The sequence below is a fragment of the Scytonema sp. PRP1 genome (assembly GCF_036697665.2).
GTDB classification, from domain to species: Bacteria; Cyanobacteriota; Cyanobacteriia; order Cyanobacteriales; family Nostocaceae; genus Kalymmatonema; species Kalymmatonema gypsitolerans.
The window spans coordinates 1-56,555 of sequence record NZ_JBAHYJ020000050.1 but is presented as its reverse complement, the minus strand read 5'-3'; the positions used below and the strand labels follow the sequence as shown (position 1 = coordinate 56,555).

At 42.6% G+C, this 56,555-nt stretch carries 50 protein-coding genes and 6 pseudogenes; 22 read left to right on the top strand and 34 right to left on the bottom strand.

All coding sequences use genetic code 11. The features are described 5' to 3' along the window. The 3 genes and pseudogenes from V5G28_RS10250 to V5G28_RS10240 all read right to left on the bottom strand — a co-directional run. Positions 1-240 (bottom strand): annotated as a pseudogene (locus tag V5G28_RS10250) (efflux RND transporter periplasmic adaptor subunit); the annotation flags it as partial. 176 nt (positions 241-416) lie between these two features. Then, positions 417-803, bottom strand: coding sequence for a four helix bundle protein (locus tag V5G28_RS10245; RefSeq protein WP_336230298.1), 387 nt, complete (start codon positions 801-803; stop codon positions 417-419). Between the two features lie 38 nt (positions 804-841). Then, positions 842-1,573, bottom strand: a complete 732-nt coding sequence (locus V5G28_RS10240) for a DUF305 domain-containing protein (protein WP_442994241.1) — start codon at positions 1,571-1,573, stop codon at positions 842-844. A gap of 353 nt (positions 1,574-1,926) precedes the next feature. On the opposite strand from V5G28_RS10240, the gene V5G28_RS10235 reads away from it, so the two are divergent. Both V5G28_RS10235 and V5G28_RS10230 read left to right on the top strand, forming a co-directional pair. Then, a complete protein-coding gene (locus tag V5G28_RS10235) occupies positions 1,927-2,280 on the top strand; it encodes a four-helix bundle copper-binding protein (RefSeq protein ID WP_336230296.1) in 354 nt (117 codons plus the stop codon). 159 nt (positions 2,281-2,439) lie between these two features. Further along, complete coding sequence (locus V5G28_RS10230; RefSeq protein WP_336230294.1) at positions 2,440-2,718, top strand: four-helix bundle copper-binding protein; 279 nt, start codon at positions 2,440-2,442, stop codon at positions 2,716-2,718. Positions 2,719-2,926: 208 nt separating this feature from the next. Here V5G28_RS10230 and V5G28_RS10225 read toward each other — a convergent pair whose 3' ends face one another. From V5G28_RS10225 to V5G28_RS10205, 5 genes are all read right to left on the bottom strand, one after another. Next, positions 2,927-3,670 carry a glutamine amidotransferase gene (locus V5G28_RS10225; protein WP_336230293.1) on the bottom strand — a complete coding sequence of 248 codons (744 nt, stop codon included), beginning with the start codon at positions 3,668-3,670 and terminating at the stop codon, positions 2,927-2,929. A gap of 322 nt (positions 3,671-3,992) precedes the next feature. Further along, positions 3,993-4,589, bottom strand: coding sequence for a glutathione S-transferase family protein (locus V5G28_RS10220; protein ID WP_336230292.1), 597 nt, complete (start codon positions 4,587-4,589; stop codon positions 3,993-3,995). A 146-nt stretch (positions 4,590-4,735) separates the two neighbouring features. Next, positions 4,736-5,317 (bottom strand): DUF924 family protein, encoded by a 582-nt coding sequence (locus tag V5G28_RS10215; protein WP_336230291.1) that lies wholly within the window; start codon positions 5,315-5,317, stop codon positions 4,736-4,738. Positions 5,318-5,607: 290 nt separating this feature from the next. Then, a complete protein-coding gene (locus V5G28_RS10210; protein WP_336230290.1) occupies positions 5,608-6,387 on the bottom strand; it encodes a class I SAM-dependent methyltransferase in 780 nt (259 codons plus the stop codon). A 132-nt stretch (positions 6,388-6,519) separates the two neighbouring features. Continuing rightward, positions 6,520-7,377, bottom strand: a complete 858-nt coding sequence (locus V5G28_RS10205; RefSeq protein WP_336230289.1) for an iron-containing redox enzyme family protein — start codon at positions 7,375-7,377, stop codon at positions 6,520-6,522. A gap of 646 nt (positions 7,378-8,023) precedes the next feature. Between V5G28_RS10205 and V5G28_RS10200 the strand changes: the two genes are divergently transcribed. After that, positions 8,024-8,440: a MerR family DNA-binding protein gene (locus V5G28_RS10200; protein WP_336230287.1), complete on the top strand. Its 417-nt coding sequence runs from the start codon at positions 8,024-8,026 to the stop codon at positions 8,438-8,440. Between the two features lie 170 nt (positions 8,441-8,610). Here the strand turns inward: V5G28_RS10200 and V5G28_RS10195 are convergent. Beyond that, positions 8,611-9,757 (bottom strand): annotated as a pseudogene (locus V5G28_RS10195) (IS4 family transposase). A gap of 89 nt (positions 9,758-9,846) precedes the next feature. Here V5G28_RS10195 and V5G28_RS10190 point away from each other — a divergent pair. From V5G28_RS10190 to V5G28_RS10125, 14 genes and pseudogenes are all read left to right on the top strand, one after another. Continuing rightward, positions 9,847-10,637: pseudogene (locus V5G28_RS10190) on the top strand (IS5 family transposase). Positions 10,638-10,989: 352 nt separating this feature from the next. Next, a pseudogene (locus V5G28_RS36630) lies at positions 10,990-11,131 on the top strand (transposase); the annotation flags it as partial. A gap of 464 nt (positions 11,132-11,595) precedes the next feature. Then, positions 11,596-11,790 (top strand): heavy-metal-associated domain-containing protein, encoded by a 195-nt coding sequence (locus tag V5G28_RS10180; protein ID WP_336230285.1) that lies wholly within the window; start codon positions 11,596-11,598, stop codon positions 11,788-11,790. Between the two features lie 50 nt (positions 11,791-11,840). Continuing rightward, positions 11,841-14,102, top strand: coding sequence for a heavy metal translocating P-type ATPase (locus tag V5G28_RS10175; RefSeq protein ID WP_336230283.1), 2,262 nt, complete (start codon positions 11,841-11,843; stop codon positions 14,100-14,102). Between the two features lie 145 nt (positions 14,103-14,247). Then, positions 14,248-14,811 carry a cupredoxin domain-containing protein gene (locus V5G28_RS10170; protein ID WP_336230281.1) on the top strand — a complete coding sequence of 188 codons (564 nt, stop codon included), beginning with the start codon at positions 14,248-14,250 and terminating at the stop codon, positions 14,809-14,811. A gap of 163 nt (positions 14,812-14,974) precedes the next feature. Continuing rightward, the gene (locus V5G28_RS10165) at positions 14,975-15,388 is read left to right on the top strand and encodes a heavy metal-responsive transcriptional regulator (protein WP_336230279.1); all 414 of its coding nucleotides are present in this window, start codon (positions 14,975-14,977) and stop codon (positions 15,386-15,388) included. Between the two features lie 570 nt (positions 15,389-15,958). Continuing rightward, positions 15,959-16,156: a heavy-metal-associated domain-containing protein gene (locus tag V5G28_RS10160; RefSeq protein ID WP_336230278.1), complete on the top strand. Its 198-nt coding sequence runs from the start codon at positions 15,959-15,961 to the stop codon at positions 16,154-16,156. Between the two features lie 105 nt (positions 16,157-16,261). After that, positions 16,262-16,774, top strand: a complete 513-nt coding sequence (gene fldA / locus V5G28_RS10155) for a flavodoxin FldA (protein ID WP_336230277.1) — start codon at positions 16,262-16,264, stop codon at positions 16,772-16,774. Positions 16,775-16,798: 24 nt separating this feature from the next. Then, a complete protein-coding gene (locus V5G28_RS10150; RefSeq protein WP_336230276.1) occupies positions 16,799-17,692 on the top strand; it encodes a hypothetical protein in 894 nt (297 codons plus the stop codon). A 74-nt stretch (positions 17,693-17,766) separates the two neighbouring features. Further along, on the top strand, positions 17,767-19,161 hold the full coding sequence (locus tag V5G28_RS10145; protein ID WP_336230274.1) for an efflux RND transporter periplasmic adaptor subunit: 1,395 nt from the start codon (positions 17,767-17,769) through the stop codon (positions 19,159-19,161). Between the two features lie 149 nt (positions 19,162-19,310). Continuing rightward, positions 19,311-22,460: an efflux RND transporter permease subunit gene (locus V5G28_RS10140; protein ID WP_336230272.1), complete on the top strand. Its 3,150-nt coding sequence runs from the start codon at positions 19,311-19,313 to the stop codon at positions 22,458-22,460. A gap of 6 nt (positions 22,461-22,466) precedes the next feature. Next, positions 22,467-22,812: pseudogene (locus tag V5G28_RS10135) on the top strand (hypothetical protein); the annotation flags it as partial. A gap of 521 nt (positions 22,813-23,333) precedes the next feature. Further along, positions 23,334-23,609: a thioredoxin family protein gene (locus V5G28_RS10130; protein ID WP_336230271.1), complete on the top strand. Its 276-nt coding sequence runs from the start codon at positions 23,334-23,336 to the stop codon at positions 23,607-23,609. A 48-nt stretch (positions 23,610-23,657) separates the two neighbouring features. Beyond that, positions 23,658-24,101, top strand: coding sequence for a heavy metal-responsive transcriptional regulator (locus V5G28_RS10125; protein WP_336230270.1), 444 nt, complete (start codon positions 23,658-23,660; stop codon positions 24,099-24,101). Between the two features lie 492 nt (positions 24,102-24,593). Here the strand turns inward: V5G28_RS10125 and V5G28_RS10120 are convergent, their stop codons facing one another. From V5G28_RS10120 to V5G28_RS10105, 4 genes are all read right to left on the bottom strand, one after another. Continuing rightward, positions 24,594-25,409 (bottom strand): hypothetical protein, encoded by an 816-nt coding sequence (locus V5G28_RS10120; RefSeq protein WP_336230268.1) that lies wholly within the window; start codon positions 25,407-25,409, stop codon positions 24,594-24,596. Between the two features lie 122 nt (positions 25,410-25,531). Further along, positions 25,532-26,989, bottom strand: a complete 1,458-nt coding sequence (locus V5G28_RS10115; RefSeq protein WP_336230267.1) for a DUF6884 domain-containing protein — start codon at positions 26,987-26,989, stop codon at positions 25,532-25,534. 20 nt (positions 26,990-27,009) lie between these two features. Further along, positions 27,010-27,213 carry a hypothetical protein gene (locus V5G28_RS10110; protein ID WP_336230265.1) on the bottom strand — a complete coding sequence of 68 codons (204 nt, stop codon included), beginning with the start codon at positions 27,211-27,213 and terminating at the stop codon, positions 27,010-27,012. Positions 27,214-27,402: 189 nt separating this feature from the next. Further along, positions 27,403-28,317, bottom strand: a complete 915-nt coding sequence (locus V5G28_RS10105) for a hypothetical protein (RefSeq protein WP_336230263.1) — start codon at positions 28,315-28,317, stop codon at positions 27,403-27,405. Between the two features lie 216 nt (positions 28,318-28,533). Between V5G28_RS10105 and V5G28_RS10100 the strand changes: the two genes are divergently transcribed. Both V5G28_RS10100 and V5G28_RS10095 read left to right on the top strand, forming a co-directional pair. Continuing rightward, the gene (locus tag V5G28_RS10100; RefSeq protein WP_336230261.1) at positions 28,534-29,055 is read left to right on the top strand and encodes a DUF3122 domain-containing protein; all 522 of its coding nucleotides are present in this window, start codon (positions 28,534-28,536) and stop codon (positions 29,053-29,055) included. Between the two features lie 128 nt (positions 29,056-29,183). Further along, positions 29,184-30,134 (top strand): RpoD/SigA family RNA polymerase sigma factor, encoded by a 951-nt coding sequence (locus V5G28_RS10095; RefSeq protein WP_336230258.1) that lies wholly within the window; start codon positions 29,184-29,186, stop codon positions 30,132-30,134. A gap of 43 nt (positions 30,135-30,177) precedes the next feature. Here V5G28_RS10095 and V5G28_RS10090 read toward each other — a convergent pair whose 3' ends face one another. Beyond that, on the bottom strand, positions 30,178-30,981 hold the full coding sequence (locus V5G28_RS10090) for an MGMT family protein (RefSeq protein WP_336230256.1): 804 nt from the start codon (positions 30,979-30,981) through the stop codon (positions 30,178-30,180). A 496-nt stretch (positions 30,982-31,477) separates the two neighbouring features. On the opposite strand from V5G28_RS10090, the gene V5G28_RS10085 reads away from it, so the two are divergent. Continuing rightward, positions 31,478-32,155: a PEP-CTERM sorting domain-containing protein gene (locus V5G28_RS10085; protein ID WP_336230254.1), complete on the top strand. Its 678-nt coding sequence runs from the start codon at positions 31,478-31,480 to the stop codon at positions 32,153-32,155. Positions 32,156-32,550: 395 nt separating this feature from the next. On the opposite strand, the gene V5G28_RS10080 is transcribed toward V5G28_RS10085, so the two are convergent. The 5 genes from V5G28_RS10080 to V5G28_RS10060 all read right to left on the bottom strand — a co-directional run bounded on the left by V5G28_RS10080 (position 32,551) and on the right by V5G28_RS10060 (position 35,483). Beyond that, the gene (locus V5G28_RS10080) at positions 32,551-32,742 is read right to left on the bottom strand and encodes an IS1096 element passenger TnpR family protein (RefSeq protein WP_336230252.1); all 192 of its coding nucleotides are present in this window, start codon (positions 32,740-32,742) and stop codon (positions 32,551-32,553) included. 3 nt (positions 32,743-32,745) lie between these two features. After that, entirely contained in the window at positions 32,746-33,429 is a 684-nt protein-coding gene (locus V5G28_RS10075; protein ID WP_336230251.1) for a transposase, read from the bottom strand. Between the two features lie 22 nt (positions 33,430-33,451). After that, positions 33,452-33,949 (bottom strand): helix-turn-helix domain-containing protein, encoded by a 498-nt coding sequence (locus V5G28_RS10070; RefSeq protein WP_336230249.1) that lies wholly within the window; start codon positions 33,947-33,949, stop codon positions 33,452-33,454. Between the two features lie 71 nt (positions 33,950-34,020). Beyond that, the gene (locus tag V5G28_RS10065) at positions 34,021-34,932 is read right to left on the bottom strand and encodes a DUF6398 domain-containing protein (protein ID WP_336230248.1); all 912 of its coding nucleotides are present in this window, start codon (positions 34,930-34,932) and stop codon (positions 34,021-34,023) included. Positions 34,933-35,153: 221 nt separating this feature from the next. Further along, a complete protein-coding gene (locus V5G28_RS10060; RefSeq protein ID WP_336230246.1) occupies positions 35,154-35,483 on the bottom strand; it encodes a hypothetical protein in 330 nt (109 codons plus the stop codon). Between the two features lie 117 nt (positions 35,484-35,600). On the opposite strand from V5G28_RS10060, the gene V5G28_RS10055 reads away from it, so the two are divergent. Continuing rightward, on the top strand, positions 35,601-35,753 hold the full coding sequence (locus V5G28_RS10055) for a hypothetical protein (RefSeq protein ID WP_336230244.1): 153 nt from the start codon (positions 35,601-35,603) through the stop codon (positions 35,751-35,753). A 535-nt stretch (positions 35,754-36,288) separates the two neighbouring features. Here V5G28_RS10055 and V5G28_RS10050 read toward each other — a convergent pair. From V5G28_RS10050 to V5G28_RS09980, 15 genes are all read right to left on the bottom strand, one after another. Further along, complete coding sequence (locus V5G28_RS10050) at positions 36,289-36,618, bottom strand: hypothetical protein (protein WP_336230242.1); 330 nt, start codon at positions 36,616-36,618, stop codon at positions 36,289-36,291. A 47-nt stretch (positions 36,619-36,665) separates the two neighbouring features. Further along, positions 36,666-36,887: a hypothetical protein gene (locus V5G28_RS10045; RefSeq protein WP_336230240.1), complete on the bottom strand. Its 222-nt coding sequence runs from the start codon at positions 36,885-36,887 to the stop codon at positions 36,666-36,668. A 184-nt stretch (positions 36,888-37,071) separates the two neighbouring features. After that, positions 37,072-39,585: a hypothetical protein gene (locus V5G28_RS10040; RefSeq protein WP_336230238.1), complete on the bottom strand. Its 2,514-nt coding sequence runs from the start codon at positions 39,583-39,585 to the stop codon at positions 37,072-37,074. A gap of 260 nt (positions 39,586-39,845) precedes the next feature. Then, positions 39,846-41,618, bottom strand: coding sequence for a type IV secretory system conjugative DNA transfer family protein (locus V5G28_RS10035; protein ID WP_336230236.1), 1,773 nt, complete (start codon positions 41,616-41,618; stop codon positions 39,846-39,848). A gap of 63 nt (positions 41,619-41,681) precedes the next feature. Continuing rightward, positions 41,682-43,223: a hypothetical protein gene (locus V5G28_RS10030; protein WP_336230234.1), complete on the bottom strand. Its 1,542-nt coding sequence runs from the start codon at positions 43,221-43,223 to the stop codon at positions 41,682-41,684. A gap of 2 nt (positions 43,224-43,225) precedes the next feature. Then, on the bottom strand, positions 43,226-44,053 hold the full coding sequence (locus V5G28_RS10025) for a hypothetical protein (protein ID WP_336230232.1): 828 nt from the start codon (positions 44,051-44,053) through the stop codon (positions 43,226-43,228). Between the two features lie 3 nt (positions 44,054-44,056). Then, positions 44,057-45,802, bottom strand: a complete 1,746-nt coding sequence (locus V5G28_RS10020) for a TrbI/VirB10 family protein (RefSeq protein ID WP_336230231.1) — start codon at positions 45,800-45,802, stop codon at positions 44,057-44,059. 39 nt (positions 45,803-45,841) lie between these two features. After that, positions 45,842-46,624 carry a hypothetical protein gene (locus V5G28_RS10015; protein ID WP_336230230.1) on the bottom strand — a complete coding sequence of 261 codons (783 nt, stop codon included), beginning with the start codon at positions 46,622-46,624 and terminating at the stop codon, positions 45,842-45,844. 6 nt (positions 46,625-46,630) lie between these two features. Continuing rightward, positions 46,631-47,779 (bottom strand): hypothetical protein, encoded by a 1,149-nt coding sequence (locus V5G28_RS10010; protein WP_336230228.1) that lies wholly within the window; start codon positions 47,777-47,779, stop codon positions 46,631-46,633. A gap of 117 nt (positions 47,780-47,896) precedes the next feature. Next, positions 47,897-48,643 (bottom strand): hypothetical protein, encoded by a 747-nt coding sequence (locus V5G28_RS10005; RefSeq protein WP_336230227.1) that lies wholly within the window; start codon positions 48,641-48,643, stop codon positions 47,897-47,899. A 38-nt stretch (positions 48,644-48,681) separates the two neighbouring features. Next, on the bottom strand, positions 48,682-51,597 hold the full coding sequence (locus V5G28_RS10000; RefSeq protein WP_336230226.1) for a hypothetical protein: 2,916 nt from the start codon (positions 51,595-51,597) through the stop codon (positions 48,682-48,684). 36 nt (positions 51,598-51,633) lie between these two features. Further along, positions 51,634-51,972 carry a hypothetical protein gene (locus tag V5G28_RS09995; protein WP_041042033.1) on the bottom strand — a complete coding sequence of 113 codons (339 nt, stop codon included), beginning with the start codon at positions 51,970-51,972 and terminating at the stop codon, positions 51,634-51,636. 152 nt (positions 51,973-52,124) lie between these two features. Further along, complete coding sequence (locus V5G28_RS09990) at positions 52,125-52,739, bottom strand: hypothetical protein (protein ID WP_336230224.1); 615 nt, start codon at positions 52,737-52,739, stop codon at positions 52,125-52,127. A 545-nt stretch (positions 52,740-53,284) separates the two neighbouring features. Then, positions 53,285-53,815 carry a DUF192 domain-containing protein gene (locus tag V5G28_RS09985; protein ID WP_041042310.1) on the bottom strand — a complete coding sequence of 177 codons (531 nt, stop codon included), beginning with the start codon at positions 53,813-53,815 and terminating at the stop codon, positions 53,285-53,287. 640 nt (positions 53,816-54,455) lie between these two features. Beyond that, positions 54,456-56,108, bottom strand: a complete 1,653-nt coding sequence (locus V5G28_RS09980) for an ATP-binding protein (protein ID WP_336230223.1) — start codon at positions 56,106-56,108, stop codon at positions 54,456-54,458. Positions 56,109-56,311: 203 nt separating this feature from the next. On the opposite strand from V5G28_RS09980, the pseudogene V5G28_RS09975 reads away from it, so the two are divergent. After that, positions 56,312-56,555, top strand: a pseudogene (locus V5G28_RS09975) (hypothetical protein); the annotation flags it as partial.

Genomic DNA, 56,555 nt, shown 5'->3' with positions numbered 1-56,555 from the left:
ACCAACAGCTAGTTGCTGACGTTTCACTGGCTCGATTTTAATTCCTAAACGTTTTGCGGTTTGGGCATCAACTTGAATAGAACCAGTATTTTGAGAAGCTTCACTTCCTCCTTGAAATTCATTTCCGTGTCCGCCGTGAGCTAAAACAGTTGAGGGATTAGCTAATAACAGCAGGCTTGCAAGTGTACCAGAAACACAACGAATTGCTGTAAGTTGTTGGGAACGCAGAGAATTTAGCATCGCGCTGAAAAAATCCTTGAGTACTGGGGAAAGGAGTTGCAATCGCGTATTTATGTTAGTGGGCGCTCTTGATGCACACACCTTTTAGTCTTACAGCAAGAAATGAAATTAGGATGAAATCGTGCTCAAGACAGGCAGGGGTGCAGGGGTGCGGGGGAGCAGGGGAGAAAGAATGTCTAATGCTTCATCAACCAAGGAGATGGATTGTTGATCATATTTACTAAGCTACCTAGAATTTGGTTATAAATTGCATAAAGTTCTCGACCTGTATCAACATCCAAATAATTACATTTAACAGCAAATTCTATCCATGTTTGAGTTTCAGCAGCCTCTGACTCACAATCGCTCAACTTAGCCACAAATGCAGCTTCATATCTTCGTTTGCGCCATGCTTCTGCTAAATTGGCACAAACAGAACGTGAGGACCGACGAATTTGGTCAGTTAAAGAATACCGTTCCTCTACAGGAAACTTTTTAGACACCTCAAATATTTTCATTGCAGCATCAAAAGCCATTTGATAAACTCTTAAATCTTTATGACTTTTAATTGGTTCTCTTTCCATCTCCCCTGCTCCTCTGCTCCTCTGCTCCCCCGCTCTTGTTACTGGTTGTACCAAGCTTGTCGCCATTGCTTCATTTGGTCAATTTCTTTTTGTTGAGAACTGACAATATCTTTCGCGATGTTCTTGATTTCAGGGCGGTTAGACTTACTTAATGCATCTTGCGCCATTGTTATCGCCCCTTCATGATGCGGAATCATTGCATTGATGAAACGTAGGTCAAACTCAGCATCAGCAGTCCCTAAGTCCATGTCCATTCGCATCGCTTTAGACTGCTCAGGAGACATTGCTATTGTCTGATTTTGCTGGGTATTCCAAGCCGTTGCCGTGCTGGGTGCTTTGGGATACCATGCTGTGCGCCACTGTTTCAACTCAGCAATTTCTTTGTTTTGAGCTTTGATGATTTCGTCTGCCAGCTTTTTGATTTCGGGACGTTTTGATTTCTGTTGGGCTTCTTTTGCCATCTCTGTAGCACCTTGATGGTGTGGAATCATCGCATCAATGAACCGCAAATCGTAGTTAGCATCCGCTGGACCTAAATCCATTGCCATGCTATGGTTTGTGCTACTACCATGATGCATACCACTGCCGTGGTCCATCTGTTGCTTGTCGTTAGCCTGAGTTGCGGTGGTATTTGGGGCTTGGGTTTCGTTTTGGGAAGCAGTTGTGGAACAGGCTGTAAGCACGCCGCTTGTAAAGGAAGCGAGTGTTATGAAAGTCATCGCGAAAAACCCAGTTTTCCAAGAAATACGTCGCATAGACTTGAAATTCATTACTTACTATAGTTTCTTCTATTTTGAAATCTCCAGTTAGCTGGAGTGTCAACTGCTATTTCCCGACAAGGGTAAAATAGCCAATTTGTTATTGGAGCAATAGAACTGCACTAATTGCTTAGTATTGCAAAGACAAATGAAATTAGGATGAAATCCTTGTGCTTCTAACTACAAAGAAAGCAATTGTGCATAGATTAATGAAATTAGGATGAAATGAATATTGTCCATTAGAAATAAATAATTTTCACATCATTAGGGAGACGCAAGCACACTCATTAATTTTTAAGGTAAGGGCGAAGAGGTAAAAATGTTGCCTTCTATAGAATTGATAACTTCACATTAGGAGAGGAATTATGACGACAGCCCAATCTCATCAATCCCTACTGGAAACTTGCATTCAGAATTGTCTTGATTGCCTGCGTGATTGCGAAAAGTGTGCCACAGCTTGCTTGGATAGCGACATGGTGCAGATGATGGCTCAGTGTATCAAGCTATGCCGGGACTGCGCTGACACTTGTGATCTGTGCGCCCGTTTCATGTCTCGCAATTCGGCTCTTCATGCTCAGATGTGTGGAATCTGTGCCGAAGCTTGCGATCGCTGTGCCGCTGAGTGTGAGAAGCACGACCACGAGCACTGTAAACGCTGTGCTGCATCTTGCCGCCGTTGTGCTGATTCCTGCCGTCAGATGGCTGGGGCAATGGCATAACTTGTAGTAGACACTTGGTTACTACACAAGCCTTGGCTGCTATTCCTAGACTGCTGCACGTTGAGGCAGTAGTTTGCACTTGCTACTAAAATACTAGGAGGAATTTCATGGCTTACAAAATTTCTCAATCTAGTGTAGATATTGCAGTTCACTGCGCTTATGAATGCGAACATTGCAAAGATGCCTGTTTGGGCAGTGCCTGAATGTACTCGTCTATGTCGTGATTGTGCTGAGATTTGCTGGGCTTCTGCTGCTTTCATGAGTCGTGGCTCACGCTTTATTCCCCAAATTCTTCGTTCTTGTATCGAAATCTGTGAAGCTTGTGCCAGCAAATGTGAGAAGCACTCAGATAACCCCCACTGTCAAAAGTGTGCTAAAGCTTGTCGGCATACTGCTGAGGAATTCCGCAAGGTTGCCACTGTTGCAGGTATAGCTTAATCACTTGCTATGTAAGTAGCGACTTAATTTTTGCTGCCCAATTTGACTATCTATTAGGGAAGTGAAGTTTAGGGCAGCATTAATATATTAGACTTGTCGTTTAATAAAGCCCAAAATTGATCAAAGTCCTATACAACATAGGTTTTAGCGACTAAACACGAAAATAATGGAAATGCTTACTATGATTGGCTTTCATCGATTTTTTAGCTTATTTGGCGACAACTTTATTATTTGTCGATTTTCTACCCCTTTCTAACCATGCTTCCCAGAACTTGGCAGCCTGAGCTTCTAATCTTTTGGAGTAACGGGTTGTATCCTCGCGCAGTCTCGTAATGCTAACACCATGTGTTGCACTTATCTCGCAAGCATGGTTTTTAAACCAAAGCTCCAGACCAAAAGTAGTAACTTCTGGATGAAACTGCAATGCTAGACCACATTTACCCCAGGAAAATGCCTGGTTTTGATACTTTGGGCTAGAGGCAAGATGGATAGACCCGACAGGTAGATCGAAAGTATCACCGTGCCAGTGTAACACAAGGGTGTTGTCTGCTACTAAATGAGCTAAAGGTGTGTGTATTCCCTCTTTACTTAGTTCTAACGGTGACCAGCCAATCTCTCTATATGGTCCTGGGTAGACTTTAGCACCAAGAGTACGTGCCATTAGTTGAGCTCCCAGACATATTCCTAAAGTAGGCAAATCAGCATCAAGGCGACGCTCTAACAAACGCAGTTCATCAACTAGGAAGGGATAATTCCGATCATCGTAAGCTCCCATAGGACCACCTAGAATGACAAAAATGTCTGGAGTTAGTGGATTGAGACTAGCAAGATTATCTAGTCCAGCTTCTACGTACGTAACTGCATAATCTTTCTGATGCAAATTTGCTACCAAACTACCAAGATACCCAAAAGCAGGGTTTCTTGTGTGTCTGATTACAGTAATATTTTTCATGCCTATCACTTTTCAAAAGTAAAATCACATCGGTTTTTTTTAATCAAGTGCAAAAGTATATGAGTTTTTACAATAATTTCGGAGGATATTTTTTGAGAAAATTCAAATATAAATTGCTAGTATTTACTATTATAGAATTGACCAAAAAATTAACTCTTACATTTTAAGTAAGTCAACCTAAAAAACGTAAAATAGACTGAGTGCATCATTTCAGTGATGATTGATGTCAGCTCTGTTAAGAATATAGCTGACACCAGAAGAAGACTGTATCCTTTTAAAATTAAGCTTTACAGTCGAGCTTAGTGACATTCCAGCAGAAAACTTATAAGCCTGGCATACCAACGTAACCCTTAAGCTTCTTTATTCTGTCAATCCAAGCAACTACATTTGGATAAGCTTCTAAAGAAATCCCTCCCTCCGGCGCTAGCCCAACATACGGGTAACAAGCAACATCTGCAATTGTCGGGTGATCAAGTTCAAGCCAGTTCCGCTTTTGCAAATGTTCGTCCAAAACTTTGAGTATCACATTTGCTCTGTGTTGCACCAACTCTAGGTCTGTCTTCAGGTTAAAAACGAAGTGCAGTCTAGCTGTAGCAGGACCGTGTTGAATCTCGTTAGCAGCGATGGACAACCACTGCACCACTTTACCCATAGACTCAGCCTCTATTGGTAGCCAGTTTTCACCACCGTAGCGTCGTGCGAGATATACCAGGATTGCCTGGGAATCATGAATGACTAGATCGCCATCAATCAGAATCGGTATTTGACCAAGCGGGTTCAGTTTTAGAAAAGGTGGAGACTTATGCTCACCTTCCATGAAGTTGACAGGTACAATCTCATGCTCCAACCCAAGCAGCGATAGCATAAGCCGTACCTTATAGCAATTTCCCGATAACTCGTAATCGAAGAGTTTGATCATTCATTCCTCCCGTTTCTATCAAATCTGAACATTACAACTTGCTCTTGAAAAATATCCACTCCCAACTTTTACCAAGTTAGCCTTTAGATGGGTTGTGACTTAAAGGAAAAGTTCTCCTTCCAGTCACACAGATAATTTAGCAAGCATTAAAACGATGAATTTGGCTGCTTCAAAAATTCTGCCTCCTCTGGCGTTGTGGCTCGACGAAAAATAGCGTTGCGATGGGGAAAACGTCCAAAGCGCTCAATCACCTCTAGGTGTTGGACAGCCGATGAGGTCATATATACGCTGTCTGGATCATTGCCAAGTTGACGGAACAGTTCAACCGCTTGTCGCTGATGTTCGAGATTCTCGCTGTGTTCAAAAGGTAAATAGATAAACCAGCGCTGGATTTTTGGTAGCTCCCAATCAAAACCTTTGGCGATCGCATACTGAGCCAAACAGAGTGCTTGTGGATCTGTTGCAAATGCTCGAGGATTACCGCGAAACATATTCCGTGGAAACTGATCGAGTAGGAGGATCAACGCCAGACAGCTGTGGGGAGTTTCTTTCCATTGGTCAAGTTTACCCGCTGCTGCTTTCTCATAGTCTTCCATAAAGCGGGCTTGAATCTCCCGATCAAAATTTGGATCTGGATCTTTAGTAAACCAAATCGCGCGATTTTTTCCGTAATCCTCTTCATCTTTTTTTCCAAACCAAAAGTCTAAAATTTTATTAACTCGTGACATTAAGTCCTCCTGTACATTGTGTGTAAGGTAACAGGAAGTCAGACAGAAAATAAAGACGAGGCTGTAAAGACTGGCGTACAACAGCCATCGCATTAACAAATATCAACAACTGTTTGGCACGCCAGTCATACGAGCCACGACCGAATCTGTACAGGAACGATGGCTAGATTGATATATGATAGGGTCTACAAGTCGAATTAACCTTTAGACCTTTAGGGTCGCAATCAGAAATTAGGTGCTGTTTTGACTGAGAGATAGCTGGTTTAGTTGTATGTCCTTGTCAGCTCTTATTACTCTTGCTTCAGCAGACGCCACCGCGTTACCATGACATGAGGAATTCGAGAATAGCGCTTCCATTTTTCTGGTTGCTCAGCTTGTAACCACTCCGGAGGAACTGGCTCCAGGAGACCATCAAGGACAAAACCAGCCTGAAAGCAAATTCCAAACAGATGCCACAATGGTCGGTGAAAGAAGGGATGACGTATAGGTTGACCAGGTTTTGCGTTTTCATCTCCTATTGCTGGTTGTATGTAATCTTTCACCAGAACACCTTCCGTACCAAGCCATTGGGTTTGGGTTCCTAACGAGTTAAAGCATGGATGAGTCACTGAGAATACGAACCGTCCCTCGGGAACAAGCAGCCGACTAAAAGCCTGTATGAGAGGCTCTATGTTTGCCATATCCATAAGTGCCATTGACACCACCGCAGCATGAAAGCAGCGCTCTCCCAGAGAAGCGAGTTGATCTTGATCGGTTGCATCTAGGAGTCTATACTCAATGCTACCCGATGTATCTATGGTTCGAGCTTTGGCACGTTTCAAAAGTTCCTCTGAAAAATCGCAGGCTAGAACCGATGCTCCTAACCGAGCCAGACTGCGTGCGAAGGTACCGTTACCGGATGCAATTTCAAGTACCCGCTCACCAGGTTTAATAGTGAGGAGTGTCTCCATTGCAGGGTTAACGACGTATTCATGGGCGATGTCTATATCACCTACTTGATTGTCCCACCATTGTGCATTTGCATTCCAGACATCGCGTACACGCTGGTTTATTTCTTTTATTTCAATCATGAAGTACACCTTAATTTTGCGTAGTCTAGAGAAACTTTTCTTTGCTTATGATCCCGCCCCTTAAAAGAAGGGTAGGGTGGGATGAATTGCTTAATTTCTGTATTGCCAAGCTTTGAGCAATTTCAATCGGTATCAGGCTACCATTGTTGTTTTCTTCCTACTGGAAAATACCGTTAACAGGTTCATTTGAGCATCCCAGAATTCGACCCACAAGTCACAGTATTTATGACATAATTTCGTAATGTCATCGTATTGAGCGGGAGTAATCGCCTGCATGAGGACGTACCAAAGGTCATCTTCGTGAGTGTCGTCGTTGGCTTCAGCCTGTACATCATCACTAGTCCCATGACAGACATAGTACCCTGAGGTGACATTTATCTCTACAGCTTTTATATTTTCACGCAGAGGTGCACTGAACAGGACAACTTCCTGTTCTGCAACTGCAAGCAAGCTCGTTAGTAAATTTAAATCATTGTAGGTATCCTCCAGACACTTACGTACCTGCTTGGCAATGTTGCTAGGAATATATCTCTGTCGTTCCTCAAGACTAATTCCCAGTTCATCAAGTAGACGCTCAAACAAAGGATAGTGGGCGTTATAAGGATTGCCTCGATAGTAGCCATACTCATCGAAACCAGGCTGAAAGCCAAATTCGTCTAAATCATTCAGGGTGAGGAGAAATCGGGCATACATCTTACTACCAGGCTTGAGTCGCCGTTCCAACTGATGGGTTTGGTATTGTGCCATCAGAAGGGCATCTGTAAATATCTGCACAATCGCATGACGGTATTCAAGGTGGATGCGTTTCATCTGTTCTCGATTAAAAGCACCGCGATTCAGCGCTGCAATGACTGGATGAGTTGCAACCGGATGATGCTTCAAGCTAGAGCGTAAGTTAGCAACAAAGTTCTCGTTTTCCAACCACAAAGAAGCAGGTACTGATTCTTTCATTGCCAATCTGGCTTTTTGACGTGGATTACCCATTTCCATGATGTATTTCTCCGTGTATTTCTACTACGATTTTTCAATCCTGATTTAAGGGTGATATGGAATGGCAGTAAAATCAGGCGCGGAAATTTTGAGATTGTCTGCGCTTTACTCTTTCTCTTTCTTTTGTAAATTTCGTCTGTTGACTTAGACTGTCAGTAGCAAATGTCAAGAAAGTGGAAAGTATTTCCGCTCCTTACTACCCCAAGCTACCTATTCTTCCAAGCCTTTACTATCCAAAGGTTTCACTTTAACAAGCGTGCCATTCATATCAAATCTGGTTGCATCAGATGCTTCACATCAATTCAAAATCTGAATTAAATATAAAACCTACTCCCTACTGGAGAGTCAAGCCAAAACGATAAGATTTTTTCTTATATTTTTTATAGAGTTAATAAATAAAAAACAATACTTCTGTAAAACTATCTTGTCACCGAAGTTTATGCTAGTGTTCATTGCTGTTCGTCATTTATCCAGGTAAATGAATCACCTATACAATATCCGTCTATAGACAGATGACAATGCTTGGTGTTTAAAAATAAAAGTTATATAACAAACAGCAAATATCATGCCAATATTTTTATGGTATGAACGTAAAAAAGGTTTTTGTGGAGTGAAACAATTGTTTTTTAAGCAGGGTCGTTGAATTATGTTAGTTCAGGAACATTTACAACGAATTGGTTCAGTTGCTAAACAAAGCGGTATACCTGTTAAGACAATTCGCTACTATGAAGAACTCGGTCTAGTTGAATCTTCTAGTAGAACAGAGGGAGGATTTAGACTATTTCAACTTGATGTTCTCACTCGCTTAAACTTTATCAAACGTGCTCAAAGCCTTAATTTTAGTCTTTCAGAAATTAAGTTTTTTTTAGATGTTCATGATCAGGGTGATTTGCCTTGTCAGCATATACGATCTCAGATGGAATATAAGCTGTCAGAAATTAATCAGCAAATCGAGCAACTGTCGCTCTTGAAATTAGAGCTAGAAGAGCTACTTTTGAGTTGGAAAGTTATAACTGAAAAACCAGAAAAGACTATTTGCCCCATAATTGAGAAATGTTGTTGAGAAAGCATTAAGTTGTTGAGAAAGCATTAAGAGGATGTTTGAAAAGTTGGCAACTGAGTAAAAAAAACTCTCAGGGCATAAGCTGTATATACGTATATACAGCTTATGCCCTGAGAGCCATGAGTAAACTATACTCCAGTAACCTCACCCTGACGGGGCGACAAAAAGGGTTAGGATGCAGATAGAATAAGCTGCATAGCCCTTAGACCCCGCTGGTAATACTTAGACTTATTGCGAGATAATCTCATTAAGTCCAGAACTAAGTTGTTAGATTGTTCCATAAAACTCACCCAAGTCTGACCATATAAGCCAATATAAAAACTGCTATGTCGCCTTTCAATACGACCAGATTCTTTAACACGACCAACATATTTCTGGATACCTTTGCGTTTAATATGTTGTCCTTGTATTGTGGCACTACTGTAGGCGATCGCTATCAATAAAATTAGAGCAATTAACCGCTTACCGGACACACCAGTTTTTTCCATATTGTAGCCACCCGTCTTAAAATCTCTAAACATTTCTTCAATATCAAACCGTTTTTTATAGGATGCGATCGCCATCTCAAGGCTCTGCAAATTGGTAACAATAAACCACCCTTCTTTGGGAGCCACTCCCAAGATTTTACGTTTCCATAAACACGCGCTACATTAAAACTGACAAAACCTTTGTGTTTTGTGACCTTAACTCCTTTTAAAAAGAAAGAAACTCCTGGTGATAAGCCTAAATCATTTAACTCCAACCAAATCTCATTTTTAATTTCGATCAGTTCATTCTTTTTGAGACGCAGACAAAAGTATACGTTTTGCTCATGCAGCCAGTTTGCCAATTTGACAGAGCAAAATTCTCGGTCTCCCAACACGCAGATTTTATAATTTTCCAATATTGGTAACACTTGAGACAGAATTGCTTTTTGGTCATGAATATTGCTACTACCCAACTTAGGCAATAATTCAAAGTATACCGGGAACGTTCTCTTATCCCAAACAACACTAACCATGAATAGATTTACACAAGCCCAATTTGTACGGTCAATCACTACATAAATTATTTTTTCAGAGCTAAAATGTGTTTCTAACCAGGTCTTAACAATAGGGAACCAAGTTTTTTCAATTGTAAGGTTTGGTAATGACAAAAATCTCTGTATTTTCTTTCTTCTACTTTCAAATCTAATTGGAATTGGTAGGGCAGTAGCCAAAGCGCGTCCTTACTAACCTTTTTAATTGATTGCAGAAGGTTAATCAAAATTTGTAGAAAGAGATATTCCGCAAGACTAAGTTGACTTTTTAAGTGCGTTTGATAAAATACTGGCAACATTATCATTAGATAGGTCTTATTGACATCACTCGACCTATCTTTTCTTACCATAAATCGCTGCACTCTTGGTTAAGTAAGGTTTTCAGACTATTTTGTCGCCCCCTCAGAACCTCACCCAAGAACAATGGGAACTAGTTGAACCTTTAATTCCATCAGCTAAACCTGGTGGTCGGAGACTATAAGTGGATGTGTGGCAGGTACTCAACGCCATTTTCTATGTGTTGACTCAAAGATGCACTTGGCGAAACCTGCCTGGAGACTTTCCCAATTGGCAAACGGTATATACCTAATGAACGCAATTGGCGTCAAGACGGAACATGGATGAGTATCCATGACCAACTAAGAGCTTGGGTGAGAGTGGACAAAGAGCGAGCCGCCAGTCCAACAGAAGCGATAGTCGATAGTCAAAGTGTCAAAAGTGCGGCGATGGTAAGCCAAGCGGTGGGGTACGATGCTTTTCAAAAGGTCAAAGGACGCAAGCGGTTTGTGACAGTGGATACATTAGGTTTAGTACTGCGAGTTTTGGTGACCGCCGCCAGTGTGGACGAACGCTCAGGCGGGAAACAAGTACTCAAGAAGGTCAAACAAATGGGAAACACCGTGTCGCCTCTGCATACTATCTGGGTTGATGGTGGTTACGATGGCAACCCGTTTATGCACTGGGTGATGGATTCCTGCCGGTAGATCCTGCAAGTCGTGCTGCGACCGCATAAACACAAGGGCAATGTTAGGCTACCTAAACGTTGGGTGGTAGAAAGAACCTTGGGTTGGCTTACTGGATGTCGGCGTTTGAACAAAGACTACGAGCTATTACCCCAAACCTCACCAGACGTTTATCTACCTTGCCATGATTCGTATTATAGTAAGGCGTTTGGCATAAAATCTTACCTCTCATTACTTTTGAAACACCCTTTAAGAGTAGCAAATTCTTCATCTGTTGAATTAGGTTCGAGTTCCTAGGGTGCAAAGCTCGTATTCGACAAAATTCAAGACTCGTTCCCTAAATTAAGTAGGTAGGCATGAAGAAACCGTACTATGTAACAGAATGTAAATGAGCCAAAACCCTTGGGATTGCTTCACTCCGCTTTGCTTCGTATGCCCTCCGGGCACGCTACGCTAACGCAATGACATAGTTATCAATTTTCGCGCCCACCTACTTACATTTAATTTAGGTAGACGCAGGTACGCGCTTAAGTTAGTTGATTGGGTCAAATATTTATGCAGGTTGCGTACTCGAAATCGTTAAACGTTCTGATCACAAGAGTGGGTTTGAGGTCTTGCCTCGACGTTGGTTTGTAGAACGTACGCTTGCAAGGCTCACGGCGCTATCGTTGCTTAAGTAAGGATTATGAATATCTTCCTCAAAGAGCGTGAAACTATGATTTATGTCGCGATAACGCATAGTAATGCTACGACGATTAGCTCGTGCTCAGCAAAGCCGCGCCCTTGGTGATTGCCCGGAGGGCACTGCCCTTACGGGCAATTGCAATCCTTCAACTGCTTAAGATTGTCTTTATAAAGACCCTCTTAGTTTTTTTCATAAATTAAACCGGATTCCCATAACAAAAATAATCATATATAGTCATGGCATAAACATCAAATGTTTAACAGCTTGCGCCATGACTATGTTTCTTATGTAGAGGCATTTTTTGTAGAAAATTTGCATTCATCAAGATATGAGAAGCAGCAAGTAATATTCAGGCTTTGAGGTAAAGCATTGCGTTTACGCAACGTAGTCCCACTTTTTATACTCTCAAAATTTTTTTCTCACTACCCCTTGACTCTCCAGCTTACTAGAGATTTCAAAATGGAATTAGTTGATTAAAAAGGTACATGATATGACACTTCAATTGAAAGTTCCTAACATGGCTTGTTCTGCTTGTGGAAAAAACATCACAAAAGCAGTCAAAACCGTCGATCCAGCCGCAACCATTCAAACTGATACCAAAACTAAGCTTGTCCATATCGAAACTCAAGCATTAAAAGCTGCCGTCACAGAAGCAATTACGGCAGCAGGTTATACCGTTGCCTAGCACTAAATTCTCAACAAAAGTAGTTCAGGACATCGTTAGGAGGTTTGACAATGGAAAACGCGAATTTGAAACTGCGGGGCATGAGTTGTGCCTCTTGCGCTAACGCAATTGAAGATGCAATTCGCTCCATTCCTGGTGTGAATGAGTGTAACGTCAACTTTGGGGCAGAGCAAGCTACGGTTACCTATGACCCCAGAAAAACTGACCCAGAAGTGATCTGCCAGGCAGTGAATGCGGTGGGATACTCTGCTCAACCCATGCAAGACGATGATTTATTTGCCGCAGACGATGATGCTCAACAGCAGGCACGCCAAGCCGAAAATCGAGCCTTAGTCAGAAAAGTTTGGGTTGGCGGCATTGTCAGCGCCATTCTAGTCATTGGTTCGCTACCAATGATGACGGGGTTATCCATTCCCTTTATTCCCATGTGGTTGCACAATCCCTGGCTGCAATTGGTGCTGACGACTCCAGTGCTGTTTTGGTGTGGTGCATCCTTCTTTATCAATGCCTGGAAAGCTCTCAAACGTCACACGGCAACGATGGATACCTTGGTGGCGATTGGTACTCTTGCCGCTTATCTCTATTCCCTCTTCCCTACCTTCTTGCCTGGGTTCTTCACCGACCGAGGATTGCCGCCTGATGTCTACTACGAAGCAGCTGCGGTCATCGTCACTCTTATCTTGTTGGGACGACTGCTTGAGAATCGTGCCAAAGGACAAACTTCTGAAGCAATTCGTAAGTTGATAGGCTTGCAAGCAAAGACTGCTCGTGTGATTCGCGATAGCAAAGAAGTTGACATTCCGATTACTCAAGTGATTGAAGGCGATGTGATTCTAGTGCGTCCGGGTGAAAAGATTCCAGTAGATGGCGAGATTATTGATGGCTCTTCAACTATCGATGAGGCAATGGTCACCGGTGAAAGTCTCCCTGTGAAGAAGGAACCAGGTGATGAAGTGATTGGAGCCACGCTCAACAAAACTGGTAGCTTCAAATTCCGAGCTACCCGAGTCGGTAAAGATACATTCTTGGCGCAGATTGTCAAGCTAGTGCAGCAAGCGCAAGGTTCAAAAGCACCAATTCAGCGATTAGCTGACCAAGTTACCGGATGGTTTGTACCTGCCGTAATTGCCATTGCGATCGCCACTTTCATCATCTGGTACAACATCATGGGCAATGTGACAATGGCACTCATTACCACTGTAGGTGTGCTGATTATTGCTTGCCCGTGTGCCCTTGGCTTGGCAACACCAACTTCTATCATGGTGGGAACAGGCAAGGGAGCAGAAAATGGTATTCTGATTAAAGGGGCAGAAAGTCTAGAACTCGCGCACAAGCTAAAGACTATCGTTCTCGACAAAACGGGTACAATTACGCAAGGTAAGCCCACCGTCACTGACTTTGTAAGCGTCAACGGTACAGCCAATAGCAATGAGTTAAATCTTTTGTGCTTTGCAGCATCTGTCGAACGCAATTCAGAACATCCGCTAGCGGAGGCAGTTGTGAATTATGCGAAATCTCAAGGCGTGGAATTGAGGGACGCACAGGAGTTTGAGGCGATCGCTGGTAGCGGTGTGCAAGGGTATGTGTCAGATCAATGGATACAAATTGGCACCCATCGTTGGATGAATGAGTTAGGCATTGATACAAATGCATTACAAGAACATTGGGATCGCCTAGAGTATCTAGGTAAGACCGTCATCTGGATTGCCGTAAATAGCAAAATCCAAGGGATTATGGGCATTGCTGATGCGGTGAAACCATCTTCTGTAAACGCGATTCGCACATTGCAGAAAATGGGGTTGGAAGTGGTGATGTTGACGGGAGACAATCGCCGCACTGCCGAAGTGATTGCGCGTGAAGTCGGCATTAAGCGAATCTTTGCTGAAGTTCGCCCGGATCAGAAAGCCGAGACCGTCGAGAAACTTCAGTCGGAAGGCAAAATTGTAGCAATGGTCGGGGATGGCATCAATGATGCACCAGCGTTGGCTCAAGCTGATGTCGGTATGGCAATTGGAACAGGAACAGATGTGGCGATCGCAGCTAGTGACATCACCCTTATCTCTGGGGATTTACTCTTGATTGTCACCGCCATTCAACTCTCTCGTGCCACGATTCGCAATATTCGTCAGAATCTCTTCTTCGCCTTTATCTACAACGTCGCTGGTATTCCAATCGCAGCAGGAATTCTCTTCCCTATCTTCGGTTGGCTGCTCAACCCCATTATTGCAGGTGCAGCAATGGCGTTTAGTTCCGTCTCCGTAGTAACGAATGCGCTGCGTTTGCGTAACTTTCAACCTAAAACAACTGGTTGAATAAATCACAGGGAGTAGTAACGATGCTTAAGAAAGTAACATTTTTTGGAACCTTGGCAGGATTTGGATTTCTGCTGGGAGCGATTTCAGGAGCGTTAGCGTAGCTTGCAATGTAGTTAAATTCGCCAACGGAGGCGTTTAAATCATGAACAAAATAGCAATCATTGGTATTATTGCAAGTTTGGGATTGGTGTTTGGAATTGCTTCTAACAAAGCAGTTGCACAAATGTCCCACGAACAGATGCAACCATCTCATACAAAGCAAACGGGTCAGTTCCGTCGCATCGAACAACCCTTGTGGGCAAAAGGAGCCGTTACTGCTGGCGGATTAGGACTGATAGGACTGGAGTTATGGTGGTTTCTGCTGAGTAAGCCAAAATCGCAAAAAGCACAATCAAAGCAAGGCGTTCAAGAAGTAACAATTACCGTTAATGGTGGGTATGAACCAAGCCAAGTGGTAGTTAATCCAGGTCAAAAAGTCCGGCTCAACTTCTACCGTAAAGACCCCAGCAATTGCCTTGAAGAAATCCGATTTCCTGACTTCCACATTGCCCAAGAGCTACCCCTAAACCAAGTTACTCCCATTGAGTTCACTCCCAACCAACCAGGAACTTACACCTTTACCTGTGGTATGAATATGTTTCGCGGTGTGATTAAAGTAGAGCCATCCAATGTTGGTACACAGCAGTTTTCTACGCAATCAGCATGAAAACGGAGAGCATCTGCGCCCAGCGTCAGCTTGATAACTAGCAAGCAATACCTTGCCAAACGCTGGGCACAGTTCCTTGTACAAATACCTAATATGGATGATATGTAGAGTCAACTATACGGTTTCCTTTGTTGTACGTCTTACTAATACGTAGGAGTTAATTATGTTAGCCCAAGAAACACTCAAACAAATTGGTGTAGTTGCTAAAGAAAGTGGCATTCCCATCAAAACAATTCGTTACTACGAAGAACTGGGCTTGCTCAAGGCTTCAGGCAGGACTGAGGGTGGATTTCGATTATTCAACTCAGATGTTTTTGCCCGTCTCAACTTTATCAAGCGTGCCCAGAGCCTTGGATTGAGCTTGTTGGAGATTAAAGAGTTTTTGAATGTGCATGACCAAGGGGACTTACCCTGCGACCATATTCAAGCAAAACTAACTGATAAAATTGCAGAAATAGAATACCAAATCGAACAGCTACAAGTATTGAAGTTGGAGTTAGAAGGGCTACTTTCGGACTGGAAACCTGTTTCTGAAATACCTGAAAATACCATCTGTCCAATTATCGAGCCGACTTAAAAAATTAATCCTGTAATGAGTAAGATAATTTGCAATTTTTGATTCTCAAATCACTTGATAATCTAGTTAACTAGAGAGCTTAATATGCCCCCAGTTGTAAGGTGGTCATACCACTAATTAACTTGGAGGTAATGAACATGTTTATGTTTTTTCTTGTTTTGCTGGTAACTGGTCTAATAGCTAGCTATATTAGTGTAAATTGTAGTGATGAAATAGAAAGTTTATTAGGCTTGTTATCAGCTATTAATTTACTCATAATTTTGGTCTTTTCCCCTTGGCAAGTTTAGTTGTTGCTCCTTCATCTCATCATTAAGCACTAGGTAATTGGAAGTATCCAAGTTTTTTTTAATAAATTTTACCCTTCTAAAAAGAAAACTAAATAAAAAACTTGGATCTATCGTAAGTCGCTCTTATCTTAAAAAGATTTCACTAAACACTCAATAATTTTTTGCATACCCCCTTGACTCTCCAGTTAAATGGAGGATTTAAAGTGATTTTAGATAAGTTGGAGTTCTTCAATCACACATATAACTCCACAACAAATTACCCAAAAAAAGGTTATTGACAGCTATGGCACTACAACTTAAAGTTCCTAAACTGGTTTGCTCTGGTTGCGTCAAAACTATCACTGAGGCAATTAAAAAGGTTGATGCTAACGCTATTGTTCAAGCTGACCCAAAAACGAAATTAATTAACGTAGAAACTCAAGTACCTAGAACAGCTATTGAGACAGCGATCGCGTCGGCGGGCTATCCACCAGCTGCTTAATTTGTAATTGATTATTTTACCATCAGCTATTGGCTTCTGCTCTGCTGATAGCTGATCTTCCGATAAACTCTCAAACATTTTCACGCCAGTGAGCAAGGAGGAAAGATGGCTAAGATTGGCTTAATTTACGGGACTCAAACTGGGAATACCCAAACGGAAGCCGAACTTATTCAGAAAGAGTTTGGTGGCGACAGCATTGTTGATATCTACGACATCTCTAAAGTAGAAACGAGCGATTTTGAGAACTACAGCTACATCATCATCGGATGTCCTACCTGGAACATAGGTGAACTGCAAGACGACTGGGATAATTTCTTTGACGAGCTAGACAATATCGATTTTAGCGGCAAGAAAGTTGCCTACTTTGGGGTTGGTGACCAGAACGGCTACCCCGACTCTTTTCAAGATGCAATGGGCATCTTAGAAGAAAAGATTTCAGAACTTGGAGGTGAAACCGTCGGCTACAGGTCAACTGAGGGCTACGACTTTACGGACTCAAAAGCAGTGCGTGACGGTAAGTTTGTCGGTTTAGCGCTAGATGAAGATAACCAATCTGAGTTAACACAACAACGCATCAAAACTTGGGTTGCTCAGTTGAAACAGGAATTTGCATTCTAGGAGGTAAGTTTCATGAAGATATTGATGACTGCGAGCCTCCTTCGGAGGAGCTTCGCTTACGCTGCAACTGCAACTCTATTATTTGCACAAAGTTGCTCGACATCACCTAATGCTCAAGAACCGTCAACGGCAGTTTTAGCTCAACAGCACAACGACAAGCATTCAACACAAGTGGGAAGTCACGCAGGACATTCGATGCATAGTTCAAGTGACACAAAAACAAATGCAGCGATTCAAGCAAAACTTACGGTTCCAGAAACGGTCGCAGTTAATGCTCCTGTCCCGTTAGTAATTAATGTTCAAGATGCAACAGACAAACCTATCAACAAGTTTGATGTTTCTCACGAACAACTCATGCATCTCATCGTAGTCAGTGATGACCTTCGGTTTTTCGATCATCTGCATCCACGTTATGAAGGCAACGGGCGTTTTACCATCGAAGCCCAATTACCCAAATCTGGAGGGTATACACTCTTTAGTGATTACAAACCCGCTGGACAACCAGCTCAAGTCTCGACACTCAAAACCCAAGTTCCAGGGGACAGTTCATCTTCTGCGGACGTAAACTTCAAGCGTAGTCAAACATTTACCAACACCAAGGTCAATTTAGAGCTACCTACTGAAACGGTCAAAGCGGGTGAGGAAGTTGCTGTAACCTTCAATCTCAAAGGCTCTAATAATCAAGCTGTCACTGATTTACAGCCTTATATGGGTGAACGGGGGCACTTGGTAATTCTGCGTCAATCCGCCTCACTCACCTCAGCTGATTATATCCATGCTCACGCAATCAAAGATACAACTCCCGGACGAGTTCAGTTTGTGACCAGCTTTCCCAAACCTGGACTATACAAGCTTTGGGGACAGTTCAACCGCAATGGTGAAATCGTCACGGCTGATTTTTGGGTAAAGGCGAATTAACAAAGAACGGGTACTACAGTTCTGATGCATTCTGATTTCCCAAGGTTTTACATCGCTCTAATTGTTGGTGAGTTATGGAATCTTCTGAGTCTCGACCTTCAAATAGTAAACGTCAGTTCGCGCCAAAGTTAACGCCGGGTTTCTGGGCAATGTTAGCCTTGCTCCTAGTTGGTGGCGGCGTTGGGTTTTGGCAGTTTCTCGCTCTGGACAAGGAATCACCTCCAACAGCAGCTAGCCAACCCCCAGCGACAAAGGTACAAGTTGCGACGGTGCAAACTGCCACTATAGAGGAAAGTGCAGAATTTGTTGCAAATCTTCAGTCTCGTCGTTCTGTCACTCTGCGACCGAGAATTCAGGGTCAAGTCTCTCAGATATTTGTTCGGGCAGGGGAGCGAGTTAAAAAAGGTACCCCAATTTTGAAGGTTGATGCAAAGCAGCAACAAGCTTCTGTTGACAGTAGAATCGCAGCTTATGAGTCCACTCAAGCTGATTTGGAAACAGCCCAAGCAGAAGTAAAAAGCGCCCAAGCAGAAGCAAAAAATGCAACAGCGACACTAAAAGCGTTACAAGCTCGTCGAGTTTCTGAACAGTCTGACTTAAAACTCAATCAGCGGGAGTATGAGCGGTTCAGCCAACTATATCAAGAAGGAGCCACCAGTTTGCAAATCTTGGAGCAAAGGCGGAACAGCTTAGAAGCAGCCAAAGCCAAGCTTGCTCAGACGGATGCTGACATTGCAGCTCAAGAAGCCATGATTACTAGAGCAGAGGCAGCGATCGCTAAGGCAAATGCAACAATTGTTAAGAACCAGAGGTTAGTCAACCAAGCTCGGGCAAATGTCAATGAGCAAGCAGCAGAACTTCAGTTTTATACAATTTCTGCGCCGTTTGCAGGTATTGTAGGTGATATTCCCGTTAAGGTGGGCGATTTTGTCGATACCTCTACCCAGTTAATCACCGTTTCTGAAAACGGTTCATTAGAGGTTAACATTTCGGTTCCAGCAGAACAGGTCGCTCAATTGCGATTAGGAAGTTTAGTAGAGTTGGTAGATGGTTCTGGGCAAAAGATTGGTACCAGTCGGGTATTTTTCATTGCGCCCAACACGGCGAATCAGACACAATCGGTACTCGTCAAAGCGCTGTTGGATAATTCTCAAGCTAGAGTGCGAACCGACCAATTTGTTCGAGCGCGGGTGATTTTGGATCGGCGTCCTGGAGTCCGCATTCCCACAACCGCTGTAACTCGTTTAGCCAAAGAGACGTTTGTGTTTGTAGTTGACGAATCGCGCTCATCGCAGTCTGCCCAATCTCAGTTTGTGGCTCGGCAAAAACCTGTTGAACTAGGCAGTATTGAAGGCAATCAATACCAGGTTTTGAAAGGATTGCAACCAGGAGAACAAATCATCATCTCTAGTTTGCTCGCTTTAAGGGATGGTGCGCCAATTATTCCTGAACCTGAGAAAAGTAATTAATTAGCGAATAACGCATATTTTTGCAGCAAAAGCAAGTCCTATTTGTTTATTTTTTCATTAACCGATAGTTCTTTGATGGTACAAGCCCCTGCATTTATCCGTGGAATCCATCCAAAATCTAAAATCTAAAATCCAAAATCGGTTGACCTATGTTCGCGGACTTCTTCATCAAGCGACCCGTCTTTGCGATTGTCTGCTCCCTGATAGTTTTAGTGTTGGGACTCATTAGCATTCCAACGCTGCCTGTAGAGCAGTATCCAGACATTAGCCCTGTTCAAATTAGCGTCACAGCTAACTATGTTGGAGCCAGTGCCCAAATTGTCGAAGAAACCGTGACATCGGTTTTAGAACGACAGATTAATGGGGTCGAAGGCATGAGATATATGAATTCGACCAGCAGCAATGACGGTAATAGCACAATTACCATCACTTTTGAGCAGGGCTATGACATTAATGTTGCAGCCTCTGATGTACAGAATCGTGTCTTGTTGGCACAACCCAAACTACCAGAAGTGGTTCGACAAACCGGAGTCGCAGTTACAAAACAATCAAGTGGGATTGTTTTAGCGATGGCGTTATATAGCTCGGACGATCGCTACGATGATACGTTTATTAGTAACTATGCAGATTTGTATGTGTTAGACCCGCTCAGACGTATCAATGGTGTGGGAAATGTCCTATCCTTTGGAGAACGTCGCTATGCCATGCGAATTTGGCTCGATCCCAATCGCCTTGCTGGTCGCAATCTGACAGCTCAAGATGTGGTGAATGCCCTCAATCAACAAAATTTGCAGTTAGGCATTGGTGCGATTGGACAACCACCCGCCCCCGATGGGCAAAAGTTTCAGATCGATTTGCAAGCTGTTGGACGACTGCGAGAAGCCAAAGAGTTTGAGAATATCATCCTCAAAGCAGGAAATGACGGGACGCTGATCAAACTCAAAGATGTCGGGCGAGCAGAACTGGGGGCAGAAAGTTACAGCACATTTGCTCGCTATAACGGTCACATCTCTGTAGGCTATCAAATCATCCAAATTCCTGGCAGTAACGCCTTGGAAATTGCTAAGGCGGCTAAGGCAGAGATGGCACGACTGGCAAAGAATTTTCCCCCAGGATTAACATATGAAATCCCCTATGATTCTTCCCGATTTGTTGAGGCATCCTTCTGGGAAGTGGTCAAAACGCTGATTGAATCGATTGTACTAGTTGTTGGAGTCATTTTCATTTTCTTGCAAGATTGGCGGACTACCATTGTTCCAGCGATCGTAATTCCGGTTTCCTTAATTGGCACCTTTGCATTTGTCAAAGTATTTAATTTTTCACTTAATAGTCTGACTTTATTTGGTTTAACCTTGGCGACCGGAATGGTTGTCGATGATGCAATCGTTATTGTAGAAGATGTGGTTCGTTTGCTTGAGGAAAAAAGTATCAGTCCGCGTCAAGCGGCTTCTGAAGCAATGCACGAACTGTTTGGAGCCGTAATTGCAACTTCGCTAGTTCTCATGGCGGTTTTTGTTCCAGTTGCTTTCTTTCCGGGGACAACAGGACAACTCTACAAACAATTTGCATTAACGATCGCATTTTCGACTACGCTTTCCACGTTTAATGCCATTACATTTACTCCTGCCGTGTCCGCCATACTGTTACGTCGAGGACAACAACCACGCGGCTGGCTCGGTTGGCTCTTTGCAAGGGTAAATGACCTTTTAGACTGGATGCACAGAGGCTATCAACGGATTCTCAACACTGTCATTCGCTTTAAGATGGTTGTGTTGTTGTTATTTACTGTATCGTTGATACTGACAGGCTGGTTGTATCTGCGCGTTCCTCAAGCATTTCTGCCAGAGGAGGACCAGGGCTATTTTGTCAACCTGATTCAGGGACCGGATGGCGTTTCGTTAAATTACACTCGCTCAGTCGTCATGAAAGCCGAAAAAGAATTGCTCAACGTCCCTGAGATTGAGGGCGTATTTGCAATGGGCGGTGTTAGTTTTAGCGGAAACACTCCCAATCGCGGATTGATTATGACTCCCCTCAAATCGTGGTCAGAGCGGCAAAACCCAGAGCAATCGGTATCAGCAATTCTCAATCAAGTACGCGCACCGCTGATGGGAATTCCAGAAGCACCTGTTCTAGCCGTCAATCCTCCAACTATCCAGAGTCTCGGCAGTGTAGGTGGTTTTGTGTTTCAACTGCAAGACCGAGGCGACCAAAGCAATCGAGATATTAATGCACTGGATCGAGTCAAGAACGAGCTAATTAGCCGCGCCAATCAAACTCCAGGATTGCAAGGAGTCTTTAGTACCTATACTGCCAACGCGCCTCAGTTGATAGTTGAAGTAGATCGAAGCAAAGCAGAAGCTCTACAGGTTCCAATTGATGAAATTTTCAGTACCCTACAAACGTTTATCGGTTCGCGCTATGTGAATGATTTTAACGAATTTGGTCGAACATACCGCGTTTATGTTCAAGCAGACTCACAATTTCGTTCTAACCCAAAAGATGTTGGTCGCTTGTATGTGCGCTCAAGGCTTGGCAACATGATACCCCTTAGTAATGTTGTAACGATTAAATCAACGACTGGGGCACAAACAATTAATCACTACAACCTTTACCGCTCCATTGAGCTCAATGGAGCAGCTGCTCCTGGGTTTAGTTCTGGGCAAGCAATTGCGGCTATGGAAAAGCTAGCGGCTGAGGTATTACCCGCAAATTTCGGTTTTGAATGGTCGGGTATCTCCTTAGAAGAAGTAGAATCTGGCGGTCAAGCTCCAATTATTTTCAGTCTGGGAGTCTTTTTTGTCTTCCTTGTGTTGGCAGCGCAATACAACAATTTTGTCGATCCTTTAATTATTATGCTGGCGGTTCCCTTAGCGGTCTTGGGAGCTTTATCGGTTCAATCACTGCGGGGCTTGTACAACGATGTTTACTGTCAAGTTGGTTTAGTTATGCTGATTGGGTTAGCTAGCAAGAATTCGATTTTAATTGTAGAATTTGCCAACCAGCTACGAGAACAGGGACTTTCAATCACTAAGGCAGTAGTGGAAGCTGCACAAGCACGATTGCGTCCTATCCTCATGACAACGGTTTCAACTTTAATCGGCAGCTATCCGCTGCTTGTTGCGACAGGAGCTGGATCTGCCAGCCGACTGTCATTAGGGACAGCGGTTTTTGGTGGAATGTTCGTTTCTACGTTCTTGAGCTTGTTTGTAGTGCCAGTACTCTACATCATTATTATTAAGATTCGCCAACAGTTGGTGCGATCGCGAAGCGGGCGCTCTGCGCCATCGTCCGTATAGCCCCGAACCGGGACAGATGTAGCGATCGCCGCCACCAGCGACATCACGCTCATCTCCGGTGACTTGCTCCCGCATTGTCACTGCCATTCAACTCTCTCGTGCCACGATTCGCAACATCCGTCAGAATTTCTTCTTTGCCTTCATCTACAACGTAGCTGGTATTCCCATTGCCGCAGGGATTCTCTTCCCTATCTTCGGTTGGTTACTCAACCCCATTATTGCAGGTGCAGCAATGGCGTTTAGTTCCGTGTCAGTTGTGACAAATGCGTTACGTTTACCAAAAAAGAACTCAGAACTCAGGAGCCAGGAGCCAGAATGGCGAGTGTGCGACTGGGTGGCGAGTTGGGTTTAAAGCCTCCGTCAACATCCTTTGGAAAAAAGAAAAGCGAATTGCATCATTGCTAAAGCCCCCGGATTTATCCGTGGGGATATTCTGAATTCTGACTTCTGACTTCTGACTCCTTCTTACGTAATTTTCAACCCAAAACACTCGGCTAGTTGAATCATTGATGCAGAGGAAAATGATGATGCTCAAGAAAGTAACTTTTTTCGGCACATTGGCAGGATTTGGATTTCTGCTGGGAGCGATTTCAGGAGCGTTAGCGTAGCTTGCCACATAATAGCGATTGAATCTGTGGGCGCGCATCTAATTTATTTATCTCCTTACTCTCCTGAATTTTCTCCATAGAGCTACGCCCCGCCGAAGGCGTACGAGAATTGTTGGTCGAAAATCAAAGAATTTTTACGTTCTCAAGCCGCTCAAGTTACATTTTCAGGTTGCTACTAGCACAAATACTGACAACCGACCCACTTGACATTGAAGTCAAGTACAAGGTTTAGGCTAGTCTTAGAGTTTAGAAGGAGAAGTTTGAGATGTCCAAACGTCTAATCGAAGTTTTTACAGCTGGTTGCCCCTTGTGTGATGAAACTGTCAAATTAGTAAGGGAGCTTGCCTGCTCTAACTGCGAAATACAGGTTTACGACTTGCGCTCTGAATCTGCCACCAACTCCTATCGTGAGAAGGCAAATCAGTACGGCATCCATCGTGTTCCCGCTGTTGTTGTCAATGGCAAGCTAGCTGAGTGCTGCTCTAACCAACAGCCAGTGTCTCGCGAAGCATTGGTAGCTGCTGGTATTGGACAAGGATAAAGCATATGTGGGGAGGGAATTACCTTTCCCCTCCCTTATGGAGACGGTATGAAAGCGAAACAAGGTTTATTTATAGGTGAATTAAGCCGTCAAGTTGGTATTCCTACTCAGACGATTCGCTATTACGAACGCTTAGGACTGCTTAATCCTCCCAAGCGAACAGAGTCACAGTATCGTGTTTATTTAGATGAGGATACAGAGCGTTTGCAGTTTATACAGAAAGCTAAGCGCTTCGGGCTTTCCCTCGATGAGATCAAAAAACTCATTGACATTAGTGTCTCTGGTGCTCTTCCTTGTGCCAGCCTCAAGGAAATGGTGAAGAAGCACCTAGATGAATTGGATTGCCATATTCGGGAGATGGTCGCATTCCACCAGGAATTAGCCAGTCATTATGAGCGAATTGATGCACTGCTTCCAGATTCATTAAATCCACTAAACAATGGAATCTGTGATAGCAGAATCTGTTGGCTTATTGAGCGAGAAAACGATTAACCGTTTTTGTGCTTGACAATAAGCACTGGTATCTTCTGAAGGAATTTCCTCGTCCTCTGAAGCCAACCATGCAATTACTCTACTGACAGCATTGTGGCAAGTTTTCTCCGTATTCAGTACTTGAGACAAGAATGTCCACAGGGTGACAAACCGGTCAAATAATCGTTGGCGATCTTTAATGTTCAACTCGCGTAAGCAGCCTTATATCGTGGACTCCGGCAATAAGTCTTGAAACGGCAGTCCCAAACTGTTGGCAAATTTCTCCTTGAGTATTTTGACACGATTCGCCACGGTAATAGTAGTCATTATCAACTTCCAAGCGTCAAATTCTTTTTTACAGCACTTGGAAGCTTTTTCTACGGAAATAGCTATTTCTTTGGAGTTGTATCTTCTACTGCGATCGCATGATTGCGGCTCCCTTTGGGAGCATCGCGCTTATCTTATATATGAGTCCCTATCAGGACTATTCGCTATTACGAAATTCGTGGTAATTTATATATTAATAATTATATTTAATACATCATTTTTAGAGATGTTAAATTTGCGAGCAATGTTGTTTATATTGGCTTCCCCGTTCATGTGTTCCAGTAGTATCATACGAATAGTTGATTCAGATATCTTTACCTTTTTGTCTTGACCTGTGCTGGTGTAAAAACTTTTGATAAATTTGTTGATTTCTGCTCGTTCGAGTTCTTGCCAATATTTTTTGCGGTTGCTCCAAAAACAATTGCCAGGTGCATAATTTCCAGTCGTATCGATACGGGCGATAATTGTATTATTGGGAGCAGTCCCCATATCTAAAAAGAATTGGTTAAAATTATCTTTCCAATTTGGATGTACTTCGATTCCACAACCACCATGTTTTTTATAAAAGGGGTGTTTGTTATTATAACAAACTTGTTTTATATAGTTCCATGAGTGGTATTCTCTTGGGTTTTCGCTTGTTATTTTGATTGGCTTCTTTCTTCCACAGCCACAGCTTAAAGTATTACCAGCAATTAAGCTATGCTTATAGACATATTTCTCAGTTCCGCAGCTACAAAGTACTAGAACTTTTACAAATCTACCTGCTTGTTGTATTTCTTGGTTATCAATTACTGTTAACTTGCCGAAGGATTGTCCTATTTCTAAAAGGTTTCCTTTTTTGACGCAGCCACAGCTTTTTGTTTTACCGTTGAGAAGATTAAACTTAAATACTTCTCTTCTTGTTCCACATGCTGTACACTGGCATAGTATTTCTGTTCCTTGATTTTCAAGAACTTGCCAATAACCAAACTTATCTCCAATGTCAATAGTTGGACTACGCATATTTAGGAATATTTCTTTAAAGATTTTGTTTGTATAAAAATATTGTTAATTAGAACAATTTTCTTAACAAAGTGTAGGCGTGCTGGTTCTTGATTTAAACAAGAACCAGCACGCTTATCATTTTATAGCTTGAGAGCGAGTTGTTTGGGTGTTGACAATTGATTTAATAACCATTTAATTTGTTGACCGATACCTAAACCTTCCATCGGAGTCCTGGTGGTGTAATTGTGTGCTTGCAAGATAGGAATTACTTGCTGTCGGTACAATTTGCCAGTGAGGAAGATAATTTCTACATTGGGATTGGTTGTCTCCATGATATGGGATGCTACTTGCTGTGCCCACAGTTGGCGTTCTTTTGGGGATAAGGAGTTGGGAGATTTGTCATAGGGCGAAATTACTTGTTCTGGTTTTAGTACCTTATGCAGGGGCGACAGGATGTACCACTTACCTTGGGCTTCTGCGTATTGACGACAAGCTTGAAAATGCTGAGAACAATAAACTTCCTTGGCAGCAGTTCTCTGCTTGCTTTGTTTACCACACCCGGCGACGAGATAAAGAGTTTCTGGTTTTTTGATATGGTGGTAAGTTTCTAGTAGAGAGTTGAGATTGTGCGCCAGTCTAATGATGCTCGAAGTGCGGTTTCCTATTAACTGGGAGTTGATGTTGTGTTTTCGCGCGATTCTCGGTGCGATGCTCGTTGAGGAGCCGCTAAGGGCGATGGGCAAAGCCCCGCCTGAGCGCAAAGCGCACGCTCCGTGTTCGCTTTGCGTCTCCGCAGGAGATACGGCGATTGCGCTCTTCGCAGTGCCAGAGGCAATCGCACACACTCGACAACTGCATTTAGGTGCCTGGTGGACTGGATATCTGAGCAGATTTTCTCCATCATTGAACAGGAGTGTATTACCGCTGAAGGTTTCTCTGGCGTGGGTTGAACCATCGAAGCTAATGCCCATCTCAAAAAAGGCTTTGGCATATTGCGGGGAGCATAAGCCAAAAACATGAAAGTGGACGGTTTTATCGAATGAGTGTATTGCTTGAATGATGGCTTTGATAATGTATAGGTTGGTTGAATAATGACTGGCTTGCTGTGCCAACCCGCCTATCCCCAGGCGTTTGTATCCCAGTTGATAAAGTTTGATCCCATATTCAATTTTCTCTTGAATTGACAGTCCGTGAATGGTAGCGAGGGGTTTTCTGTCGGGCAGTTTTTCTTGGGCTATCCGGATGAAAATTTGTGCCTGTTCTAGATTATATTGCCGTCGCCAGTTAATATTTTCCAAAAGTAGGTTGTCGGGGGCTACTACAGTATCCCCCTCACGGCTGCGCTCTCGATATCGGTTGGCTGCCCATTGCGCGTCAACATATTGACTGTTGATGGTGGGGTAATCTTGCTCACGGTAGCCAAATGCACCGCAATCATGGATGATTGGGCAGTTTTGCGGTATGACTTCTGGTTTTATGAAGAGCGAACATAACCATCCAGTTGGCTGGTATTCAGTTAACTCCCAAATCCCAACTTTTTTGTTATTTAACTTGAGATAATCTCTTTTTCCCAAAACCGCATAAAAACCTAGTTTCATAATTCTGCTTAGATATTTATTTAGCAGCGATGAAATTCCATTTGTTTCTTGAAGTATTTCTTCCAGCACTCGCTAACTTTGCGTGCTAGTTCTTCTTCAGAATCTGCGAACAATTCCTCTGGTTCGCTATCTGACTGGTCATCAAAATGTATCTGACAGCAGTACTGCATGCCATCATGGTAAATGCTGTAGCTGGGTGTTAGTTGAAAATCTTGAATTTTCATACGTGGTTTTCCTTTTCGAGAATTTGTTTCTAGCTTTGGATATGATAAATGTAGATTTTGACATCGGTGTCATATTTCATTACTATGATTTCAGCTTTTCCACCTGGGAGGATACATCCTGTTTCTTTGGTGTAATTAACTAACATCCCGATGTTAAATTTCGCTTGAAGTATATCGCTCATAGAGTTGTCAAGGTTCTAGATACAGTTTCAAATTGGGATTAAGAAAAAGTTTGTTATCGATACTATCGAGCTTGCTGTCATATCCATAATTAGCGAGTATCATCTTTTTAAACTCTTCTCTCGTGGCTTTAAGATTGTGAAATAGCTTACTAATTGGATAGCAAAACGCAGACTGCTGGCGGCTGTAAAACCATACAAGTTGGTTAATTTTGTAGGTATCATTACTGTCAAGTAGACAGTAACTAATTTGTTGGTAGAAATTCTCTAGAGTGAATGGACGGTGCTTTGCAGTTGTTCTAATATCAATGAGGGTATTTCCTACTAAGACCTGATAATCCGCGCCGCCAATAAATCCACTAAGTGGAAACGAACCATTGCAGATGATTTTACCAGGTGTTATTTGACTTTTAACTGTTTCCCAAGTGCGAGGTAATATGCCAATTATTTGGGCTGTGTCTTGGATAGTAGGTAACCACTTTCTGAAATATTCAGCCTCTAGATTTAGATACTTTTCTCCTTGGAGAAATGGTTGAATTATTTCGTGGATTCTTCTAGTACGAACATAATTTTCTAAAGCACTAAGTATCATGCATTTGAGTGCTTCTTCTTCGAGGGATTTAGACTCTGTAATGCAGTAGTCGAACACATATTCAACTTTTAATAATTGTGCGCCTGTTAGTGGTGTACTCCCTTGATACCAGTTTTTCTGGTTGTAAATGAGTCCTAAGTATTTGCTGAGTGCCTTGCTGAGAGCATTTCCTGTTAGTGGAAAGTCGGTTCCCTCTACTGGCTGAATTATTTCCTGTTGGGATAGTAACTGATTGTGGGTTGTGATAATTTTTGCTACTGCTGTATTATATCTATCATCAAACCACTTTCTGATGGGTGATTCTTTATTCTTTAATTCTGAAGTTAAACTCATACGGCTAACCAGTTATTTTTTATCTAACTGCGTTAGCTCATATGTAGTGATTTCTAATTTTTAAGGCTACAAGGAGGGGCGGCTGGTACTAGTTGATGATGCATCTGCTTTAGAACATTTGGGTTGAAACTGATAGTAGGAATAGAGATGCTGTACTGCTTGTTCTATATTCCGCCCAGGACGATAAGCGTAGCTACAATCAAGAAAATTGAGTGTATGTGTCACCTGAAGCGAAAATTTTGGCAATATTTCTGGCGTTGCGCCCTGGTTATTGTTCTAGCGTTGGCTTTTGAGGGATGGAGTGTAGAGTCAGCACAGGCGCTACTGCGGCAACATCACGATTTCCCTGGCGTTTTGCGTTACCACTCGCAAGTATCCATCCTAGATGAAAAAGGATACAGTTGGCAAGTATTACTCTTCAAACAAAATTATCAAAGTGTAACACCGGATTTAAGGTTGCGTTTGGTTGGTTTTCCTGGTGTATTTGAAATTGCTCACCCCCAAGCCTTAGAAATCAAAACAACAGAAGGAAAATTGCTAAGTGCATCAGATGTATATGCTGTCACTGCACCTGCTCCTAATGTGGGTGAATATAACTTAACTAATGTCTTAGCTAAATTGCCAACAACCGATGCACTCAAACTTTATGTGCCAATCTCTGCTGAAAAGCCACTAGTTCTTAACATACCTAACACCGTAGTAACTGAGTGGCAATGGCTAGTAACAGAGATTGATTAATCAACAAAACGAGAAGCTACGGTAACGTATAAAATGTCTTATCTTCCAAAATAGAAAGTTAGAAAATTCTTGAGCTATTTGATTTATAATTTTAAATTCGTCTAATTCTGGAGAAGTATTCTAGTTGTATGTCCAGCCTGAGTTCTGACATGGTTCGCGTTTATTTACAAGAAATTGGTCAGTTTCCCTTGTTAACAGCAGACCAGGAAATTGCTTATGGCAGGCTTGTACAGCAAATGATTGCCATTGAGCAGCACAAACAGCACCTCACTCAACAATTGAGTCGCCAACCAACCTTGGCAGAATTAGCTAATTTTGTCAATCAAAGCGAAGCTGAAGTCACTCAAATACTTCAGCAAGGGAAAGTCGCCAAGCAAAAGATGATCACAGCCAACCTACGACTGGTCGTTTCCATAGCTAAAAAATACCAGCGTCGGAATCTAGAGTTGTTAGATTTAGTTCAAGAAGGGGCAATTGGTTTACAACGAGGGATAGAAAAGTTTGATCCTAACCGAGGTTATAAATTATCAACCTATGCCTACTGGTGGATTAGCCAAGCAATCACAAGGGCCATTGCCGAGAAATCACGCACAGTCAGGCTACCTGTTCATATTAACGAAAAACTGAATCAAATAAAGAAGGTACAGCGAGAATTATCTCAAACACTCGGTCGGCGTGCCACAGTTACAGAAATTGCTGAGAAATTAGACTTAAACCCAAGCCAAATTCGAGAATATCTGAGTATTGCTCGTGGAACAGTTTCTTTAGATATGAAAGTGGGGGATAACCAAGACACACAATTGAGTGAACTTCTAAGTGATGAGGGCATCTCACCCAATGAACAGATAACTCAACAACTGTTGCGCCAGGACTTGGATAATTTGTTAGCATCACTCAAACCCATGCAGCGTGAGGTATTAATTTTGCGCTTTGGACTGTTAGATAATCAAGAACTAAGTTTGGCTCAGATTGGAGAGAAGCTAAATGTCAGTCGAGAGCGAGTTCGTCAAATCCAGCAGCAAGCAATGACTGTTCTGCGTCGTCAACAACCAGAAATTGGACAGTATTTATCTTATTGAAAAATGTGCTCAATCTTTCTTGACTCAATTAACATTAATAATTTTAATATGAATGTTTATTTTCATGAAAATAAACATTCATATTTTTATATAAATATTTATTGATATCAACAAAATATCTATTACGGTTACTTAATGAATCTAGCTTATCTAAAACCTCAATACTTTCAGATTCTAGCTTTTTCTTTTGCTCCGGAACATATGTTATTAAATAGCCTTGAGAATCTAAGATTCTGTGAATTGGATAATCATCAGCAGATGTTTTTTTCAGATATATAGGAATAGCCCTAATATAGCTGTTATCTACTCCAATAGCTTGAATGATCTGTTTATAATTAACTACTTTTCCTGATGGTACTTTGACTATAAAATCGAGAAAGCGTTCATAAGGTTTTTCAGAGAATGCTGGAAATTTGTCAGTTTGAATCTGAACCTTATTCCCGGCATGAATTCTACCGGAATTGATAATTACACCTAAAATACCTCTTTGATATAGAAGACTGTTTAATGAATCAACTAAATGAGCTATGCGCTTACATGGTTCACAATGAAAAGTTAAACGAATAGCAGCACCACTCTCAAAAGTGATAAGAGAACCAGGAGTAAAATTTTCAGGTTTTATCCCCGCTATGACAATATTTTCTCGTAATTCCCCTGGTGGAATTGCGAAGTCTACAATATCTTCATACCTTACAACTAAAATTTGCCTAGGACTAATAGGGTTAGCGTTAATATCCCCTTCTATTCCATGACCGACTTTTAAGTTTAGTTCCTCAACCTCTCTCATGACTGAACCATGCTTTTGTTTCAGAAAAAGATGTAAAATTAAACCTTGACTAGTAGTCATAAAGGCATTGAGCCGAGATGTTTGTTAAATAATGCATTCCGGGTCTGAAAGCCTTGATTATAGCTACCTTTTAGCCATTCTTGAAAAATCAGTGCTACACGATAAACTGCGAATATACGGTTGACAAAGATGGGATTAAGCTTTCCATTTCAATTTCGTGTCATGCCAACTTTTGCAGACATCGACTGGAGCCAAGTCCAGAACGTAGAAGATTTGAAGCAACAGTTAAACATTTAAACTCATAATTTTATTAGCTGTTAAATGCTTAAACACATAATACTATAAAGGTTTAATACTATTTGTGGTGCTATGACTGACGACAGTAATGTCTTAAGAATCGCCGCATTAAAAGATTAAATGGTCTCTAAAGATACATCAAGCGGAGCGACAATTTTTTCATTGCCGTCGCAATTTAATGTGCTGTATACTGTTTTCGGCAAGCAAAAAGTAATATTTTTTACATAAAAGTTCCCTTGAAGATAGGTAATATGAAACAATGCTAACGGTACTTCGCTCTTACGCTGCATGGCTTGTTCCTGCAGCTTTGACTTTACTGAGTTTTGGATCAGGGAACGAGAAGGCGATTGCCCAAGGGGCAGTGGCAAAGCCAATCGCACAGACTCTGTTCCCATTTAGTGGTAACTACGACGTAACAATCGCTGTTGAGCCGATTAACGAGAAGTTTTCACGGGCAATTGAACGGGCTGTAAGTACTGATGCACCATATGGACTCACCGAATATAACGGTTTAGTTTACGCCCTAACTGACTTCTCTACTGGCTTGTTCACCTTTAACACCGATCCAACAGCAATCGGCTTAGAGGGCTTCCCAGAAGGCTTTATTGAATTCAGTGGTAGCGGTGCTAACAAGGTGTCTGGAACCGCTAGTGCCACGGCTTTAATTGACTTTGTAAACCTCACAGGGTCTGGCTCTGGTTCTTTGATTATCACTGGCGGTGAGGGTATATTCAGAGGTGCTACTGGCATACTAGACTTTTTTGAGAACGACACAATCAGTCCAAATCCAAACGATCCCATAAGAGGACAGGCTTTAGTGGCTGGCACTATTAAGGTTGTTCCAGAACCGGAAACCGGAGTAGGGACGCTAGTTGGTATTGGCTTAATTGGAACTGGTTTTATGTTGCGCCGACGTTGCCTTCGCTCTGCTTCATGAGCCAGTTCAACCCCTAGAACACTGATTCAGTAACAGGCGATCGCTTCGGCGCAAGCCTCCCCCGGCTTAGCGCCTATAGCGCAAGCTTCGCTATCGCGTGAGGAATTGCAAAAAATCTCTATTTTTTCTCGCAATCCACAATTTAAATCGTCTAAACGAGAAAATAGTTCATTTGTTCGCGTTGAAAGGGCTGGGTATTTAACACCACATGAGTACCACGTGTCTGCTTTTATAAAGGTTTACGCGCATTCAGTTAGATGACAGCCCAATTTACAACAAAAATGATTTTATTGAGAGCTTTTGGTTATACCCTTATGATTTAATGGAATGGTTGCATAAGGGTGAACCTGCAAAAAGTGACTTATTCAAACTTGTGCAGATCTTTTATGGTTCTCCTACTCAAAATCCGCGTATTGAGGAGGGCTAGCTCCAAAGCGCTTAGTGATTTTGGGATACTTGCTCGATGCAGCCTTATCTATGATTTTTGTGACATTAATCTGGTGCCACCAATCATCACCAAAGTCGAACCAGTAACCAAAAGCCTCATCAACAGATAAGCCTAGTACAACACGGCGTAAATAAACCAAGTATTAGATAGCCAACACTTTACCCTTATATGTCCACTTAAAAGGTTTAGCCATTGTTTGATTAAAGTAGTCGATAAATTCGAGAATTCGAGTTTTGAGGTCATCCTGACTTTTGAAGCTAGCACGCTTAAGTAACTTGCGAACTAAAATACTGAACCAAATTTCTATTTGGTTGAGCCAAGAAGAATGTTTGGGTGTGTAATGGAAAACGATTTTATGTGTTGGGTCTTTCAAAAAAGCAGTACGAGATTTCATGGATTTGAGTATGCCACTTTTCCCCTTAATACCCAGGTCAACATTCAAACCTTCTTGTTCTGCAACCAAACGAACCAGTGACTCAGACTGGTGAGTATTAAGACAATCCATGATTAGATGCCATTTTTTGGCATTGGGGTCACTTTCAAGGATTCGACGAATATTGAGAACAAAATCTTCTTCGGTTCGAGAATCTCCGCAAGTAGCCCCGACAATTTTACCAGTAGCGACATCAAAATTGGCAATTAAACTCTGTGTACCGTGACGAACGTACTCAAACTCCCGTCTTTCAACTTTACCTGGTCGCATCGGTAAGTCTTTTTCTAAACGCTCTATAGCTTGAATACCAGTCATTTCATCAATTGATATTGTGTGCTCTCCGTTTTGAGCGCGTTCGAGCGCACTCATGTATAAGCCAGTAATATCTTCCACTTTTGCATCAAATTCTTCATCTTCAGGGGGGGGTTAACCAGTAGCGACTCTGGTAAGGTTTAAGTTCTGCTTCCTCCAATAATCTTCCAACATGTCGGACGGATATGCTTTCAATAATCCCTTGCTTCATAATTTCGTCCGCCAGTTCTCTTGGTGTCCAATGACTTATGGCTCGTCCGTAGTCTTCGGGTGGCGAACATGCAAGCGCAAATAATTCGATTACTTGCTCCATACTAAATTTTACCGGTGCGCCAGTACGCTCAGAGTCTTGTAATCTCTGAAAAATAGACAATTCTCGATCGCTAGTTTCCAACCATCTGTTTCGCCATAAACGAGCCATATCCAAGCTAATATCTAATGTTCGAGCAATTTCGCCATGATTTTTCCCCTCCGACCCTAGGAGAATGATTTTTGCTCGCACTACTATCTGTTGTGGTGTATTGTGTCGGTTAACCAACTGTTGGAGTTCTAAGCGATCGCAATCGCTCAATTTTAATTCCTTTGGAGCTAATCGTGCCACGCCCTGATTTCCTACTTGTCAGCAAAAACTACTTTTAATCTAATTGCTTATTCTCCCACAACAATAGTCGGTTAACTTACGCCGTGCTGTACTAGGGAAGCAATTGAAGTACTAGACACATCCCCTGTAGGCGCTTGTGTCAAACCGGAACTTGAAAATGGTTGTTTCAAGCAGTACCGTCTTGCATTTGGATCTTGCGGGCCACTTCCTCCCACTTGAAATTCGTACATATGCTCTTCTTGGCGGTCGAATGCCTGGAAGATGATTTTATGGAGTTCCTCCAAAGTATTGCTGCCTTTAATCTCAATGGTTCGAGACACCACTGAATTCAGAGCAATAAATTCCTCCGTAATTGGACCGTCAATTAAAAACACATCCAGCACATATAGTGCATTTGCAGAAGGATTAACCGCTTTTTGATGATGGGGTAATGCTTGTTTGTCATCAATGTCATCAATATCCTCCGATTCACCTTTATCCGGAATATAAGGAATTAAGCCCTGTGTATATGCTACTTCCTGAATTTCTCGGGGTGCAAACCTTGCATCCAAGATAAATCCATCAACAGAAATCATCCAAGTCATGGGGTTGTTGTCTAACTTACTGGGCAGACACCAATCAGGGTCCATCTGATGCATATCCAAGGTATCTCGTACCTGTTTTGATTTCGACTGCCCGGTGCTAGGACTCACACCAAACCACTGGTAGATTTCCTTGGCACTAATGTGAGGATTTTGTGAAGGGTCAAAGAGAAAATTGACCATGCCGATAGCATGAGTAATCCCACAAGCCCAAGTTTTCTCCCTACCCCTTGCCAGTGGAGATGGTCTCTTGCGACATAGAGCTGCTGTCGCAAAGCGGAGCAACTGGGCATATTCATCGTTTAAATGTTGTTTGGCAAAATCATTCGTTATCGCCACAATGCCATTAAACTTTTCTTGCATCGCGTTGGGAACATTTTCTGATTTCTTAGTTTTAGCCATACTCATTACTCTGCTTTAGCATTATTAGTGACTGACACCGAATCAAAATTCGGGTTTTGAGTGCCGATTGCAATGTCTAACACTTGGGGACTAACTGTAATGATGTGTCAATTACTTGTTTCGTTATAGTTATATCTATATTATTAGTGACTGACACCGACTCACGGTTTGACGCTTCATCCCTATTTAATCACTGCCTGAAAATCACATCACGAGCATCATCAGGTGGAACAAACTGATAAACGCAATCCCGATTTTCCCTCTTGCCCAATCGACTTTAACAACTTTTGTGGAATCGTAATGGGAGTCAGCGCCTTAGAGATAGTAAAGTTCAAATAATCCTTATTGAAGAAAGGCAGAAGTACGTAAGCGCTCCTTTGCACACGCTCGTCGCAAAGCGACACGCACTCGCGTTCGTCAACGGCGCAGCCGTTGAGCAGGCGACTGCTGAAGGCAATCAGGTGGAGATAACGTGACTTTAATTGAAGTTGCAATGACTTCAATCGTGCGATTCGTTGGTAGCCTAATACATAAGCTACCCAGGCTGTCAATATAACGACAGATTGAACTCCGGACAAGATTGGCCCAAGAACGACAAAATATAGATTGGGATGCAGTAGAACGATTAGACTCGCTGTGAGCCAATTCCCAAGCATTACCATGTCATTTTGCACGAAGAACGCATTGCTTCTGAAGAATCGAAGTTTGAGGCAATGCACAATACGATTATGGGAAATACGGTGGTTGAGAATGCCAAAATCACCGTGATTGAGATTGATCCAGATATACCAATTGATCCGTTAGCGCGATCATGGGATTGATTGCTCCAAACTTTCTTCATACGCTTAAATGGTATTCGCTTGTTTTTTGATATATCTGGGTTTGAGCCATTTTTGAGCATTTGGTGTATTTCCCTTACCCTGTATGGTTTTGAGGCTTGTTTCTCCCTCAAAAATGTTTAAGTCCCGTTAGGCGCGAGGACAGACTGAACAAACAGCATCAGTGCCGTCACGCGCACCGATGCCCTGTGGACTTCCTTGCAGACGAGCGATCGCATTGATATGTGAGTCCAGCGTAGAAAAATTAAGAAAAGTAAACTGCGGCCATAAAAGCTCGGTTTGCTGGCATTTCTCCAATCATAGAAGCGCTGCAACAAAAGCGTGAAAATTGCACGTATCTTGTTATAGAATAAAATGCTACTGCATAAATCGTCTTGACTACGGTGGCTGAAGTAACAATTAAATTAGACTTGACGAAGGCTAAAAACCCAGCTACGAGCAAAGACTGCTAGACCAGTCTTGATGTCCTCGACCTAATTGGCACTTATATTGCCGACCTACCCAAACAATTTCCCATTTATTTTGGTTGCGTCTCAAAAGAGATGCGATTTCGTATCCCACCTACTGAATCATCAGCCAAACCTACTATGCTATGTACGATTACAGCTGTTTCTCTTGTGGGATACGCAACTGAAATGTCCTCGGACTTTCTTCCTTCTTGTTCTTCTAAGTTGTTAAACAATTGTACAGCCACAGCTTTTGGGATAGTAACTTTAATACGGTTAGAAGAGATAAATTCTTGCACCTTAATCGTCCCAAAACCAGAACGTGGGTTACTCTGGGCAGACGCAGCGCCCAATAATTGCGTGGATATGAGAGTAGCTAAGATTAGTGAAAGTTTAAGCATCGAGGTTTTCATGTTTTAACTAGCAATAATTTTTCTGGTAAAGGTTGCTACAAATCTAGATAGCAGAATTTCGATTTATTTCCAGTAAAAAGCGATGGCGCAGAGCGCCCGCCGGGAGCAGCGATGGTAATTCTTACCTTGATAGAACCAGCAGACTGAGCACTTAAGTGCTTCCAATGACCGATATGCTGGAAAAACGTGGTATCGGTTTGTCCGCCTTTAACACCATTAATCTTCAACAGAACCGATCGCCAGTAGTAACCGAACAATTCTCATCGTTAACAAAAGATTATCCGACTCCTCAATCGATTGGTGCTTTCTTACACATATTTCTTGACAGGTGGTCAAGACAAACTGTTGCTAGCCCCCTCCTGACACTGATAGGGGTACAGTGCGGGACTAATAGCCCCCGAACCCCATTAGTTAAATCTGCCTGCTGTCTTCCTCAAAGTGTCATAATTCCACCCCTCCTGACTTAGCTTTAGGTGCAGCAGCGGTGACGGTTTGACGTTGGGGGACGCTTATGTGTTCTGTAGGAGTATACTGCGTTTTGATTTCTTGACCACGCCATGTTTGTAAATCATTCATAATATCCTTGAGAGGAACAAAATCTACGACTTGTTCACCCCTTTTCTGAGCTTCATCAGTTTTGTAGGTCAAAATTTTGAAGTACATTTCCCGCTGCGAGGCAATTGGTAACTTGCCGTCGTTGTCTTTTATGCGCTGGAGAATTTCTGCATTACCCTGGTTCATTGCCCCTCCCCAGTTAGGACCGCTATGCTTGATCATGTTCGCCCATTCCTCGGCGATGTAGGGGTGGACTTTGACGGGGATATCGCCTGCTGCTTGTATTGGTTGTTCTTTGGGAGGTGCGGCGGTAGGCTGTGAGTTACCGAAGATTTGTTCTAGGTTAAGCTTTTGGGCATTTTGGGCAATAAACTTCACCTGGTTGATATCGTAGTCAGAGATATTCATCTTGGCTACTTCCTTTGTAATGCCAGCTTCGGTTTTAGTTAAGTCAAACAGGACTTGTTCCTGAGTACCCCTTTCCTCAGTGGTTTTAAACAATTGCAGGCTGGCTTTTTTTCCTTGAGGGTCACGGGTGCGTTTAGTGGTAAATTCTCCTACAGCGAGTTCATCTTTACCTGCTGTGAGGAGTATGTTGTTGAGAGTATCCAGCATCTCGTTTTGTTTGAATACCTCAAGGGTTTTGATGGTACCAGCAGGGGCAAGAGAACCAAGTGTATTTGCCACATCCCGGATATCTGAAGAATTTAAGTCGGGTAGTTTACCCTTATCCTGGAGGTGTTCGTTTACCATCAAAAATTCCTGACGTTCCACCCCTAACATTTCTTTAGGCTGTTTGGTGATTTTGGGTTCTTTGTTTCCCTTACCGGGTTTGAATTCCATCAACGAGTTATTCCAACCCTGAAGTTCGTCACTGCGGCGGTGGACGCTGATGGTATCTGCTTCTTGCCGAATTACAAAGGTATCACTTCTGTAAATACGAGAACCATCTTGCTCGATGGTGCCATATTTTTTCAACATTTGGGTTGCAGCTTGGGCAATATCTTTGTTTTCGCCGTTGTAACGTTCTTTTTCTGCTTGTTTGTTTTTTATCTCGTATACTGGTACTTCTACTTGACGTGCCCATTGTTGCGCTTGCGGTTCTACCCCCTTGGAATTGGCTGCTTGTTGGTAAGTATATTGAGCAGCATATTGTTCTTCTTCTTCCAAATTTTCTCTTTTGGGAGTTGTGCTTGGGCTTTCTTCTGACTCAACAGATTTCTTATTATTAGTAAGTATTATTTCTACTGAAGTAAAATTTTCCTGATTTTCTACCTCTTCCTGAACACTACTGATGACAACTTCTTCAAACTTCTCTTCGGCTGACTCTGATATGGTTGATAATGTGGAGTCATAATTTTCAAGATTTGAAGGTTGGTTATCTATCTGATGACTTGGTTCTGATATAGTTGTTGAACCAGTATTATCTATTAATTCTGCTGACTCATTAATCGGAATGACTGCAGTAATTTTCTCATCTTCATCTGGTGCATCATCAAAATCCGGAGGATTGCTAATATCTACATCTTCTAGAAATCCAACTGCCTCTTCTGACGGCGGTACATCTTCTATTGGAGTATATTCTACTGATTGAATTTCCTTGGCATCAGTAGTAATTAACTCTGTTGAATTTTCTTCAATATTCTTATTATTGAAGACTTGCAATAGCATATCATTTGCTGCTATCGATAGATTCTCAATTTTGTTGGTTTCAATATCTAAGTTGCCATTAACGTTAATTTCAGACTGTACACTACTGTTATTTTCTTCTAGATTGTTTTTGGTATTTTGGGAATTTTTAATGATATCAGATGAAGGAGGTAGTAGCTTCACGAGTGGTTCGTAAGCTACATCCAGAATTTCATCTTGAGACAGATTTTCTGTGACTAAGTTTATTCGGCATTTGCCCTGTGAATCTTGTTTGTAAATGACAGTTTTATCACCTGATTCAGTATAGGCAGTTATTTTGATAGCTGGTTCGTAATCTGTGGAATTATCACCTAAATCAGGTACGTCTTGTACAATTCGGGCGGCGATAATTTGTGCTTGATATTCGCTAGGTTCGTTTTGTGTATTATATTCAACTGTCATGCTGTACTGTACATTATCCATGTACATATCCGGCATGAAGACTACTGTGTCTCTACCACCTAGCTCCTGATTTAAATCTACCTTTTCCCATTTGTAAGCCCTAGGGGTAGATTCATCGGGTACGAGGTTGTAAATATCCTTGCCTACCTCAACTGCAATTTTATCTGTTTCTTCCCCTTCTTTAAGTATTTCTTGAATCTTTTTGAAAGTGTTAATCAGGATTTTGGCTAATTCCAAGGCTGCTTTACCAGCAGTATCAGCTACTTGAAGATAGTTATCTGCTATTCGTTGTTGCTGGGGGTCAAACATAGTGGTTTTGGTAATCTATCAAGAGTACTATTTTTTGGTATTGAACGAAGATTAACTGAATATCAAATCTAATGATTAGTAATGATGGTTTAGTACCATAATGGGAAAATGTATTGTCATAAATATTATCTGCATTATTGCGGTCTTTATGATAGACTAGGATATTATAAAAGTATTTCTTTTGATATAATTGAGAAAATTGTAATTCCATCTAGGGAAGTTTTGAAACTTGCTAATTTTTCTGACAACAGTTGTAGGAATCATGAGAAAAATTCTTTGTAACTATCCACAGGTAATGGCGTATTTCCTGCTTCTACGGGTGCTTGAGGAATGGGAAAACGCTTGTCTACCTCTTTGACTCTGGCATCCAAGTCTTCTTGAGTTGGTCTTTTTTGGGTACTTTTTCGAGCAAGTTGTTTGATAACTTTATCCCATTGCCTATCGTTTTCTTCCTCTAGTCCAATGATATATTTTGGCACTTTAATATTTTTTAAAATAGGAACAGAACCTTCATTATTATTACTATAAGCAGGGTTGATAAATACACATTTACCAGGTGGTAATTTGAGAAATTGGGCAGGTTCAAACAGTTTGCGAGTCCGTTCTTGGTCGGAAATTGATGTTGAAGCTTTCCCCCCTCCGGTTGACCGGGATTTCTGCTTATATTTAATTTCTTCTTCACCAAGGTAAGCACTAAAAACCCTTGCAGATTCCTCTTCACCAGGGTTGAAAATAAACTTGGTACCACACGCACCGAGGATTGCTTTTGAAATTTCCTTGCCATAAATTTTCTCCAACTGCCCCATGTTTTGCCATCCGAGAATTCCGCAGAATCCTTCACTTCGGGATTCGTTAAGCCATTTGAATAAGTCTGGGAGAAAAATCGATGGCAGCTCGTCAACGCTAACTACAAGTGGACCAGTGTCTTTCCTCTTTTTGGCAATACTACGGGCGACGGTCATGTGTAAGATTGAAGTCATCAGCGGACCAACTGCATCGCGGCGTTCGCGATCAAGTCCGAAGATAATCATCTGTTTCTTGCCTACCTCTAGTGGTAGAGTAGTCTTGCCGACAAAGCAACCAAGCGTGTTCTTTGCCATGAAACGCGTGAACATGAGCGAGGCGGTACCGGCGATACCCGCGATGGTTTTTTCACTTCCGCTGGAGCTAAATAATTGACCGAAGGCTATCCGTATCCACGGATTAAGACTTGCTGCCATCAGGCGTTCGACCATCTTCTCGCTTGAGAGGATAGCTGCTGCGGTCATGATATCAGCAAACTCCCCAAAGTCTTTGGTGAGCATCAGGATTGCCTGAGTTAACTGGTCGCCCGCAGGACCGAAGAATGCGTCTTCCGAGCCACCACCAAGCATACGGAAGTTTTTGTTGATCACGGTAGCCAACTGCCTTGCGGTTTCAGCATCGCTACTATCGCGCAAGAAATCGATAGGGTTGCATACCTCAGATTCGGGAAAACCCGGAGCAAAGACGTGTACAGAATACCCTTTTGATTTTGCGTAACTAGCTATTTTGGCTTGGCTGGGGTACTTAAAGTCGTATAGAACAATACCAAACCCTTGGTCGATAGCTGAGTAAAGCATGGGGTTGATTGCCGAGAAGGATTTACCGCTACCAGGTGCCCCAATAACAGCTGTACCTCTTTGAACATCGGGTACATATACAGGTATTCCCCCACTCCCCTTGGGTGGTTTTTGTCCCTTGTACTTATGTACTCCAATATACAAGCTAGCGCTATCGCACTTGGGAGAGATGACTTGCTTGATGGCTTTTTTCTTGGCGCGTGCTGTTTCTTTTCCTCCGCCCCAATAGCTGGTGGCGAGTTTGCTCTTCTTACCAGCAGAGAACATTTGTAGGAGAAATAGTGCTAATATTCCCCCGGCGAGTGCTAGTCCTTGGGGAGACATTAATTGGTTGGTATACTTGCTGAAGTCGTAGCTGGAAGCAGAGGGTTGACCCTCTTGGGTTTGTTTAACTTTGACGGTTTTGGCTGTGGCGAAATATAGGTTATTCATAAAAACTCGTTTAAGCGCGTGGAGGAAAACACAACGAGCGGCTTTTGAGCCGAAGGATATTACTTAAGGTTTTTTAGGTACAGTAAGGGGTGCGCCTAAGATGATAGGGTCCATCTCCTTGTACTCAAAGAAGGGGACTGGCCCGATAAAATAGGGTGAACATCCCAAGTCAATCCATCCGCGTTTGCAGATGCGAAAGAACATCGCGCTTGTGACTGTACCTGTCGATTCTTTGACATCCCACAGGACGTGTTTAAATGATTTACCAAAGGGGTGGCGTCCGGTTGGTTCCTTCCCACCATTGAGTTTACCCAGTATCCCAAATCCACCTCTTACCTTTTGGAATTTACCTGACATCCAGGTTGCGCCAGTGAGGATATCGCTTCCAGCTACCTCGATGTGAGCACATTCAAAGTTATAGCAGGGTACATTGAACCCTTCTTGATAACTACCCGATATTGATTTCCACCTACCGTTTTCTACCTCTTTAAGTACCATATCTACCTTGCCGACAAAGCTGATATCGGGTACTGGTACTCCTGGAAACTCATCAAATGGTACTTTCCCCAATCCCGGTACTTTGGCGATCGTGGTATTCTGCCAGTTGGTAAATTCCTTGAGTAGAGCTTTCTCAATGCCGGGGATACTGTTGAGTTTGTACTGGTCGAGCTTAATATATTTACCGAGTTCCGCTTTTTCAAGTTGGGGGTAATTGTTGAGTGCTTCCCCGACAGTTTGACTTGTGTAGCTATCCCCTGTTACTTTAGCAACATAATCATCAAGGGCGGGTATATCAGCAATATCTTTATTTTCCAGTCCTGGGATAGCTTCCACTAAATCTCCAAGTGTTTGCCATTTGAGAGTCTCAAAATCTGAGAGCGTGAAATCCTTGAGGCTTATACCTGTAAGAAGCGATATTTGTTGGAGGTTGAGGTTTTCGATTTTGAATTCAGTTGCTTCAAAATCCCCCAGTTCCATTACAAGAGCAAGCGACTGTCCTGCACTCCAAACGCGCTTTTCTTTCATGCCGGGGTTTTTGACATTGGGAAATTCTACCGAACCCGCTTCCTTTAACTTCATGTTCTCGAAGTTCATTTTGCTCCAGTCGGGGACGGGAATGCCGTTGACATATTTGACCGCAAGAGGTTGTTCTTTCAGTGTTTTAGCTTGTTTGGTCGAATGATTCAAATTTGAATCATTCGAGGAGAAGTTTGCTGGGGGGATACTTCCTTTAGCAACTTCTCTCAAATTTGAAACATTCGTTGGTGTAGCTGCGACAGCTTTATCCCCAAATACGAGACTGCCGATATTGTAGCTACCCCCGAATCTCATTAAACCGTGCAGGGCGAGTCCTGCTACCATACCAGCAACCATGAGATAGCGCCAGGTGTTCATTTTTGCTTCCCGCCATTGGTATCCCTGACTGCGATTATTCGTAGGTTGGTTAGGTACGGTCGTTGAAACTGGAACAATTGCCACTATTTCATCGTTTACGTGGATGGTATTCCCCTGCTCACTTCTCTCCTCCTGTGGACTTTCCTGATGTGCTGTAAAATTTATAACTTTAAGTTTTTGATGATCTGTTGTAACGTTTCTGGTTTCCATAATTATCTCTTCTTTTCAACAACTAGATTGAATGGTGTAGGTTGAGTATTATTTGTATTAACTTGTTGGGTGTTGAGTGAACGTGGGGGCATTTCGAGAAGACGTTTCCCACCCATAAGCATGAGCTTTTCAACTAATTTCATCGATACCCCGGCGTTGCTTGCAGCGATGGTGAGTTCTTCTCCAAGCGATCGCAACTCGACGAGTTTGGTTAGTCTTTCCCACAGCGGGGTATCGCTGGTTATCCACTGTTTGGAAAGTGCAAACTGCATTCCTTTGGCGATATACTTGCTATCAGATATGGCGGTGTAATCAGCTTTTGGTTGTCTGAGTTCCCGGTCATTGCTTGAATCGCCTATAATTTCTAACTGGCTGTATTCGGGTTTTCCTGTACCGGGTACAATACGAAAGTGATAGGATTTTTTGGTACTTCCAGATTCAGTGATTACAGTGAGATGTGCGCCGTAGGTAGCTTGTGGCAAACCGGGGATTTTTACTGTTTCGATACGGCGAAGGTGAATAAGTCCTGCTCCTGTTCCTTCTTTTGAACATCTCCCTAATCCTTCCAGACATCCATCCACATCAATTACGAACTTAGAGGGATCGTCCAACCAGATTTTTTTAATAACTTCCTCAGTGCGGTAAAACGAAATGGATACCCCGTGTCCCGCCCATACCTTGACTGTTTGCCCAGTCGCTTTTTCTCCTGATACCTGGGATGCTTGCACCTGCCTTACGATACCTGCTGTAGCGGTTTGTACAGGTAGTACGAGCGGTGCGCTCGCGCTGAAGAAAAGTAAGCTGAAACCGAATAAATATCTAGCTTTCACGGCTTAATACAGTTTGATAGAGCGATTGACGACAATAGAAATTTTGGTATTAGCAGGTACATACCAGATGTTGGGACGGCTGGTAATTTCACTAGTAGCCTTTTGAGTGCGGCTGCCCATAGTTTCAGCAACTTTGCCGAATGCACCTTGTAAAAATGCACCTGCGATATTGCGGTTATTGCCTCTAGAACGGGTGCGACTACCACCGAACAGTAAATCTTCGGTTATTTCTTCAGGCTGGTTGATAATTTCCCCCACCTTTGCAAGTCCGGCGATAGTACCGAGAGTGGCGTCACCAAGAGCGATTTCACCCCCCTTACCTTTGTAGGGACGGGCAATAAGGGGGTTGTTACCTTTACCCAGGATTGAGATTGCGCCGGGGGAGATGGGGTATTCAGTACCATCTTTGAGTATGGCGCTGACTTGGGCGGTGATATTAAATCCACTATCTACACCAGTCATTGCAACTGCTACCTGGGTGCCAGCAGGGATGGCTATTCCACCTGTATTACTTTTGATTGGTTCATCTAGCCGAGCAACAAACCTGATATTGTTATTTGTACTGCCTTGGGCAAGTATCAGGGGAGTAACCAAGGTAGCGCTTGCAGAAGAACCTACTACTAAATATTGAGTTTGTCTTTCCTCTAAAATTTGGGCTTCATCACTCAAGTAGTTAACAGAAGCGAGTTGGGTTTGCTTGCTATAAGATGCAGTAAACTTGGCTGTATTGCGAGTTGGTTCCCACCGGGGACGCAGTTCTTCAACCTCCCCTGTGTTGTTGGGTGTACTGTTGATTGTGTTTTCAACGCTTGTTTCGCTTGTTTCACTGCGACGGTTGCGGCGACGGCGACGGGGTGTTTCATCGCTATTGAGTACTTCTTCTTCACTTACCTTGCTTGCAACGGTAGTGTTGTTAGCGCTGGCATATTCAACCCTACCGATACTTCCTAAGTTACGCAGGCGTTCGAGTTCGGCGAGGGGGTTTTTTGGTGTTTCTGATATACGAAGAGGGCTGAGTGATGAGATTGTGCGTGCGGGAGCAGTATTATTTTTACTAATTGGTAAGGTTATTCGAGGGAAAGTTGCAGTAGCGCTTTTGGGTTCGATGGAACGAGATGCGAGTACTGCACTGCGCCTTAGTCTGTATTCGCCTTCGGGGTTTGGTTCCTGATATACCTGTCTTTTAAGAGGTGTTTGTTGGGGAGTAACTCTAGTTTGGCTTGCAGTTTTGTTAGTATTTGTGTCAGTGGTAGCTAAAGCTTGTTTTTCTGTATTTGCAGTTTCTTGTTCAGTATTATTGTCTTTAGTTTCTTCCTCTTTACCGTTGAGTGTTTCAAGTTCTTGCTGTTGCTTTTGCAGTGCTAGTTTTGCGTAAACATCCCCATCTTTCTCTTCGGATGGTGTGGATGTGGGAGTAGGAGAGGAGAGTACAACTGGAGTTTGGGCAGTATTGCTGCCACTGTTCATCATGCCGTTAAGGACGACAAACATGACTAGAAAACCTACTCCAAATGCACCTCCAATAATACCAAGTCTTGACCAGGGAGAAGTTACAAAGTCGTGTTTAGTTTGAACGGCTGCGGGGTTTTCTTCCTCTTCCCCCTCTTCTAATTCTTCTAATTTCTCTTCAGATTCGGGATTTGTCACTAATTCTTCATCTAACGGTAAGAGTGCATCAACAGAATTAGCTTGTTGTAAATTCCCGTTATTATTAACCTTGTTTTGATTGTCAGATTGGAACTGTAACATAATTATTGTAAAATATTTACTAATAGTTAATTTTTCTGGCTATATTTTCTTTTTACCGAGTTCATAATCGACAATTTGAATAATTTCTAAACCAGAAAGTCTAGCTTGGTATACTTTTTGAGCAATATCAGTAGTTTGAGGTGGATTCTGTGGTGTATCTACTGCTGCAACAGTTATTGTTTTATTAAAAGGTAAACCTTTACTTTTGTTTCTTTCGCCATTAAACGTAACTAAACTGGCGATAATATCAACTTCCCACTTGCCTGAGGATATTTTTCTCGGTTCAGAGATGTAGTTGGTGACGAGTGTGACGGTACCTTGCCCAGAGAGTATGCCTTCAGGAATTGTTTCAGCTAGTTTTTTGAGGAAGCTGGCACGAAAATCTTGGTTTTCAGATAAAGTAAATGCTGCTGACCAAACATCACTGGGAATTTTCCTTCTACCTCCATTTTCGGTTTCGATTTCTACTCCCTTATCAACTTTTTGAATGAGCTTACCATTTTCGTCGGTGTTGATAATTCCATCCCAGTTGAATAACTTCACCATGCTATTGGTGACAAAAGTTTTCACAGTTTCGTTAGTTCTTTCTCCAGGACCAAGAGTTTTAGCTGCTGCGGTTGTTCCATCTTGGAGTTGTACAAATGTCATACCTTTCATATATTTGGCAGCAGCAGAATGTGCTCCAAAATTGACAAATTGTAAGAGAAGAGAGAGTATGCCTGCTGCTGCGCCTACTGTAGTTGTAATTGCAACTGGTGCTGATGTAGATTGTCCGTAACTGAGGAGGCGAAGTGGCTGTGATTTTGATTTTGGTTTGAGCATGGTTGATTATCTGTTCCTGGTTTTTGAAGCGATAAGTTTTGTGGTATTGATAGCTACTGTTGCTGCTGTGCTTGCTCCACCAGTGGCAATTCCTGCTGCAATTTCAGAGCCAAATGATGTAACTTTACCTAGTCCCGTCCAAACAGCAAGTCCACCACCAGCGGCTAATGCAGATGCAAGAATAGGAGAAACCAATCCCACAAATAATAAGAAAATCATTGGTTGGTTTTGTTCAGAATTGGCAATGAGTTGTCCGCATAACCCAATAATGATGTTGAAGCAAAGTTTCGCCATTCCAACTGAAAAATAACCAGTTAACCAAGCGAAAATGGGTTTAGCGCCAAAGGGAAGTAGCGAACCGCCAACTGCTAATGGACCAAGTAAAGCGGTTAAAAGCATTGTGAACTCAATTCCCCATTGGTAAGCATTGTTTAGAGCCAGAAGGATGACCGCAACAAACCCTGTTATCATCGAACCAATGGCACTGGTGATGGAGTTACCTATTTTTTCGGCAATTTGACCGGGGGAGAGACTTTCGAGTGCGTATGCAGCATCTGACAAACTTTTTAAGGGGTTAAATTCCCAGCTACCGCTGTCGGGGGCAACTCCATGAAACAATTTCGGTGCAGATGTTTTGAGTTCGGCTTCTGCTCGTTGCAAGCAAGCAATTGAATCACTAGTGTTACCTGGAATTGAGCGACATCTTTCCATTGCTGCTCCGACTTGCTGTTGGAGGGCAATATTGGCGACGGCTCGGTTAAACGCTACTTCTAGATTTGCTCCAGCAGCGGTAAATTCGAGAATATCATTATTGACAGTATTAATATATCCGCGTATGGCGAGTGTCCCACTTCTGAGTAATGCGCCATTGCTAGTTAGTAGCCCGACAACTATAATGGGCCATATCCAACTGGAAAGAGCTTTCATGTCCTCTTGATTTATCCAGTTTTTGCCTAATTCGACCATAAAAAGGGTGAGAGTCGCGAGCGCAAAGAACTGACCAACTTTGCACATCGAGCCATACAAGTTACCGTTGAGGGTTTCTTGCCAAAGTTCGTTAAATCCCTCTGCTACGAGTTGCGCTCCCCCAGCAGCATTTTCGAGAATGTCTTGTCCAAAAAATGGATCGGTTGCAATTACGAGATGTTCTAACATGGTGCTTTGATGACTTGGTGGCTGGTGGCGAGGGTGCCATCTCTGCAATAGAGAGGACACCCCTGTGGGCGAGTTTCCTAACTTGAAGGGAGTGTCCGCATGACCGTTTACAACAAACTATTTACCAGCAGTCGTTTTGAGAGAGCTAAACCCGCTGATTTCCATGTATTGGGCAGTTATGCCGTCCATTATTAAGTTTTGACGGCGGCGATCGCTTGCGCTTTGTTCAGCGATTTGGGATAACATGAGGTTAGTTTGCTGTGCATCATGCCTTTGTTGCAGTCCATCAGTGCGGGACTGTCCCAACATTGAGACAATTTGGGCATTTTGAGCAGCGATTACCTTGAGGATATTCTGCGAAGCATCCATACCTTGAGCTTGGTTTGCCAAATCTTGCGCGTCGGCTACTGTTTGTTGGGTTGCTTCAATTTCCTTCTTGGTGCGTTCTTGCCCTTTTTCTCCCAAAACGCTTTCAACTGTAGCACGGGTGGTTTCGCGTTCCAGTTCGTTACCAGCAAAAACTGCACCCTCGACAGTATTGCTTTCGTTCCAGTTACCCTTGCCTTTAAGTTGGTTTTTGAGTTTGTCTGCACTTTTTACAGGATCTGGTAAACCCATAGTTCCGGTTGCATTGTTGGTAGCAGTTTTTGCTTCCCCTTTCATCCCACCCCAGCTTTCATTTATCACTGCGGTCAGTTCGCTTTTGGTTTGTTCAAAATAGCTATTGAGTTCGCCTAAAATCCCATGAAAGAAATCTTTAACTGAGAAGGCATAACTGGGGGTTGCACCGAAGAGAGTCACAAGACCAATTGCTGACCCGATTATAACTACTTTAGTTGGTTTCAACTTTAACTTGAATTTCATACATTTGCTGGATAAATTAACTAACGTGGCAATAAAAACTAAGCCACTTGTTTAGGAATTATTGATTTTTCATCAGGTAGATTAACCTGATTATTAGTTAATTTTTCTTCTATAGTTTGTACTAGCTTTAATTGCGTGCCGTTATTGTTATCCAGTATTTCCAGTAGTTCTTTAGCTTCTTGGCTTAACTCATCTCCTCGAATCATCTGTACGTAAACTTCCGTAAACCTCACCATTCCAAGCATTAGATTCTTGGCATATTTTTTGAGGAATAGAGTCCGTAGTTCTTGCTCGTTTGGGTTGTTTGCTACTGCTGCAAGTAAGCAATAAGCAGGATAATAACGACAGAAGGTGAGTTTGCCATTATCATCAAGTAACCACTGTGAGTAAATACTTTCTTGTTTCGGGAAAAAAGCTTCGGTACTATTGCGTGAGATAATTTCTGATGGGTATTTGAATCGGTTAACAAACGGGTCTACTGCCGATGTTTGAATTCTCCCTATCAACCGTGTAGTAATATTCGCGAATATTTTGTCAGCAGATTTACTATGAAATATACTTTCTGGCTCTTGTGCTGATAAAATCACACGTATACCAGCTTTTGCACCGTTAGCACAGAGTCTTCCAATGAGTTCGGCAATTGACTCGAAAGAAAAGAGAATCGGTGCTTCGTCAAGGAAGAAGATACTTGCTTTAGATGATAAGGCACGACGCAAGGCAGCTGCATAAGCGCTGAGTGCGAGGACTGCTGCATCTGCTTCTGAAGAAAGTGAACGCAGTGCAAATACGAGTAGTCTGGCATCAGTTCTAAAGCTAGATGGGTTGGCAATTGATTGACCAACTCGTGAATTTAACCAGAACTTTAATCGTAACCTAATGTGGTCTAATGCATCAAGAATTTCCTTACTATTATTAGCAATGGAATCCAGCTTAATAAATCCCGGTGAGCAGTAATTGTAGAAATCTTTAAGAGTTGGTATATCTGCCCATTCGGTTGTGACTACTCCATTTTCTAGAGCGAGTTTATACCGAAGCTTGATATCATCATCATTAAAGAATGTTTCAATTGCAATTGTAATAATACTCTCGATATTTGATATCATTGTGGGACTGACTCCTATCGGGTTTGTCCCTAGTACCATTGTCAGGAGTGTTGATTTCAAAAAATCCTTGAAATCAGTCATTCGCTCCTTAATAACTTCAGGTTCATACCCCCTCAAATCGGGTAATTCAAATAAATTGTTTGATTCTTTGCTAATATCAAAATACGCCCCTTCTGTTCCCATGAATTTGGTATAGTCGGTAAATGTGGAACTCCCATCAGGCTTGGGATAGTCCAGGGCGATAACGGGGATACCTTGTGCCAGGGCTGGTGTTAATAATCCTGCTACTAGTACAGATTTACCAGCACGGGTAGTACCAAACACAGCTAAGTTTTTATGCTGATTGTACAAGTCGAGATGTACGGGTGTTCCTCCCTCTTCGGCGATAAGTTCAAACCCATTTTTATCACCTGTGGCGGTGCGTACTAAAGGCATGATTCCTGGTACTTCACAAGAGAAATATGGAAGGCGGCGGTTAAATGGCTTTGTTAGTAAATTCTCCCAAATAATAGGTATTGTTTGCAGCCAAGTTTTCCATGTGTATTCTACCTCTCTATCAACTACCGCTGGTCGTAGAAAGCAGCTAGACAGATATTTGCAAGCTTCATCTAGTTGAGAACGAGTGTGACGATGGATACAAAAAACAACCGCTGTGTGGATGGGGATAGAACCTCTCAGGATAGTTTCTTGTGCCCGTACAGCTTCTTCAATGTTCATGTTAGCCTTAACATCGATAGAGCCTTTATCAGCAGACATGGCACTAGATGTAATTGACTGTTTGGTTATGCGTTGTAAAGCTGTTTTTGCTAGCCCTTGATTTGCTTTGGATAGCTGGCAGATAATTTCCGTGTCGGAGATTTTTTCTTTAGATATGACTTCCCAGAGGTATCGTAGTTGGTCGTATTCATCAACCCATCCTTGGGGTTTCTCGCTAAATTGCAGCACACCGATATACTTATCTTGAAGCTTAACCCAACCACGGTCAAGGAAGGGAACTGATTGTTCGTTTTCCAGAACTAGGTGTTTGATATGAAAATCGCTAGTTTGTTCTTCCCTAAGCCCTGCTTCATCAAGGATAAGGGGGTTGGGAATGGGTGGTACTTCACTACGGTTGAATTGATTCCAGATGACTTCCCAAATATCACCTGCTTTTAGTACTTTGGCGTTTAATCCCATTGTGTTGGAAATAATTTGCTCCCACATTTGGAATCCAGAGGTGAAGCTATCCCGCAGAATGGTTTCGATTCTCTGGTGACGTACAGAATGGATTTCCCCAGTAAATCCTTGCCAATAGGTTTGTAGTTGTTTGATAGTTTTCTCGATGGGGTCATTGCTTTTGCTGTTTTCAGTTGCAAGTACAGTATAAGTACACCAGAAGCGGAGAAACTTATTTTTACGTACCCCTGCTTGAGTAAGTTCGCGTGTTCGCAGACGTTCTGACCTCATAAGTAATGTTAGCTGTTCGAGGTCGCATTCTTTTTCGATTTTCTTTAATTCTTGTTGTCGGAAGGTATCCGAGGTAAATGAGCCAATGTGGATTGTTAAGGTTTCGCGTTCGGGTAATTCTTTGAGTCCGCCCTCGATATTTTCAAATATAGGTAGGATTTGTTCTTCTGGAAGGGATGGGTGAATACCTTGGATATCAAAGCAAAATCTGATTTGGATATCTTCCTTCTTCTTGAGAATGAGTGCACCAATATTTTTACGACCACCAAGTGAGATACTTGCAATCCCTGCTAGGTGGGTGATATCTTCAAACGGGGTAAGATTTTTGACTACTCCTAATTGTTCGGTTTCGAGGGATTGTCTGCCAAGTTTATCTTTCGGCTTGGTTGATTTAGTCGAAGTCATGGCGGTATAATATATGCGTTAATTAAAAAGGAAAAGTTATTTGCGTTTGCGCTTAGAAGCGGGTTTTTTCCTTGGTTCGCTTTGGAGTGGATTAACCAATGAAACGAAGGGTTTATATCCGCGAGTGATACGGGGAGTACCGACAAACTTACCTAAGAAAGCTTTATTTGATGTGACTGTCCACCAAGTTGCCCATCCCCAGGCAATTGATATTCCTGTTGCAAGCACACCTGCTTGAAGAAATCCTTGGACTACTACATACATGATCAGGGCGATCGCACTCCAAGGAACAATTTGGTCGGCGGGAAATGGACCGAGGCGGGGTTGGTCACCTAAGACTCGGTTAACGGTACGGAATTCTCTGTCTCTAGGCATATTTGATTCAAGTAGGAGTGATAAGCTGTCGCGTCTACAAGTTGCACTTTTTGTAAGTTGAAGTCCTTACAGCAAGGCTATGGGGTAGGAAAATTGTATAGCCGACAGCTTACTAATCAAGCCTTAGCTGGGTTGGCTGTCCTGCGTTGTGTTTAGCCGCCGCCACCGACTACTAGCCCAGCGAGGATATCGCCAACAACTATGGTGATTGCAATAATAATTGGAGTACGGGCAATGGTCTGCCAATCTTCATCATTTCTGGCTGCTTGGACGACTCGGATAAGACCGATAGCGAGATAAATAAGGAACAGACCGCGCAGTACTGCGAAAATGAAACCAGTTACTTTTTTATCAATACCAGGGAAGTACTTATCATCTGTAAAGAATTTTTCAGCACTGTTCATGAATTGCGCGCTGGCTGGTGCAACTGACATATCCAGCAGGAATACCACACCTACCAAGCAAAACATGATTGTGTAAATGTTGATGCCGTACTTGCGCTGCCATTTCTCAAAGTTAGAAAGCAGGCTGTTTGCTTTTTTGGGCATTAATGCGACGATGGCAGTAGCAAATGCGAGTGATGCCATAACCATGTTGTGGATTGAGATATCCACAATCATCAATCCGGTACCAACAGCCATCAAACCCGCGATTGTGCCATTTTCTTTCCAAGTACGGCGACGTCTCGCTGAAACAGGATATCCGTATTCTTGTTCGTAGCTGGGAACGGGGTCGTTGTCAAATTCGGTTTCGTAGTGTGTTCTCATAAATAACAAAAGTAGGCGATTTGCAGAATAAAAGAACAGAAAGTCGCAGAAAAGATGAGCGGTGTTGAAAAGTTTTTAGCCTTTTGGCTTGTAAACCTATTCTATGAAGATTATGCCTGGAGAAACATCTAATAAATTTCTGCTTTTAGACAATGTTTTTACTAATGAAGTGTTGAACAAAAATCAGAAATAAATTATTGACAATTCCAAATATTTCAAGTAATGATTTCCTCCGCTTCGCCCCCTGGAAAAAACCTGTACAAGGGGAAGGTTGCCCAATTTTGTTTAAGCTCGGCTTTATCCATTTAGGCAGCATAGCCCAAAGTATCGGCCAAGCGTTCGAGCTAAGCACGAGGGATTTTTACCATTTTGGATCAGGACGGAGATAGGCAAGAACTCGGACACCCCTCAAAACAGATTAGAGTAGCTAATCGTTTTGAGGGGTGTACCTCGCTCTTACCCCGGCAACCTCGCCCATAGGAGGAAATAGTCAGTGAACCAAGAAACCGCTTAGAGAAATCTGGACAAAGTTACCCAGGGGAAGTTCAGTTTAGAAAATTCAACTGAATTTTCTTTCCAACCTTGAGGTCAAGAGTTTTTGTACTGCCAGCAGGTAGTTCGATAACTTGGTTGACAGGGTAAACTGAATCGTAGTTAGGACAGGTTTTGGTTTTGCAAGGGGTGGCTACCTCTACGATTGATTTAATAACTCCATTGGTCAGGAACACCATATCTAGGGGAATATGCGTATCCTTCATCCAAAGTTTAACTTTCTCAGGTTTGTTAAGTACAAATAACATTCCTTGATTCTTGGGAATCGAGTCACGAAATTTGAGTCCGTGGGCATACTCTTCTCTATCGTCTGCTAGTTCGAGTTGAACTATTTGATTGTTACTGGTAAAGGTTGCACTAATAGGTAGATACTGGGGCTGGCGAGTCCAAAAGTAGAGTGGTAGAGGTGAGAGGGCAGCAATGAAACCAGCAATTGGTCCAGCGACATTTAGAATTTTGAAGAATAGACTTTTTTCTGGAGTTTGTGCGCCTTTAGTTTGAGTGGTTTGTCTTGTAACTTCCATAATTTTAAATAGGTTAGAAATGGCAAACGTCATGAACTGTGGAATGTTTTGGATATGCTTAACCCAAACATGATGAAACTTTTCCCTTATTTATGAACAAGAACTCAGTCGTCAGGAGTCAGAATCTGTCATGAATTCTGTACGAATAGTATCGGTTGTTGGTTGAAAACCTCCTCCTGTAAGGAGCAAAATCAGTATTAAACCAGAATTCAGAATTCAGAAATCAGAATCACTTGCGTTGGGGATTTAAACTCCAACGAGAGTGAAGACACCGTACAGACGGTGGGGATGCGCGACCCCACTACTCATCCGCCCTTCGGGTATCTCCTCCGGAGAGGCTACGCCAACGCCAGATGCCTAGGTCGGGCTAACCCCAACGGGAGAGCCAGTTGCCGTGAGAGCGGGAAACCCTCCTGCAGCACTGGTCTCACCTCCTGCACTTCTGTTGTCGTCACCAGTCGCTACGGGCGTTCATTCTGACCGGAGGCGGAGCGTCTCCGGCTCCGCTTCTGGCGACTGACACCTGAGTTCTTCGGTTAAATACTCTTCCTTCCTAAAACTCCATCCCTTTATGGTTGGAGTATTCTCAATTCTGACTTCTGACGACTGACGCTCCCGGAATGCTGGTGTATCATGTGTGCTAGCTGAAAATATCGATGTTTCCAACAGCAAACTTGCTTTCATCTCGAGGGCTGCTAGGTAAAGCTTGTTGGTCTGCTTTATTACGCATCGATTCAACTCTATCTGCTTCACGGATGGCAAGCGGGTGGATTTGGCGGCGTTCTTCAAGTAGTGCTTCGATAGTTAATTCTAGGGATGGGAGTTCTGATTCGGTATGGGTATCCTCTGCTGTCATGTCGCAAAATATGGTGGCGGCAGCGCGTTCGACGATTGTTTGGATTTCTGCCCCCACACAACGATTGGTAGCTTTAAGGATACGTCTCCACTCGTCCTCGCTCCAAGGATCACCCCCCTGATGAAAGCGCTTGTCAAACCGGGCGGCATGAAGCTTAAAGATGGTATGTCTTTCCCCGTTATTAGGTAAGTCTACTTTAAATAAGTAGTCGAATCGTCCGGCGCGGGTGAGTTCGGGTGGTAACCATTCCATCCGGTTGACAGAGGCAATGACTACTACATCAGATGTTCTTTCTTGCATCCAGGTCAAAAGTTGACTAGCAAGCCTTTTTGCTAGGTCATCATCCCCGGCAAAACCTTTATCAAAGTCGTCGAAGTACAAAATGACTTGGTTGAGCCTATCTGCTAGCCTCAATAGGCGTTTAAGTTTACTTTCTGCTTGATTACCAAAACTTCTGAAATTACTCCAATCTACTATGATCAGAGGAATTCCCATATTTTGGGAGCAGGCTTTTGCCGAGTGCGACTTGCCAGTACCGGGGGGACCAACCAGCATAATGCCTTTGGGTACGCGCAGGTTGTATTGTTTGGCATACGGGGTGAGGAGTCGCTTGAACTTTTTGAATGACTGCTGCATGAGTTCTAACCCACCGAGTGGTACTTTTGGTGGGGGTAAAAACTCAATATCATACAAGCGGTTAAGCAATTGAATTTTTTTCGATAGCATCCGTTTTGCTATTTCTTTTGAGTTTTCTAGATACGAGTTTTCTAAATGGTAAGTTTTTTTAATATCCTTGAGACAGGAAATTATATCGGATATGTACAACCCAGCACTACTCTTAGCAATTTCCAACCAGTCTTGGTCTGTATATGTTGAAGAGAGAATTTTACTAGTACTTAAATTGTCAACAATTTCTTGTGTATCTGGTAGTTCTTGCGTCCATAGAGGTATAAGAGCCGCAATTTCACTTGTTATATCAGCATTTGGTCCTAGTATTATAGTAGTTTTGCCGCTATCTTCGTTATTAACTATTAGGTGAATTAACGACGATTTCATCCATTCTGATATCAGGAAAAATTCGGTTGTTTTCGGAGTTTTTTCTTGAATCCAATAAAATATATTTTCAAGGATTAATATTCCTTTACCAGAATACTCTTTCCAGAAGTTAAGTACCTGAAAATAGTCTTCTTTATTTCGCTTTGTTACTGGTTGATAGTCGTTGAATTCCCGCAGAACAAGACTTCCTTGTACGTTTACGGCTAGTTCCTTAATACTGGACTCATTCAAATTCCATATGTAACTGTTTTTACTATTTTTTTGGCAGTAAGCAGCAATATGGACGAGGAGACGGTGACGTTCTTGGAGGGGAGATTCGCAGGCGATAATCGGATGGTTATTGCTGAGGAGTTCTTCAAGGCAATCAAAGCTGGATTTCATGTAAGTTGCTTTTTGGCGTGCTCAAAAGCTATCCTATCCAGAAGGGATATTTGATTACAGCTGATAAATTTCTGATTTTCATACCATCAACATCAGAAAAAAGTTGGTTGATTTTCAGTTTTTGATAAGTTGTGCAGCCCAGCTGTGAGAGTGGAGAATTGCGGAGAGTTGTTTTCCTTCCGTTTGTAAGGGGTAGTGCAAGTATGTCAAAAACACCAGAATATCCTATTGTTTTTATTCCAGAGTTAGTTCGCATAAGAAAACAATTTACCCCTTTAGTCTTTCCTTCCGGACAAGGCGATGCTCCTATTGGGGCAAGTGAGGGGTTGTTTGAAAATGTTCTTAAACATTATTTCGGTGAGATAGTTTTTCCGCAGCAGGTGATGTTCCCGGACGGACATCGACTACCGTTTACGGCTGATTTCCTGATTGTTGAACCATTATCAG

What these genes read in the sequence shown, in the direction of transcription:
- V5G28_RS10200 (WP_336230287.1), top strand. Translation starts at nt 8,024, where the DNA reads ATGTTAGTTCAGGAACATTTACAACGAATTGGTTCAGTTGCTAAACAA.
- V5G28_RS10230 (WP_336230294.1), top strand. Translation starts at nt 2,440, where the DNA reads ATGAATGCGAACATTGCAAAGATGCCTGTTTGGGCAGTGCCTGAATGT.
- V5G28_RS10030 (WP_336230234.1), bottom strand. Translation starts at nt 43,223, where the DNA reads ATGGAAACCAGAAACGTTACAACAGATCATCAAAAACTTAAAGTTATA.
- V5G28_RS10035 (WP_336230236.1), bottom strand. Translation starts at nt 41,618, where the DNA reads ATGAATAACCTATATTTCGCCACAGCCAAAACCGTCAAAGTTAAACAA.
- V5G28_RS10245 (WP_336230298.1), bottom strand. Translation starts at nt 803, where the DNA reads ATGGAAAGAGAACCAATTAAAAGTCATAAAGATTTAAGAGTTTATCAA.
- V5G28_RS09990 (WP_336230224.1), bottom strand. Translation starts at nt 52,739, where the DNA reads ATGAGAACACACTACGAAACCGAATTTGACAACGACCCCGTTCCCAGC.
- V5G28_RS09980 (WP_336230223.1), bottom strand. Translation starts at nt 56,108, where the DNA reads ATGAAATCCAGCTTTGATTGCCTTGAAGAACTCCTCAGCAATAACCAT.
- V5G28_RS10180 (WP_336230285.1), top strand. Translation starts at nt 11,596, where the DNA reads ATGACACTTCAATTGAAAGTTCCTAACATGGCTTGTTCTGCTTGTGGA.
- V5G28_RS10095 (WP_336230258.1), top strand. Translation starts at nt 29,184, where the DNA reads ATGTCCAGCCTGAGTTCTGACATGGTTCGCGTTTATTTACAAGAAATT.
- fldA (WP_336230277.1), top strand. Translation starts at nt 16,262, where the DNA reads ATGGCTAAGATTGGCTTAATTTACGGGACTCAAACTGGGAATACCCAA.
- V5G28_RS10105 (WP_336230263.1), bottom strand. Translation starts at nt 28,317, where the DNA reads ATGAGTTTAACTTCAGAATTAAAGAATAAAGAATCACCCATCAGAAAG.
- V5G28_RS10210 (WP_336230290.1), bottom strand. Translation starts at nt 6,387, where the DNA reads ATGATTGAAATAAAAGAAATAAACCAGCGTGTACGCGATGTCTGGAAT.
- V5G28_RS10150 (WP_336230276.1), top strand. Translation starts at nt 16,799, where the DNA reads ATGACTGCGAGCCTCCTTCGGAGGAGCTTCGCTTACGCTGCAACTGCA.
- V5G28_RS10115 (WP_336230267.1), bottom strand. Translation starts at nt 26,989, where the DNA reads ATGAAACTAGGTTTTTATGCGGTTTTGGGAAAAAGAGATTATCTCAAG.
- V5G28_RS10090 (WP_336230256.1), bottom strand. Translation starts at nt 30,981, where the DNA reads ATGACTACTAGTCAAGGTTTAATTTTACATCTTTTTCTGAAACAAAAG.
- V5G28_RS10015 (WP_336230230.1), bottom strand. Translation starts at nt 46,624, where the DNA reads ATGCTCAAACCAAAATCAAAATCACAGCCACTTCGCCTCCTCAGTTAC.
- V5G28_RS10000 (WP_336230226.1), bottom strand. Translation starts at nt 51,597, where the DNA reads ATGACTTCGACTAAATCAACCAAGCCGAAAGATAAACTTGGCAGACAA.
- V5G28_RS10160 (WP_336230278.1), top strand. Translation starts at nt 15,959, where the DNA reads ATGGCACTACAACTTAAAGTTCCTAAACTGGTTTGCTCTGGTTGCGTC.
- V5G28_RS10010 (WP_336230228.1), bottom strand. Translation starts at nt 47,779, where the DNA reads ATGTTAGAACATCTCGTAATTGCAACCGATCCATTTTTTGGACAAGAC.
- V5G28_RS10040 (WP_336230238.1), bottom strand. Translation starts at nt 39,585, where the DNA reads ATGTTTGACCCCCAGCAACAACGAATAGCAGATAACTATCTTCAAGTA.
- V5G28_RS10235 (WP_336230296.1), top strand. Translation starts at nt 1,927, where the DNA reads ATGACGACAGCCCAATCTCATCAATCCCTACTGGAAACTTGCATTCAG.
- V5G28_RS10215 (WP_336230291.1), bottom strand. Translation starts at nt 5,317, where the DNA reads ATGTCACGAGTTAATAAAATTTTAGACTTTTGGTTTGGAAAAAAAGAT.
- V5G28_RS10225 (WP_336230293.1), bottom strand. Translation starts at nt 3,670, where the DNA reads ATGAAAAATATTACTGTAATCAGACACACAAGAAACCCTGCTTTTGGG.
- V5G28_RS10125 (WP_336230270.1), top strand. Translation starts at nt 23,658, where the DNA reads ATGAAAGCGAAACAAGGTTTATTTATAGGTGAATTAAGCCGTCAAGTT.
- V5G28_RS10005 (WP_336230227.1), bottom strand. Translation starts at nt 48,643, where the DNA reads ATGAAATTCAAGTTAAAGTTGAAACCAACTAAAGTAGTTATAATCGGG.
- V5G28_RS10130 (WP_336230271.1), top strand. Translation starts at nt 23,334, where the DNA reads ATGTCCAAACGTCTAATCGAAGTTTTTACAGCTGGTTGCCCCTTGTGT.
- V5G28_RS10240 (WP_442994241.1), bottom strand. Translation starts at nt 1,573, where the DNA reads ATGAATTTCAAGTCTATGCGACGTATTTCTTGGAAAACTGGGTTTTTC.
- V5G28_RS09995 (WP_041042033.1), bottom strand. Translation starts at nt 51,972, where the DNA reads ATGCCTAGAGACAGAGAATTCCGTACCGTTAACCGAGTCTTAGGTGAC.
- V5G28_RS10110 (WP_336230265.1), bottom strand. Translation starts at nt 27,213, where the DNA reads ATGAAAATTCAAGATTTTCAACTAACACCCAGCTACAGCATTTACCAT.
- V5G28_RS10170 (WP_336230281.1), top strand. Translation starts at nt 14,248, where the DNA reads ATGAACAAAATAGCAATCATTGGTATTATTGCAAGTTTGGGATTGGTG.
- V5G28_RS10100 (WP_336230261.1), top strand. Translation starts at nt 28,534, where the DNA reads ATGTGTCACCTGAAGCGAAAATTTTGGCAATATTTCTGGCGTTGCGCC.
- V5G28_RS10050 (WP_336230242.1), bottom strand. Translation starts at nt 36,618, where the DNA reads ATGCTTAAACTTTCACTAATCTTAGCTACTCTCATATCCACGCAATTA.
- V5G28_RS09985 (WP_041042310.1), bottom strand. Translation starts at nt 53,815, where the DNA reads ATGGAAGTTACAAGACAAACCACTCAAACTAAAGGCGCACAAACTCCA.
- V5G28_RS10020 (WP_336230231.1), bottom strand. Translation starts at nt 45,802, where the DNA reads ATGTTACAGTTCCAATCTGACAATCAAAACAAGGTTAATAATAACGGG.
- V5G28_RS10165 (WP_336230279.1), top strand. Translation starts at nt 14,975, where the DNA reads ATGTTAGCCCAAGAAACACTCAAACAAATTGGTGTAGTTGCTAAAGAA.
- V5G28_RS10175 (WP_336230283.1), top strand. Translation starts at nt 11,841, where the DNA reads ATGGAAAACGCGAATTTGAAACTGCGGGGCATGAGTTGTGCCTCTTGC.
- V5G28_RS10145 (WP_336230274.1), top strand. Translation starts at nt 17,767, where the DNA reads ATGGAATCTTCTGAGTCTCGACCTTCAAATAGTAAACGTCAGTTCGCG.
- V5G28_RS10205 (WP_336230289.1), bottom strand. Translation starts at nt 7,377, where the DNA reads ATGGAAATGGGTAATCCACGTCAAAAAGCCAGATTGGCAATGAAAGAA.
- V5G28_RS10120 (WP_336230268.1), bottom strand. Translation starts at nt 25,409, where the DNA reads ATGCGTAGTCCAACTATTGACATTGGAGATAAGTTTGGTTATTGGCAA.
- V5G28_RS10065 (WP_336230248.1), bottom strand. Translation starts at nt 34,932, where the DNA reads ATGGCTAAAACTAAGAAATCAGAAAATGTTCCCAACGCGATGCAAGAA.
- V5G28_RS10085 (WP_336230254.1), top strand. Translation starts at nt 31,478, where the DNA reads ATGCTAACGGTACTTCGCTCTTACGCTGCATGGCTTGTTCCTGCAGCT.
- V5G28_RS10140 (WP_336230272.1), top strand. Translation starts at nt 19,311, where the DNA reads ATGTTCGCGGACTTCTTCATCAAGCGACCCGTCTTTGCGATTGTCTGC.
- V5G28_RS10220 (WP_336230292.1), bottom strand. Translation starts at nt 4,589, where the DNA reads ATGATCAAACTCTTCGATTACGAGTTATCGGGAAATTGCTATAAGGTA.